We start from the raw sequence: 57298 nt of genomic DNA, 5'->3' as shown, positions 1-57298 counted from the left end.
CCGGCGCCGGCGAGACCGGTCGCGCGATCGTGTCGCACCCCGACGTCGACAAGGTGGCCTTCACCGGCTCGACCGACGTCGGCAAGGCGATCGCCCGCGCGGTCGCCGGCACCGACAAGAAGGTCACCCTCGAGCTCGGCGGCAAGGCCGCCAACATCGTCTTCGACGACGCACCGCTCGACCAGGCCATCGAGGGCATCGTCAACGGCATCTTCTTCAACCAGGGCCACGTGTGCTGCGCCGGCTCGCGCCTGCTCGTGCAGGAGTCCGTGGCCGACGAGGTCATGGAGCGGCTCAAGCGCCGGATGGCGACGCTGCGCGTGGGCGACCCGCTCGACAAGAACACCGACGTCGGCGCGATCAACTCCGCGGAGCAGCTCGCCAAGATCCGCGAGCTCTCCGACATCGGCGAGGCCGAGGGCGCCGAGCGCTGGTCCGCCCCGTGCGAGCTCCCGTCCAACGGCTACTGGTTCGCCCCGACCGTCTTCACGGGTGTCTCGCAGGCCCACCGCATCGCCCGCGAGGAGATCTTCGGCCCGGTCCTGTCCGTGCTGACCTTCCGTACGCCCTCCGAGGCCATCGAGAAGGCCAACAACACCCCCTTCGGCCTCTCGGCCGGCGTGTGGACCGACAAGGGCTCGCGGATCCTGTCCATGGCCAACCGCCTCCGCGCGGGCGTTGTCTGGGCCAACACCTTCAACAAGTTCGACCCCACCTCGCCGTTCGGCGGCTACAAGGAGTCCGGGTACGGCCGCGAGGGCGGCCGCCACGGGCTCGAGGGCTATCTGAAGGGAGAGGACAGCTGATGTCCCGCATCGACGTGCGCAAGACCTACAAGCTCTACATCGGCGGGCAGTTCCCCCGCTCGGAGTCCGGGCGCTCCTACGTCGTCAACGACGCCAAGGGCCGCCTCCTCGCCAACGCTGCGCAGGCGTCCCGCAAGGACGCCCGTGACGCGGTCGTCGCCGCCCGCTCCGCCTTCGGTGGCTGGTCGACGAAGACGGCGTACAACCGTGCCCAGATCGTCTACCGGATCGCCGAGGTCCTCGAGGGCCGCCGCGAGCAGTTCGAGGCCGAGCTCAAGGCTGCCGAGGGCATCTCGCAGGCCAAGGCGCGCTCCTACGTCGACGCCGCGATCGACCGCCTGGTCTGGTACGCCGGCTGGGCCGACAAGATCACCCAGGTCGTCGGCAACGCCAACCCGGTCGCCGGCCCCTACTTCAACCTCTCCACCCCCGAGCCCAGCGGCGTCATCGCCGTGGTCGCCCCCCGCGGCGCCCTCCTGGGCTTGGTCAGCGTCGTCGCGCCGCTGATCATCACCGGCAACACGGTGGTGGTCATCGCGAGCGAGGAGAACCCGCTCACCGCGATCACCCTCGGCGAGGTCATGGCGACCAGCGACCTGCCCGGCGGCGTGGTCAACGTGCTCACCGGCTCGGTGGCCGAGATCGCCCCGTGGCTGGCCTCGCACATGGACGTCAACGGCATCGACCTGACCGGCGTCGAGGACGCGGCCCTGGCCACCGAGCTCGAGGTGGCCGGCGCCGACAACCTGAAGCGCGTACGCCGTCCGGCCCCCGACACCGACTGGCTCGTCGAGCCCGCGCTCGACCGGATGACCCGGTTCCTCGAGACCAAGACGGTCTGGCACCCGATCGGCGTCTGAGCGACACCACCAGCACAACGACGACGAAGGCCCCCGGAGATGCTCCGGGGGCCTTCGTCGTGCGGTCTGTCAGCGGTTGAGCAGCGCCTGCGCCAGCACCCCGAGGATCTCGTTGGGGTCGTTGACGACGTACTTCTGGCCGCCGGTGGCCTCGGCGATCTCGTCGAGCTCACCGGTGTCGGACTCCTGCGAGAGGCCGATGACGATCACCTTGACCGGCTTGGCCGGATCGCGCAGCGCCTTGAGCTGGTTGACCAGCGAGTCCAGCGACAGCGAGCTGGTGTCGTCGGACGCACCGTCGGTGAAGATCACCACGGAGTTGAACCACGCGGGGTCCCACTTCTCCTGGGCGTACTTGTAGGCCGCCAGCGTCGTGTCCATGACGCCGGTGCCACCGCGGACCCGCCCGACCAGCTTGGTGGCCTCGCTGCGCACCACGTCGCCGTGCGTGCCGCCGTCGCCGGTGGGCGCGTCGAGCCGGTCGAGGGTGGCGTACTCCTCCCAGGAGACACCGCCCTCCCCACGGTTCTTGGAGAAGCCCCAGATGCCGATGCGGGCCTGCGCCGGGAACGCGTCGAGCGCGAGCTGGGAGGCGTTGACGGCGATCTGGATGCGCGTCGTGTCGCCGATGGCCGTCTTCATCGAGCCGGACAGGTCGACGACCGCGAGGATGCTGGACGGCACCGACAGGACGCGCCACTGGCGCAGGGTGCTGTCGGTGGTCTCCTGGGCGACCGTGGCGAGCACCTTGGCGTCGCCGAGGCCGATCTCGCTGGGCAACGGCGCACCGTCGGGGCCGCGCAGCTCGGCGGCCGCGATCGCCGCGACGCCGGCGCTGGAGGTGAACCAGCGGGTGAGCGCCCGGCCCACACGGGCGGAGAGGTCGCCGCCGGTGGCGAGGATGTCGCCGCTGCCCCGGTTCACGTCGATGAGCGGGTACTGCAGCATCGGCACGCCGGTCTTCGGCGCCACGAGGCTGAGCTGGTCGTTGCTGCGTCGGGCGGTGAGGTAGGCCTTCTCGGTCGAGGGCACCAGCTGGGTGCTCGACGCGGTGATCGTCGTCAGGTCGGTCTCGTTGCTGCTGCCCGCCACGGCACGCTCACCGTACGTCTGGGCGACCGGGACGGTCTTCTGCTCGATGCTCTGGGCCGACTCGCCGGTCTGCTTCATCTCGGCGTACGGCGCCAGCAGGGCCAGCGCGGAGGCGCCTTCAGCGCTCGGGTCGGCCATGGCGAGGGTGCCGCCGTCCAGGGCGGACGCCCACGACGCGGGCGCCTTCGACGCGGGGCCGCCCACGAGGCCGACGGGCGTCTGCGCGAGGACCTCGGAGATCGCGGTGCCGGTCCAGCCGGCCGCGGTCAGCTGGCCCTTCCACGTCGGGCTGTCCGGGATCCAGATCTCGGGCATCTTGGCGTTGGGGTCGGCCAGCAGGGCGACGACGTCCTTGACCGTGCCGGCGGTGACCTGGATGTCGATGCACGGCTCGTCGGCGTTCACGTCCTTGACGGCCTGCTTGACCAGGTCCTCCATCACGGGAGCGGTGGTCAGGGTCACCTTGTCGGACACGCAGTCCGAGCTCGTGGGGCCGTCGTCGCCGCCGCCGAGCGTGAAGATCGCGGCCAGGCCTCCGACGATGACGAGCACCAGGCCGACCAGCAGCGGAACGTTGCCGAAGGGGCCGGATCGGCGGCCAGAGGCCGGCGCGGATTGCCCAGTTTCGGGCGCGTTGGAGTCGTCCAGACTCATGAAGTCCTCCCACAAGGAACGTTCAATCGGGGGTCTGGGCGAGACTAGTCTCCGCCCTGAGCGTCCGTCGCCGAACGTCGAAATGAGTCCGCAACAATGCAGAGTGCCCAGGTGGTGGTCCTGGCTGGTCCCAGCGGTGCGGGGAAGTCCCGTCTCGCGGAGCGGCTCGGGCTCCCGATCCTCCGGCTCGACGACTTCTACAAGGACGGCGACGACCCGTCGCTCCCCCGCATCACCCACGGCGCCAACGCAGGTCTGGTGGACTGGGACGACCCGGCCTCCTGGCACCAGCAGGACGCCCTCGTCGCGCTCCGTGAGCTCTGCCTCACGGGTCGCTCCGAGGTGCCGGTCTACGAGATCGCCCAGAACGGCCGGTCCGGCTCGAGGGTCGTCGACCTCGGTGGCAGCACGCGATTCGTGGCCGAAGGGATCTTCGCCCCGGAGGTCGTCGCCGCCTGCCGCGAGGAGGGTCTGCTCGCCGCGGCCTACTGCATCACGCAGCACCCGGCCGTCACGTTCTGGCGACGGCTCACCCGGGACCTGCGCGAGCGCCGCAAGCCGCCGCTGGTGCTGCTGCGGCGCGGCGCCGCACTCATGCGCGACCAGCAGCGAGTCGTCGCCCACGCACTGCGCCAGGGCTGTCGCCGCGCCACGGGCGACCAGGCGTACGCCGAGCTGACGGCGTCGCCGTGAGGTTGCGACAGCCCGACCGCCGCTCGTGCGGTGCGGCCTCGCTGGTGATGGCGCGACGGCTGGCGCGCCCGCACTACGCCGGGCTGGTGCGCGACCAGGACACCTTCGCGCACGAGGCAGCGACCCTCCACCGCCGGCTGACCTCGCTCGCCGACACCGCCGGCGGCTGGCAGGTGCCCTGGACGCGCGCCCTCGGCACCCCGCCCTGGGCAGTGGCACGCGAGCTGCGGCTGCTCACCGGCGTGCCGTACGCCGTCCGCGTGGTGCGGTGGCGCCGCCGGGCCTGGTCGTCCCTCGAGCACGTGGCGCCCGCGCGACCTGCGGCCGTCTTCGTCGGCGACCGCCTCCTGCCGCGCCACGTCGTGCTCGTGACCGACGTCGAGCACGAGCACGCCCGGACGTACGAGCCTGCGTCGGGGCTGGACCTCCGGGTGGCGCGCGAGCGCTGGGAGGGCGGCGACCTCCGGCTGGCCGGCTGGGACCGCCCGTGGCTGGTGGTCAGCCCTCGTCGATGAGCCTGGCGTAGCCGGGCTTCACGACCTCGTCGATGATCGCGAGCCGCTCGTCGAAGGGCAGGAACGCCGACTTCATCGCGTTGATCGTGAACCAACGCAGGTCGGCCAGCGTGTAGTCGAAGGCCTCAACCAGCCCGAACATCTCCCGGGTCATCGAGGTCCCGCTCATCAGCCGGTTGTCGGTGTTGACCGTGACCCGGAAACGCAGCTTGGTCAGCAGCCCGATCGGGTGCTCGGCGAAGGACTCCGCCGCACCGGTCTGGATGTTGGAGCTCGGGCACATCTCGAGCGGGATCCGCATGTCACGGACGTACGCGGCGAGCCGACCGAGCTCCACCGACCCGTCCTCGTGGACCGTGACGTCGTCGATGATCCGGACGCCGTGGCCGAGCCGGTCGGCGCCGCACCACTGGATCGCCTCCCAGATCGACGGCAGCCCGAAGGCCTCGCCGGCGTGGATGGTGAAGTGCGAGTTCTCGCGCTGGAGGTACTCGAACGCGTCGAGGTGCCGGGTGGGCGGGAAGCCCGCCTCGGCGCCTGCGATGTCGAAGCCGGCGACCCCGCGGTCGCGCCAGGCGATCGCGAGCTCGGCGATCTCCATCGACCGGGCCTGGTGCCGCATCGCGGTCAGCAGCTGGCGTACGACGATCCTGCCGCCGCTCGCGGCCACGCCGGCGTCGAAGCCCTCCTGCACCGCCCCGACGACCTCGTCGAGGGTCAGGCCGTTGGTGACGTGCTGCTCGGGGGCGTAGCGCACCTCGGCGTACACGACCCCGTCGGCGGCCAGGTCCTCCACGCACTCCCGCGCGATCCGCGTGATCGCGGGGCCGTTCTGCATGACCGCGACGGTGTGGTCGAAGGTCTCGAGGTAGCGGACCAGCGAGCCCGAGTCGGCCGACTCGCGGAACCACCGTCCGAGCGACTCGGCATCGGCGGCCGGGAGCTCGTGGCCGATCTCCGCGGCGAGCTCCACGATCGTCTGCGGCCGCAGTCCTCCGTCGAGGTGGTCGTGCAGCAGCACCTTGGGCGCGCGGTGCACCTGGTAGCGGGAGGGAGTGGTCACGGACCCATCCAACCAGTCCCTAGGGTGGGGTCCCATGCGCACCTTCACCACGCTCGAGGACGTCGCCGCCGCAGCCGGTCAGGAGATCGGCACGAGCGAGTGGCTCAAGATCGACCAGGCCCGCATCGATGCCTTCGCGGACGCCACCCTGGACCACCAGTGGATCCACGTCGACGTCGAGGCGGCGGCAGCGGGGCCGTTCGGCACGACGATCGCGCACGGCTTCCTGACCCTCAGCCTGCTCCCCCGGTTCGCCTCGCAGGTCTTCGCGCTCGAGACTCCCGGAGCCCGGCTCAACTACGGCCTGGAGAAGGTCCGCTTCCCCCACCCGGTGCCCGTCGGCAGCCGGCTGCGATCGCACGTGCGCTTCGGCGAGGTCCGCGACCTGCCCGCGGGCAAGCAGCTGATCGTCGAGCACACGGTCGAGATCGAGGGTCAGGAAAAGCCGGCCTGCGTGGCCCAGCACGTCGTCCTGCTGCTTGCCTGATCAGCCGATCCGGTCGAGCACGATCTCCCCGGGCGTGTACGCCGACCCGTCGCCGATGTCGTAGCCGCCCTCGAGCGAGGCGAGAGCCCGGTCGAAGCGCTCCGGCTCGTCGGTGAGCAGGGTGAAGAGCGGCTCGCCCTCGGTGACCTCGTCGCCCGGGCGGGCGTGCCAGACCACTCCGGCTCCCGCCTGCACGGGGTCCTCCTTGCGGGCGCGACCGGCACCGAGGCGCCATGCTGCGAGCCCGACGGCCATCGCGTCGAGGCGGGTGAGCGTGCCCGTGGCTGGCGCCGCGACGACGTGCGACTCCTTCGCCTCGGGCATCGCCGCGTCGGGGTCGCCGCCCTGGGCGCGGATCATCGCCTTCCAGGCGTCCATGGCCGAGCCGTCGGCGAGCTTGTCGGCCGGGTCGATGTCGGTGACCCCGGCGCCGGCGAGCATCTCGCGGGCCAGGGCCAGGGTCAGCTCGACCACGTCGGCCGGGCCCCCACCGGCGAGAACCTCGACGGACTCGGCGACCTCGATCGCGTTGCCGGCGGTGAGGCCGAGCGGCGTGGCCATGTCGGTGAGGAGCGCGACCGTGTGCACGCCCGCGTCGGTGCCGAGCGCGACCATCGTCTCGGCGAGCTCGCGGGCCGTGGTCAGGTCCTTCATGAAGGCGCCGCTGCCGACCTTCACGTCGAGCACGAGCGCGCCGGTGCCCTCGGCGATCTTCTTGCTCATGATCGAGCTCGCGATGAGCGGGATCGCCTCGACCGTGCCGGTGACGTCGCGCAGCGCGTAGAGCTTCTTGTCGGCCGGGGCGAGGCCGTCGCCGGCCGCGCAGATGACCGCGCCGACGTCCTCGAGGATCGCGAACATCTCCTCGTTGCTGAGCGCCGCGCGCCAGCCCGGGATGGACTCGAGCTTGTCGAGCGTGCCGCCCGTGTGGCCGAGGCCGCGGCCCGACAACTGGGGCACGGCCACGCCGCAGGCCGCGACGAGCGGGGCCAGCGGGAGGGTGATCTTGTCTCCGACGCCGCCGGTCGAGTGCTTGTCGGCGGTGGGGCGCGAAAGCGTGGAGAAGTCCATCCGCTCGCCGGAGGCGATCATGGCACCGGTCCAGCGGGCGATCTCGGAGCGGTTCATCCCATTGAGCAGGATCGCCATCGCGAGGGCCGACATCTGCTCGTCGGCGACCTCGCCGCGGGTGTAGGCGTCGATCACCCAGTCGATCTGGCTGTCGCTGAGCTCGTGCTTGTCACGCTTGGCGAGAATCACCTCGACGGCGTCGTGTGCGGGCATCAGCGGGTTCCATTCTGTTCTGTGGCCACGAGGGCCAGGTCGTCGGGGCCGAAGGCGTCGGGGAGCACCTCGGCCATCGTCTTGATGCCGGAGACGGTCCACAGCTCGAGGTCGCGCCCGCCGTGCTCGAAGAGCAGCTGGCGGCACCGGCCGCAGGGCATGATCACGTCGCCGTCGCCGTTCACGCACACGAAGTGCGTCAGCCGGCCTCCCCCGGTGGCGTGCAGCTGGGAGACCACTCCGCACTCGGCGCACAGCACCACGCCGTACGCCGCGTTCTCGACGTTGCAGCCGACGACGGTGCGCCCGTCGTCGGTCAGCGCGGCCGCCCCGACGGGATAGTGCGAGTAGGGCGCGTACGCCCCCCCCATCACGTCGACGGCGTGCTCCTTGAGCCGGTCCCACTCCCTCTGTTCCACCGGGCAACTATGGCGCATACCGCGAAGCGGGGGTCTTTGGCAGGTTTCGCCGAAAGATCGCCGGCAGGTTTTATGTCTCAAACGCATTTCGTTAGTCCCGATCCGCGTGACGCGTGGCGCGGGGGACGGCATCATGACGCCCGAACGCTGACCCCACCCCGGGGTTCATGAACTTGGAGGCATTTGTGTTGAAGACGAGGAAGGTCGTCACGAGCGGCCTCGTGGCGCTCCTGGCGGCCGCGACCCTGGCTGCGTGTGGCGACGCGCCCGAGGAGGACACGACCACTGGCGGCGAGAGCAGCAGCTCCGCCGAGCCGGCCGTCGAGGACTTCCTGCCCTGCATCGTCTCCGACGCGGGCGGGTTCGACGACAAGTCGTTCAACCAGCTCGGCTACGAGGGTGCCAAGCAGGCCGCCGACGAGCTCGGCGTGGAGCTCAAGGACGTCGAGTCCAACAGCGAGAACGAGTTCGCCCCCAACATCGAGAGCCTGGTCAGCGAGGGCTGCGACGTCATCGTGACCGTCGGCTTCGCCCTCGCCTCGGCGACCAAGGAGTCGGCTGCCGCCAACCCCGACATCGAGTACGTCCTCATCGACGACTCGGCTGACGGTGGCGACGACGGTGCGACCTTCGACGGCAAGGCTGACGTCGAGAACATCAAGCCGCTGCTCTACAACACGGCCCAGGCCGCGTTCCTCGCCGGCTACGCCGCCGCCGACTACACGAAGACCGGCAAGGTCGGCACCTACGGCGGTCTGCCGTTCCCGACCGTGACGATCTTCATGGACGGCTTCAAGCAGGGCGCGGAGTACTACGCCAAGGAGAACAAGAAGGACGTCGAGGTCGTCGGCTGGGACGGCAAGAACGGTTCCTTCACCGGTGGCTTCGAGGCCAACGAGGCCGCGACCAGCACCGCCAAGCAGATCCTGGACCAGGACGTCGACGTCATCCTCCCCGTCGGTGGCCCGATCTACCAGGGCGCGATCACCGCGATCGAGGACTCGGGCAAGGACATCGCGATGCTCGGCGTCGACGCCGACCTCTACGAGACCGACCCGGCCACGCAGGACTACGTCATGACCTCGATCCTCAAGGGCATGAAGGTCTCGACCTACGAGGCCGTCCTGGCCGCGGGCAACGACGAGTTCGACTTCGCGCCGTACGTCGGCACGCTGGAGAACGACGGAGTCGGCATCGCGCCGTTCCACAACTTCGAGAGCAAGGTCAGCCCCGAGCTGCAGGCCAAGCTCGACGAGGTCAAGGCCGGCATCATCGACGGCTCGATCGAGGTCACGTCCTACCTGGGCTGATCTGAACCACGCTCCACAGCGGAGGGAGGCCGACGTCATCGTCGGCCTCCCTCTTCTTTTGCCAGAGAACCGGCCCGCTTGAGTTCTAGGTAGTCACGCAACACCTCGATGTCGAGGAGTTGCGTGATGGGTGCTCGTCCGAAGAGTCCGCGGGAGTTCGATCGTCGGTTCTGGACTGGGATCCGTGAGGGTCTGGTGCCGGAGGCAGCCGGCCTGGCTGCCGGCATGTCTGGGGACTGGGGCAGACGTACGTTCCGCAAGGCTGGCGGGGTGAATCCCATGCGCGTGGTCGGCCCGGTTGGTCGGTATCTGTCGTGGTCGGAGCGTGAGGAGATCGCGGCGCTGGACCATGCCGGTCATGGCGTGCGGGAGATCGCCCGGCGGCTGGGTCGGGATCCGGCCACGATCAGCCGCGAGCTCAGCCGTGGTGCGACCCAACGTGGGTATCGGGGATCGGTCGCGCAGGCGCGTGTCGATCGTGGTCGTACGGCTCCGCGTGCGGCGAAGCTGGCCACCAACCTGCGACTGCGTCGAGAGGTCCAGGCCCGGCTCAAGCGCCGCGACAGCCCGGAGCAGATCGCTGGCAGACTCAAGAGCGACTTCCCCGACGAACCGGAGATGTGGGTGTCGCCCGAGACGATCTACCAGTCGCTGTACGTCCAAGCTCGCGGCGGTCTGAAGCGGGAGCTGACGGCCTACCTGCGCACGGGCCGCTCGATGCGCAAGCCACGGCGTCGTGAGGGCCAGCGCCGTGGCCGGATCCCGGGGATGGTGCTGATCAGTGAACGGCCCCCCGAGGTCGAGGACCGTGCGGTGCCCGGGCACTGGGAAGGCGACCTGATCCTCGGGTCCACCGAGTCGAAGTCCGCGGTCGGCACCCTGGTCGAACGCACCACTGGGTTCGTGATGCTGCTCCACCTGCCCGACAACCACGGCGCCCTCGCCGTCCAGGAGGCGCTCGTGGCCAAGATGGCCGCCCTGCCCGAGCAGCTGAAGCTGTCGCTGACCTGGGACCAGGGCATCGAGATGGCCAACCACGCCACCATCGCTGAGGCGACCGGGCTGGACATCTACTTCTGCGACCCGCACTCGCCCTGGCAGCGCGGCTCGAACGAGAACACCAACGGCCGGCTGCGCCAATACCTGCCCAAGAGCACCGACCTGGGCTTCTACGGCCCCGGACTCCTCGACAACATCGCCGCCGAGCTCAACGCCAGACCCCGTAAACGCCACGGCTTCCAGACCCCCGCCGAAGTACTCGGCCGACTATTGTCCGAAGCCGCCACAAACCACGGTGTTGCGTGACTACCTAGAACCCGCCCCGAGGTTTGGCAGATCTTTGGCCAGACCCGCGCCCCCGCGACGGTTAGCCTTCCCGCGGCCCCGCCGCTGACCGCCCACCTCACCCGACCCCTAGGATGCGATGCCATGAGACTCGTCCTGCGAGGCATCACCAAGCGCTTCGGAAGCGTGGTGGCCAACGATGACATCTCCCTCACCGTCGAGCCCGGCGAGATCCACTGCCTGCTGGGTGAGAACGGTGCGGGCAAGTCGACCCTCATGAACGTGCTCTACGGCCTCTACCGGGCCGACGAGGGCGAGATCGAGCTCGATGGCGTGGTGCAGCACTTCACCGGCCCCGGTGACGCGATGGCCGCCGGCATCGGCATGGTCCACCAGCACTTCATGCTCATCCCCGTCTTCACCGTCGCCGAGAACGTCATGCTGGGCAACGAGTCCACCGGCTTCGCCGGGACGCTCGACCTCGACGCCGCCCGCGACCGCGTCACCGAGATCTCCGACCGCTTCGGCTTCCACGTGAAGCCCGAGGCCGTCGTCGAGGACCTCCCGGTCGGCGTGCAGCAGCGCGTGGAGATCATCAAGGCGCTCTCCCGCGACGCCGAGCTGCTCGTCTTCGACGAGCCGACCGCGGTGCTCACGCCTCAGGAGACCGACGAGCTGATGGACATCATGCGCCAGCTCAAGGAGGCCGGGAAGGCCATCGTCTTCATCACCCACAAGCTCCGCGAGGTCCGCGCCGTCGCCGACCGCATCACCGTCATCCGCCTCGGCAAGGTCGTCGGCGAGGCCGACCCCAAGGCCAGCAATGCCGAGCTCGCCTCGATGATGGTCGGGCGCCCGGTCGAGCTGACCGTCCACAAGGACGCGCCGACGCTCGGCGCCGACGCCCTGGTGGTCAAGGACCTCCGCGTCGTCGACCTGGCCGGCCACAAGCAGGTCGACGGCCTCAGCTTCACGATCCGCGCCGGCGAGGTCCTCGCCGTCGCCGGTGTGCAGGGCAACGGCCAGACCGAGCTCACCGAGGCCCTCCTGGGCCTGCAGGACGACGTCAGCGGCTCGATCGTCCTCGACGGCATCGAGCTGGTCGGCAAGTCGACGCGCAAGATCCTCGACTCCGGCGTCGGGTTCATCCCCGAGGACCGCCAGGTCGACGGGCTGGTGCCCAACTTCACCATCGCCGAGAACCTCATGCTCAACCGCAGCTTCAAGTCGCCCTTCGTCAAGAACGGCGGCCTGCGCATCGGTGCGCTCCGCGCCTTCGCCCAGCAGAAGCTGAAGGAGTACGACGTCCGCGCCCGCGACATCGACTCGCTGGCCGCCAACCTCTCGGGCGGCAACCAGCAGAAGGTCGTCGTGGCGCGCGAGCTGTCGCGCGACCTGCGCCTGCTCGTGGCTGCCCAGCCCACCCGCGGCGTCGACGTCGGCTCCATCGAGTTCATCCACAAGCAGATCGTCGCGACCCGCGACAGCGGCATCCCGGTGCTCGTGGTCTCCACCGAGCTCGACGAGGTGGTCGCCCTCGCCGACCGCATCATGGTGCTCTACCGCGGCCAGGTCGTCGGCATCGTGCCCGCCGACACCCCCCGCGAGACCCTCGGTCTCATGATGACCGGCGAACGCCCGGCGGACCTGAAGGACGTGGTCGCGTGACCGACACCGACAAGCCCCAGCCGGACGAGAAGGCCGACGAGATCGACCCGCACGACGCCCCGACCGAGCGCGAGACCCGGTCCCGCTCGCTGCTGAAGGAGATCGCCTCGGGTGACGCGCTGTCCGGCGCGCTCGCGGTGCTGCTCGCCGTCTTCGTCGGCTCGGTGATGATCGCCGCCACCGACGAGGGCGTACGCGACACGCTCAGCTACATCACCGCCCGCCCGTCCGACTTCCTCTCGGCCGTCTGGGACGCGATCACCGGTGCCTACAGCGCGATGTTCCGCGGCGCGGTCTTCAACTACAACCTCACCGAGCCGGCCCAGCAGTGGCGCCCGCTGACGGAGACCCTGAAGTTCGCCGGTCCCCTCATCCTCGGTGGCCTCGGCGTCGGCATCGCGTTCCGCGCGGCGCTCTTCAACATCGGTGGACGCGGCCAGATGCTGATCGCCGGCGGCGCGGCGGGCCTCATCGGCTCGCAGGTCGACCTCCCGTTCGCGGTGCACCTGCCGCTGGCCATCCTCGTCGGCATGGCCGCGGGCGCGATCTGGGGCGGCATCGCAGGCCTGCTGAAGGCCCGCACCGGCGCGCACGAGGTGATCGTGACGATCATGCTCAACTACGTCGGCTACTACCTGCTCTTCTACGCCCTCGCGGAGGACTTCCTCTTCAAGACGCCGGCGTCGAACAACCCGAAGTCCCTCCCGATGAAGGAGACGGCGATCCTGCCCAAGGTGCTGGGCGACAAGTTCAACCTGCACCTCGGCTTCGTGCTCGCCCTCATCGCCGTGGGCGTCGTGTGGTGGCTCCTCAACCGCTCCACGCTCGGCTACCGCATCCGCGCGGTCGGCGAGAACCCGCACGCCGCGCGCGCCTCCGGCATCAACGTCGGGCGCACGTACACGGTCGTGATGATGATCGCCGGGTCGCTGCTCGGCCTCGCCGGCGTCAACCAGGTGCTCGGCACCGTCAGCAGCGGCGTCTCGCTCGACCTCGACGCCTCGATCGGCTTCGACGCCATCACCGTCGCGCTGCTCGGCCGCTCCAAGCCGCTCGGCATCCTGGCCGCCGGTCTCCTCTTCGGCTTCCTCAAGGCCGGTGGCTTCACCATGCAGACGTCCGAGGACATCTCGGTCGACCTGGTGCTGGTGGTCCAGTCGCTGATCGTCCTCTTCCTCGCCGCACCTCCTCTGGTGCGCGCGATCTTCCGGCTCCCCGCCCAGGAGGCCAAGTGAGCACCGTGACCACCCCCGTCCCCGACCAGGGCGGACTGGCGCCCGACACGGCGATCACGCCCACGAAGTCGGGCGGCGCGAAGAAGCTGCCGATCATCTTCGGCGTGATGCTCGCGCTGCTGGCGATCGTCCTGCTGCGCTCCTCCCATGCCGGTGACACCACCTTCCAGCTGTCCGCCGAGACGGACTTCGTCACGCTGCCCGACATCACCGTCCCGTCGATGGTCACCGCCTGGCTGATGGTGCTGGTGTGCGCGGTGGTCACCGCCGAGGCCGTACGCCGCCTGCTCGGGCACGTGCGCCAGCCGACGTGGCTGCCGATCGTCTTCGCGCTCGCGTGGATGACAGGCTTCCTGAGCTGGGCCGCGGCCGACGGCCGGATCCGCGTGGTCAGCCTCTTCGCCGGCGCGGTCGCGCTCGCGATCCCGCTGGTCTTCGGCGCGCTGGGCGGCGTGCTCGGCGAGCGGGCCGGCGTCGTCAACATCGCGATCGAGGGCCAGCTCCTCTTCGGCGCCTTCGCCGCCGCGATCACCGCGTCGCTCACCGGCTCGCCGTGGGCGGGACTCCTCGCCGCCATGGTGGCTGGCGCGCTCATCGCACTGATCCTGGGCCTGTTCGCGATCACCTACTTCGTCGACCAGGTGATCGTCGGTGTCGTGCTCAACGTGCTGGTCGTCGGCCTGACGAACTTCCTGTTCCGCCAGGTCCTCACGCCCAACGCCGAGACGCTCAACTCCCCCGACCGTCTGCGCGCGGTGCCGATCCCGATCCTGGGCGACATCCCGCTGATCGGCCCGATCCTGTTCCGCCAGACCGCGCTCGTCTACGTGCTCTACGCCGTCGTCGCGCTCGTGGCGTACTCCCTCTACCGCACCCGCTGGGGCCTCCGGGTCCGCGCGGTCGGCGAGCACCCGAAGGCGGCCGACACGGTCGGCATCAAGGTCAACCGCACCCGCTACCGCACGATCCTGCTCGCGGGCGCGATCGCCGGTCTCGGCGGCGCGTACTTCAGCCTGGTCTCGGTCGCCGGCTTCAACCGCGAGATGACCGGCGGCGCCGGCTACATCGCGCTCGCGGCCGTCATCTTCGGCAAGTGGGACCCGATCCGGGCGACGCTTGCGGCGCTGCTCTTCGGCTTCGCGTCGAACCTGCAGGGCGTGCTCTCAGCCATCGGCTCCCCCGTCCCCACCCAGTTCATGCTGATGCTCCCCTACCTCGTCACCATCTTCGCGGTGGCGGGCCTGGTGGGCCGGTCCCGGCCGCCCGCCGCCGACGGGGTGCCGTACAAGAAACAGTGACGACGCGGGCTCAGCCCGCGTCGAAGAACCGCCAGGTCCCCTCGGAGACGACCTCGACCGCGCCGTCGACCACGACGAGCGCGGTCTGGTCGTCCAGGGCGTACGACGGGCCGCCGATGCCGGCAGCCCACTGCTCGGCCGCCGCCATCGTGTTCTCGGGCATCATCTCGTGGCCGACGTGCGGGAAGATCGAGAAGTCGACGACGCCCAGGGTCCGGTCGTCCGGCGCCCCGGACCACGAGACGAAGTCGTCGCCGATCCGCGGCGTCATGACCATGCTGCCCGCGCTCAGGCCGGCCCAGACCATGTCCAGCGCCGGCAGCAGGTCGGCCAGGCCGGACTCGCGCATCCAGTGGCAGAGGTACGTCGCGTCGCCGCCGTCGACGAGCAGCACGTCGGCCTCGCGGACCCACGGCTCCCACCGCTCGCGCCCGGTCGTGGGCAGGGCGCTGAGCTCGAGGACGCCGACCGACGCCCAGCCCATGGTGGTCATGCCGCGGTCGGGGCCGCCGGTGATGAAGCTCCGCACGGACTCCGGGCCCAGCATCGGGTGGCCCCACTGGGCCGTCGGGATGCACAGCGCGCGACTCTCCGCGACGGGCTTGCCCAGCAGCTCGACCAGCGCGGCCTCGATGCTCGGGTTGGTGATGCCTCCGGAGGTGAGCAGCAGCTTCATTAGTCACTCAGCGCGGTGACCGCCGCCTCGGCGAGCACGCGCGCGGCGATGCCGGTGGCGGCCTCGTCGATGCGGAGGTTGCCCTGGTGGAGGTCGTACGTCGGTCCACCGGGCGTGCGCGTGCCGAGGCGGGCCATCGCGCCGGGGACCGAGTCGAGGTACCACCCGAAGTCCTCGCCTCCGAGGCTCTGCGCGGTCGAGACGTGCCCGTGGGGCCCGAGGACCCGCTCGAGGGCCGTGCCGAGGAGCGCGGTCGACACCACGTGGTTGACCACCGGCGGCACGCCGCGCTGGTAGGTCACCTCGGCGGTGACGCTGTAGGGCGCGACGATCGCGGCGATCAGCTGGCGGATCAGGTGCTCGGCGTCGGCCCAGGCGACGGCGTCGAGCATCCGCACGGTGCCGGCGACGACGCCGCCGTGCGGGATGACGTTGGGGGCCGAGCCCGCGCGCACCATCCCCCACACCACGCTGACCCCGGCCCGCGGGTCGAGGCGCCGGCTGAGGATCGCGGGCAGCTCGGTGATGACCTTGCCGAGGGCGAAGGTCAGGTCCTCGGTCAGGTGCGGCCGAGACGTGTGGCCGCCCTTGCCGGTGAGCCGCACGGTGAGCGCGTCGGCTGCGCCGGTCAGCGGACCCTCGCGCAACCCGATCCGGCCGACGTCGAGGCTCGGGTCGCAGTGCAGGCCGAAGACGTGCGAGACGCCCTCGAGCGCGCCGCTCGAGATCAGGTGGAGCGCTCCACCGGGCATGACCTCCTCGGCGGGCTGGAACAGCAGGCGTACGCGCCCGGGCAGCAGGCCGCGGGTCGCGACCTCGGCGAGCGCGAGGCCGGCACCGACCAGGCCGCTGGTGTGCACGTCGTGCCCGCAGGCGTGCGCGACGCCCGGGACGGTGCTCTTCCACGGGTCGGAGATCAGGTCGTCGATGGGCAGCGCGTCGAGGTCAGCGCGCAGCGCGACCAGTCGGCCGCCGTGCCCGATCTCGGCCAGCACGCCCCCGCCCTCCGGGCGGATGATCGACCAGCCGGCGCCCTCGAGCGCGGTGACGACGGCCTCGGAGGTGCGGGTCTCCTCCCAGCTCAGCTCGGGGTGCGCGTGCAGGTCGCGGCGCAACGCAACGAGGTCGTCGGCGTACTTGTCGACGACCTCGGTGATGACGGATGTGGCGGAGGTTGCTTCAGGCATGACCGGCCCAGTCTAGGTGGTTTCCCCGTCGTAGGCGGCGAGTAGCCGGTCCGCGGCGAGGGGCGCGGGCAGCTCCCCCGCCAGCACCGCGCGGCGTACGTCGTCGCGCACCGCCGCCACCCCTGCTGACGACCGCAGCCGCTGGGCGAGCTCGTCGCGTACGAGCGCCCAGGTGAACTCGAGCTGCTGCTCCGCGCGCTTGTGGGCGAGGCCGTCGACCCCGAGGTGCGCGCGGTGTGCGCCGACGTGCTCCCACACGTCGTCCACGCCCGCTCCGGTGAGCCCGGAGCAGGTGACCACCGGAGGCGCCCACTCGGAGTGTCCCCGCACCAGCCGCAGCGCCCCGGCCAGCTCGCGTGCCGCAACCCGGGCGCCGGCCTCGAAGTCACCGTCGGCCTTGTTGACCGCGACCACGTCGGCGATCTCGAGGATGCCCTTCTTGATGCCCTGGAGCTGGTCGCCGGTGCGGGCGAGGGTGAGGAAGAGGAACGTGTCGACCATCCCGGCCACCGTGACCTCGGACTGCCCGACGCCGACGGTCTCGACGAGGACGACGTCGTGGCCGGCCGCCTCGAGCACGAGCATCGCCTGCGTGGTCGCGCGGGCGACGCCGCCGAGGGTGCCCGCCGCGGGCGAGGGCCGGATGAACGCGCGCGGGTCGACCGCGAGCCCGGCCATCCGGGTCTTGTCGCCCAGCACCGAGCCGCCGGTGCGGATCGACGACGGGTCGACGGCCAACACCCCGACGCGGTGCCCGGCGGCGGTCAGCCGGGTGCCGAGGGCCTCGATGAAGGTGGACTTGCCGACCCCGGGCACGCCGGAGATGCCGACGCGAGTGGCCTGCGGGAGGTCGAAGCCCGACAGCTGCGTCAGCAGCTCGCGCGCGTCGGCGCGGTGCTCGGCCCGTGAGGACTCGACGAGGGTGATGGCGCGCGAGACGTCCGCGCGCCGTCCGTCGCGAATCCCCTCGACCAGCGCCGCGACGTCGACCGGACGGGCCATCAGGAGCTGCGCAGCCGGGCCAGCAGGTCGAGCGCGGACTCCGCGATCACCGTGCCCGGCAGGAACACCGCGGCGGCGCCCATCTCCTTGAGCGTCGCCACGTCGTCGGGCGGGATGACCCCGCCGATCACGATCATGATGTCCGGCCGCCCCTGGTCGGCCAGCGCCTGCTTGAGCGCGGGCAGCAGGGTGAGGTGCCCCGCCGCGAGCGATGAGACCCCGACGATGTGCACGTCGGCGTCGATCGCCTGCTGGGCGACCTCCTCGGGCGTCGAGAACAGCGGGCCCACGTCGACGTCGAAGCCGAGGTCGGCGAAGGCGGTGACGACGACCTTCTGGCCGCGGTCGTGGCCGTCCTGGCCCATCTTGGCGACGAGGATGCGCGGGCGGCGCCCCTCCTCCGCCTCGAACTCCTCGGTGGCGGCGAGGACGGCCGCGACGGCCGAGCCCTCGGCGGCGCCTGCCTCGTCGCGGTACACGCCGCTGATCGTACGGATCACGGCCTGGTGGCGGCCGTAGACCTTCTCCAGCGCGTCGGAGATCTCGCCCACGGTGGCCTTCGCCCGCGCCGCGGCGACCGCGAGCGCGAGGAGGTTGCCCTCGAGGGAGCCGCCGCCGACCGGTCCGCGCTCGGCCGACGCGGTCAGCGCGTCCAGCGCCCGGCGTACGTCGTCGTCGTCGCGCTCGGCCCGCAGCCGCTCGAGCTTGGCGACCTGCTGGCGGTAGACGTCGTCGTTGTCGACGCGCAGCACGTCGAGCTTGTCCTCCACGGCGAGGCGGTAGGTGTTGACGCCGATGACCTTCTGCGTGCCGGAGTCGATCCGCGCCTGCGTGCGCGCGGCCGCCTCCTCGATGCGCATCTTGGGGATGCCCTGCTCGATCGCGGCCGCCATGCCGCCGGCGCGCTCGGCCTCCTGGATGTGCGCCCAGGCGCGCTCGGCGAGGTCGTGGGTGAGCTTCTCGACGTAGTAGGAACCGGCCCAGGGGTCGATGATCTCGGTGGTGCCGCTCTCCTGCTGCAGCAGCAGCTGGGTGTTGCGGGCGATGCGCGCCGAGAAGTCGGTCGGCAGCGCGATCGCCTCGTCGAGGGCATTGGTGTGCAGCGACTGCGTGTGGCCCTGGGTGGAGGCCATCGCCTCGATGCAGGTGCGCCCGACGTTGTTGAAGACGTCCTGCGCGGTCAGCGACCAGCCCGAGGTCTGGCTGTGGGTGCGCAGCGAGCGCGACTTGGGGTTCTGCGGGTCGAAGTCGTCGACGAGCCGCGCCCACAGCGCCCGGGCCGCGCGCATCTTGGCGACCTCCATGAAGAAATTCATCCCGATCGCCCAGAAGAAGCTCAGCCGCGGCGCGAACTGGTCGATCGTCATGCCGGTCTCGAGTCCGGCGCGGATGTACTCCACGCCGTCGGCCAGCGTGTACGCCAGCTCGAGGTCGGCCGTCGCCCCGGCCTCCTGGATGTGGTAGCCGGAGATCGAGATCGAGTTGAAGCGCGGCATCTTCTGCGAGGTGAAGGCGAAGATGTCGCTGATGATCCGCATGCTCGGCGCCGGCGGGTAGATGTAGGTGTTGCGGACCATGAACTCCTTGAGGATGTCGTTCTGGATGGTCCCCGCGAGCTGCTCGGGCTGCACCCCCTGCTCCTCGGCCGCCGCGATGTAGAGCGCGAGCACCGGCAGGACGGCGCCGTTCATCGTCATCGACACCGACATCTCGTCGAGCGGGATGCCATCGAAGAGGGTGCGGGTGTCGTAGATCGAGTCGATCGCCACGCCCGCCATGCCGACGTCGCCGCGCACCCGCGGATGGTCGGAGTCGTACCCGCGGTGGGTGGCGAGGTCGAACGCGACGCTCAGACCCTTCTGCCCCGCCGCGAGGTTGCGGCGGTAGAACGCGTTGGACTCCTCCGCGGTCGAGAAGCCGGCGTACTGCCGGATCGTCCACGGCTGGGTCGTGTACATCGTCGGATAGGGCCCGCGCAGGAACGGCGCGATGCCCGGCCACGTGTCGAGGCCGTCGAGGCCTTCGAGGTGCTCGGGGCCGTAGACCGGGAGGATGTCGATGCCCTCGGGGCTCCCCCACGGCTGCTCTTTCGCTGGTCGAGTAGCCCGCGAGGAACGAGCGGGCGTATCGAGACCCACCTTCGAGAAGTCCTGGGGAATGCTCATCGTCCGAGCTCCTCTCGCACCCGGCCGAGGAAGCCGAGCGCATCGACTCCCATGGCGCAGCAGTCGTCGACGTCGCTGGCTTCATTGCCTTGACGGATGGCGGTCCGCTCGCCCGGCTTGCCCGCCAGCACGACGTACGACGCACCGGCTGCTCGGAGCGCGGCGACGAGGTCGGCGCCCCACTCGGCGTACGCTGCGTCGGTGCCGGCGAGGCAGACGACCGGCTGTCCGGCGTAGGCCGACGTCACCGCGGCGACGTCGGACGTGGCGCCGGCCGCCTCGACGGCGACGCCACCGGCGGCGAACAGGTTGGTGGCGAAGGTGGCCCGGGCGGTGTGGGCGGAGACCGGCCCCATCGTGGCCAGGAAGACCGGGCGGGACGCTGGCTCGGCCCGCAGGTCCTCGAAGGCCCAGCCGTAGTGGTGCACTCCCCCGCGGCCCCACGGGGCTCGCTCGGGCAGCGTCTCCCCGAGGTTCGGGAACTCGGAGATGCCGGTCAGCGGCCGGGACCGGTCGGCGACGCCCGCGTCGCGCGCGGCCCGGACCGCGCGGACCCGCTCCTTGACGCCTGTCGCGGCTCCTTCGCCGAAGCCGCCATCGGCCTCGATCCGGCCGAGCTCGGCCCAGCCGGCGACGGCGAGATCGTCGGTGAGCTTCTCCACGGCGTACGACCCGCCGGCGGGGTCGGCCACCGTGGCGACGTGGGCCTCCTCGATGAGCAGCGAGGAGGTGTTGCGGGCGATCCGGCGGCCGAGGGCGTCGGGCAGGCCGAGCGGCTCGTCGAACGGGATCACCGTGACCGCGTCGGCGCCGCCGGCGCCGGCTGCGAAGGCGGCGATCGTGCCGCGGAGCATGTTGACCCAGGGGTCGACCCGGCCCATCATCGCGCGGCTGGTGACGACGTGCTGGCGCTGCGGCACGTCGGTGGCGCCTGAGGCCTCGAGCACCCGGGACCAGAGTCGGCGCGCGGCCCGGAGCTTGGCGATCGTGGGGAACTGCTCGTCGGTCGCGGAGTAGCGGAACTCGATGAGGCCGGCGGCCTCGTCGACCGCCAGGCCGGCCTCGGTGAGCAGGCGGAGGTAGTGCACGCCGACCGCCATCGTCCAGCCGAGCTCCTGGGCGTCGCTCGCACCGAGGTCGTGGAGGGTGGTGCCGTCGACGACCGCACCCAGGACGCCGAGGGCCTGGGCACGCCGGACGGTGTCGACGAAGGACTCGGCCAGCAGCGGCTCACCCTCGCCGACGCCCTCACCGATCAGCAGCGAAGTGGCCGGGTCGGCGGAGAGATTGTGGTGGGGGTGCGGGTCGGCGGGCGCGTCCTCGAGGAGCCGGGCCAGCGCCTCGGACCGGTGGGTGGTGGGGCGCTCGAGGGTGACCGGTGCCAGGTCGAGCAGGACGCCGCGCAGGGCGACGGCGAGGTCCCGACCGCCCATGAGGTCGAGGTGGAGCGACGTGGCACCGTTGTCGAGGTCGATCAGGGCCGCCTCGTTGACGGCAGCCGCGTCGTCGCCGACGAGCGACGACCGTACGTCCCAGGCGCCCGCGCGCTCGGGGCGACCGGCAGTGGTGAGGCCGTCGAGGTCGGCCTGCTGGCCGATCGGCGCCACCTCGATGCCGTCGAGCGTGGTGCGGGTCAGCGCCGCCCACACGTCGGTGTCGGGGGCGTCCTCACCGAGCCGCCGCGCCTTGCGCAGCACCGCGGCGGTCGCCGCCTCCCACGCCGCCACGTCGTACGTGTCGTCGTCGCCCACCAGCCGCAGTGAGCCCTCGGCGGGCTGCAGCTCCTCGGGCTCGTCGAGTCCACCGTCGAGGCTCGCGTCGGGTTGCGTCATGTGCCGCAGGATATGGCGCCGTCCGCGCGGAGGGCAGGGGCGGACCTATGGCATTCGTCTCACACCTCGGTGCGGCCGTCGTTGTCCTTGTTCCGAATGCCGATCTTGTTGCCGAGCCACACGAGCGGGTCGAACTTCTTGTCGACCACGCGCTCCTTCATCGGGATGATCGCGTTGTCGGTGATGTGGATGCCCTCCGGGCAGACCTCGGTGCAGCACTTGGTGATGTTGCACATCCCCAGGCCCGCGGCCCCCTGGGCCAGCTCGCGCCGGTCATGGGTGTCGAGCGGGTGCATGTCGAGCTCGGCGTAGCGCAGGAAGAACCGCGGTCCGGCGAACGCCTTCTTGTTGTCCTCGTGGTCACGGACCACGTGGCAGACGTTCTGGCACAGGAAGCACTCGATGCACTTGCGGAACTCCTGGCCGCGCTCGACGTCGACCTGCGCCATCCGACGCTTGCCGTCGGCGTCGCGCGGCGGCGGCGAGAACGACGGCAGCTCCTTGGCCTTCTCGTAGTTGAACGAGACGTCGGTGACCAGGTCGCGGATGACGGGGAAGCTGCGCATCGGCGTGACCGTGATGACCTCGTCCTCCTCGAAGTCCGAGAGCCGGCACATGCACATCAGGCGCGGCCGGCCGTTGACCTCGGCGCTGCACGACCCGCACTTGCCGGCTTTGCAGTTCCACCGCACCGCGAGGTCGCCTGCCTGGGTGGCCTGCACGCGGTGGATCGCGTCGAGCACGACCTCGCCCTCGGAGACCTCGACAGGGAAGTCCTCGACCGCTCCGCCGTCCTTGTCCCCGCGCCAGATCCGCAGCTTGAGTGTGTAGCTCATGCGAAGTACCCCTTCAGCTCGTCGGGCATCTCGGGCAACGGCTTCTCGTGGAGGTCCACGCCCGTGCCCTCGGCGTTGAGGTTGACCACCAGGTTCTTCGTGCCCCACTCGGCGTCGGGTCCGGGGAAGTCGTCGCGGGTGTGGCCGCCGCGCGACTCCTCGCGGGCCATCGCCGCCTTGGCGATGCACTCCGAGACGATCAGCATGTTGCGCAGGTCGAGCGCGAGGTGCCAGCCGGGGTTGTACTGGCGGTGCCCCTCGACGACCATCGTGCTCGCGCGCACCTTGAACGCCTCGATCTCGGCGAGCGACTCCTCCAGCTCGGTGCGGGTGCGGATGATGCCGACGAGGTCGTTCATCGACTGCTGCAGGTCGGACTGGATCGTGTACGGGTTCTCCCCGCCCTCGACCTCGAACGGCGCCAGGGCGCTCGCCTGCGCCGCCTTGACGTCGGCCTCGTCCACCTGCGGGCGGGTGCCGCCCAGCGAGTCGGCGTACGCAGTAGCGGCCTCGCCGGCGCGCTTGCCGAAGACGAGCAGGTCGCCGAGCGAGTTGCCGCCCAGCCGGTTGGAGCCGTGCATGCCGCCCGAGCACTCGCCGACGGCGTACAGCCCGGTGACCGCGCTCTGCTGGGTGTCCGCGTCGACCTCGACGCCGCCCATCACGTAGTGGCAGGTCGGCCCGATCTCCATCGGCTCCGCGGTGATGTCGACGTCGGCCAGCTCCTTGAACTGGTGGTACATCGAGGGCAGCCGCTTGCGGATGAACTCGGGCGTACGCCGCGAGGCGATGTCGAGGTAGATCCCGCCGTGCGGGGTGCCGCGACCGGCCTTGATCTCCGAGTTGATCGCGCGGGCGACCTCGTCGCGGGGCAGCAGCTCGGGGGGACGACGGTTGTTCTTCTTGTCGTCGTACCAGGCGTCGGCCTCCTCGACCGTGTCCGCCGTCTCGGCCTTGAAGAACTCGGGGATGTAGTCGAACATGAACCTCTTGCCCTCGGAGTTCTTGAGGATGCCGCCGTCGCCGCGCACCGACTCCGTCACGAGCAGCCCCTTCACCGAGGGCGGCCACACCATGCCCGTCGGGTGGAACTGGACGAACTCCATGTTGATCAAGCTCGCGCCGGCCCGCATCGCGAGGGCGTGGCCGTCGCCGGTGTACTCCCACGAGTTCGAGGTGACCTTGAACGACTTGCCGATCCCGCCGGTCGCGAGGATCACGGACGGTGCGTCGAAGACGATGAAGCGGCCCGACTCGCGCCAGTAGGCGAACGCGCCGGCGACCTTGCTCTGCCCGTCGCTGGCGTCCTTGAAGATGTCGGTGACCGTGCACTCCATGAACACCTCGATGCCGAGCGCCACGGCCCGCTGCTGCAGGGTGCGGATCATCTCGAGGCCGGTCCGGTCGCCGACGTGCGCGAGCCGGGCGTACTTGTGACCGCCGAAGTCGCGCTGGCTGATCAGCCCGTCGTCGGTGCGGTCGAAGAGTGCGCCCCAGTCCTCGAGCTCCTGCACCCGCTCGGGCGCCTCCTGGGCGTGCAGCTGGGCCATCCGCCAGTTGTTCAGCATCTTGCCGCCGCGCATGGTGTCGCGGAAGTGGACCTCCCAGTTGTCCTCCGGCCACCGGTTGCCCATGGCGGCAGCGATGCCGCCCTCGGCCATCACGGTGTGCGCCTTGCCGAGCAGCGACTTGCACACGATGGCCGTACGCGCGCCCGACTCGTGGGCAGCGATCGCTGCGCGCAGCCCGGCGCCGCCGGCACCGATCACGACCACGTCGTAGGTGTGGCGCTCCATCCCGCCCTGCGCGTCGCCGGACAGGGCGTTGCCGGTCATCGGGTGCCGGCCCTCGGCCGGCCCGTTGGTCTCGCTCATCAGAAGAACCTCAGGTCCTGGATCGTGCCGGTGGCCAGCAGGAAGACGTACAGGTCGACGAGGGCGACCGAGAACAGCGAGTACCACGCCCACCTGCCGTGGCTGCCGTTGAGCTTCGAGACCCAGGTCCACAGCTTGTAGCGGACGGGGTGCTTGGAGAAGTGCCGCAGTCGGCCGCCGACGACGTGGCGGCACGAGTGGCACGAGAGGGTGTAGAGCCAGATGAAGACGACGTTGGCGATCATCAGCAGCGTGCCGAGACCCATGTGGACGCCGCTCGTCTCCCCGTCGCCGACGGCGTACTCCGCCGGCATCGGCCGGAAGGCCAGGAACACGTCGTACGTCAGGATCAGGCCCACCACGACGGCGGCGTACCAGAAGTAGCGGTGCACGTTCTGCAGGATCAGCGGGAACTTCGTCTCGCCGGAGTAGGCGCTGTGCGGCTCGGCGACACCGCAGGCAGGCGGGCTCAGCCAGAACGCGCGGTAGTAGGACTTGCGGTAGTAGTAGCAGGTCATCCGGAAGCCCAGCGGGAAGATCAGGATGATCAGCGCCGCGGACAGTGGCCACCAGCTGAACGGCTGGCCGAAGTCGGAGGCGCCCTCGACGCAGTCGCCCAGGCACGGGGAGTAGAACGGCGAGAGGTAGGGCGAGGCGTAGTAGTCGCGTCCCATGAACGCCCGCACCGTCGCGTACACGACGAAGGCCGAGAAGACCACGAACGTCGTCAGCGGCGCGAGCCACCAGCGGTCCTCGCGCAGGGTGCGCGCCTCGATGTGGGCGCGGCCGGGGCTGGTCACGCCGTGGTCAGTCGTTGCCATTCGTCCTCCGTGCATCGTCCTGCATCGTGCGGCAAGCCCGGGGCCAGGCCCGAGCGACACAGGCGACTATGGCCTGTGTCACACCTGAGCGGAAGACAACGCGCCCACGAAAACCTCACACTGCCTCGGCGCGTCGTGCGCGAGAGCGCCGCGATACCGTGGCGGGGTGTCGACCCAACTCAAAACCCCCACCCTGGTGAAGGGCGCGCGGGCCTCCCGCACGACCATCGCGCTCAAGCTGGGCATGGCGCTGAGCGGATTCGTCTTCCTCGGATTCGTGCTCGCCCACATGTACGGCAACCTCAAGGCCTTCGCCGGCCACGACGCCTTCAACGAGTACGCCGAGCACCTGCGTGAGATCGGCGAGCCGATGCTCCCGCACGAGGGGCTGCTCTGGATCCTGCGCGTCGGCCTGATCGGGTCGCTCGTGGTCCACGTCTACTGCGCCGTCGTGCTGTGGCGCCGGGCCGCCCGCGCCCGCACCACGAAGTACGTCATGAAGAAGCAGACCGGGGCCACCCGCGCGAGCCTCATGATGCGCTGGGGCGGCGTGACGATCCTGCTGTTCCTCGTGTGGCACCTGCTCAACTTCACGATCGGCAAGGTCAACGTGCAGGGCGGGGCGACCAACGACCCGTACAACCTGCTCGTCGACACCTTCGACGTGTGGTGGTCGACCGCCATCTACATCGTGGCGATGCTCGCCCTCGGTGCCCACCTGCACCACGGCATCTGGAGCGCCGCCCAGACGCTCGGCTGGACCGGCACCGCGGCGAAGCGCCAGCGGGCCAAGACGGTCGGCTTCGTCATCGCGCTGATCGTCTCGGTCGGCTTCTCCCTCGTCCCGCTCGCCGTCCTCGCCGGCATCATCACCAAGTAAGGGGTCACGCACGTGAGCCACGACATGGACATGCCCGACACCACCACCGCGGCCGACCCGTCCCACTCCGGGATCCTCGACGGCGACTACGACGACGCGGCGGACTACTACAACCCCGGTGAGCCGCTGGTGGACACCAAGGCACCGGACGGCCCCGTCGCCGACCGCTGGCAGAACCGCAAGTTCGAGGCCCGGCTGGTCAACCCGGCCAACCGCCGCAAGCTCTCGATCATCATCGTCGGCACCGGCCTGGCCGGCGCGTCCGCGGCGGCGACGCTCGGCGAGGCCGGCTACAACGTCAAGTCCTTCTGCTACCAGGACTCCCCGCGCCGCGCCCACTCGATCGCCGCGCAGGGCGGCATCAACGCCGCGAAGAACTACAAGGAGGACGGCGACTCCGTCCACCGTCTCTTCTACGACACGGTCAAGGGCGGCGACTACCGCTCGCGCGAGTCCAACGTCTACCGGCTGGCCGAGGTCAGCACGAACATCATCGACCAGTGCGTCGCCCAGGGCGTCCCATTCGCCCGCGAGTACGGCGGCCTGCTCGACAACCGGTCGTTCGGTGGCGTCCAGGTGTCGCGCACGTTCTACGCCCGCGGCCAGACCGGCCAGCAGCTCCTGATCGGTGCCTACCAGGCCCTCGAGCGCCAGATCGCCGCCGGCACGGTCTCGATGTTCACCCGCCACGAGATGCTCGAGCTGATCACCATCGAGGGCAAGGCCCGCGGCATCATCGCCCGCGACATGGTGACGGGCGAGATCCAGACCCACCTCGCCGACGTCGTCGTCCTCGCCTCCGGCGGCTACGGCAACGTGTTCTACCTGTCGACCAACGCGATGGGCTGCAACGTCACGGCCGCCTGGCGCGCGCACCGCAAGGGCGCGTACATGGCCAACCCCTGCTACACGCAGATCCACCCGACCTGCATCCCGGTCTCGGGCTCGCACCAGTCGAAGCTGACGCTGATGTCGGAGTCGCTGCGCAACGACGGCCGCATCTGGGTGCCGAAGAACCAGGCCGACTGCGAGAAGGACCCCCGCGAGATCGCCGAGGAGGACCGCGACTACTACCTGGAGCGGATCTACCCCTCCTTCGGCAACCTGGTCCCGCGCGACATCGCCTCGCGGGCCGCGAAGAACGTCTGCGACGAGGGTCGCGGCGTCGGGCCGGAGGTCGAGGGCGTACGCCGTGGCGTCTACCTCGACTTCGGCGACGCGATCGAGCGCCTCGGTCGCGACGCCGTCGCCAACAAGTACGGCAACCTTTTCGACATGTACGCCCGGATCACCGGCGAGGACCCGTACGCGGTGCCGATGCGGATCTACCCGGCCGTGCACTACGTCATGGGCGGCCTGTGGGTCGACTACGACCTGCAGTCGACCATCCCCGGGCTGTTCGTGACCGGCGAGGCCAACTTCTCCGACCACGGCGCCAACCGCCTCGGCGCCTCGGCGCTGATGCAGGGCCTGGCCGACGGCTACTTCGTCCTGCCGCACACGATCCGCGACTACCTCGCCGACGGCCCGTTCGAGACGATCGCCGAGGACCACCCGGCGGTCGTCGAGGCGCGTACGTCCGTCGAGGAGCGCATCCAGCACTTCCTCACCGTCAGCGGCACCCGCAGCGTCGACTCGTACCACCGCGAGCTCGGCAACATCATGTGGGAGTACTGCGGCATGGAGCGCAGCGAGGACGGCCTGAAGAAGGCGATCGACCTCATCCGCACCCTGCGCGACGACTTCTACCGCAACGTCAAGGTGCTCGGATCCGCCGAGTCGCTCAACCAGTCGCTCGAGAAGGCCGGCCGCGTCGCCGACTTCATCGAGCTCGGCGAGCTGATGTGCATCGACGCGCTCAACCGGCGCGAGTCCTGCGGCGGCCACTTCCGGGCCGAGTCGCAGACCGAGGACGGCGAGGCGCTGCGTCACGACGACGAGTTCGCCTACGTCTCCGCGTGGGAGTGGACCGGGCTCGACGAGCGGCCGGTCCTGCACAAGGAAGACCTCACCTACACCGCCATCGAGATGAAGCAGCGGAGCTACAAGTAATGAACCTGACCCTCAAGATCTGGCGCCAGTCCGGGCCGACCAGCGATGGCGCGATGCACACCTACCAGCTCGCGGACGTCTCCCCCGACATGTCCTTCCTCGAGATGCTCGACGTGCTCAACGAGCAGCTCAACGAGAAGGGCGAGGAGCCGATCGCGTTCGACTCCGACTGTCGCGAGGGCATCTGCGGCCAGTGCGGGCTGATGATCAACGGCGACGCGCACGGGCCGGAGGTCACCACGACCTGCCAGCTCCACATGCGCTCGTTCACCGACGGCGAGACCATCACGATCGAGCCGTGGCGCTCCGACGCCTTCCCGGTCCTCCGGGACCTGGTCGTCGACCGCGGCGCCTTCGACCGCATCATCCAGGCCGGCGGCTTCGTCTCGGTGAACACCGGCTCGGCGCCCGAGGCCCACTCGGTGCCCGTCCCCAAGGACGACGCCGACCGCGCCTTCAACGTCGCGACCTGCATCGGCTGCGGCGCCTGCGTGGCGGCCTGCCCCAACGGCTCGGCCTCGCTCTTCATGGGCGCCAAGGTGACCCACCTCGGCCTCCTCCCCCAGGGCCAGCCCGAGCGCGACGAGCGCGTCGTCAACATGGTCGCCCAGCACGACCACGAGGGCTTCGGCGGCTGCACCAACATCGGTGCCTGCACCGCCGCCTGCCCCAAGGAGATCCCGCTCGACGTGATCTCCCAGCTCAACAAGGACCTCCGTACGGCCATCAAGCACGGCCACTGAGGCTCTCTCTGGTTCGGTCTTCTCGAGCGGTGGTCCACCCACATTTCCGTACGTCGAAGTGTGGGTGGGCCACCGCTCGTGTGCGAGTCCCATGACATCCCTCTCGAGGCGGTGGTCCAGCCACATTCCGCGGTCGTCAGACGTGGCTCCGCCACCGCCCGGCTGCCGAGGCTCAGGCCGCACCCTTCAGACGTACGACGTCGGCGAGCGGCCGGAACAGGGTGTCCCACTGCTCCCCGAAGTCCGGCGGTGGACCGTCGTATCCCCTGACCACCAGGGCCGCGTGCACCAGCCGCACGGTGGCGCTGGGTGAGCGCATCCGCTCCTTGGTGACCAGCTCGTAGGGCACGTCGTGCCTGCGGTAGAGGGCGTAGCGGTCGATGTCGGCGACGTATTGCGCACGGTCGTCCTGGTGCTGGCCGCCTTCGTACTCGACGACCTGGCCGTAGCCCGCGAAACGGAGGTCAGGCGTCAGCTCGACGCCCGGTGCCACCTCGATCGCCACATTCACGTCGGGCATCGGCAGGCCCGCGAAGACGACGTAGGCGAGCAGCTCTGCTTCAGCCATCGACCTGCAGCGACCGTCGAGGAAGGGCAGGACGTACGCCGTCTCCGGCACGCCTCTGCGCCACTTCTCCTCAGTCATGAGCTGGTCGAGGAGCCGGAGGTCGAGCTGCTCCCGGTAGAGCAGGACGCACCCCGCCTTGATGGCATCGATCGTCCTTGCTTCTGCGCAGTAGGCGACGAAGGCGGCCTCGTTGCTCACTCCCTCACTGCAGTGAGGTGGCATCTTCACCGTCCGGTGCAGGAACACCCCGTCCAGGTCGAGGTGGAGGTCGCCCTGGACCACGAATCGTGCAGGTCCCCTGTCACCGACGTCCAGCCCCAGTTGGCGGATGCGGGTCGCGCCCGTCGTACGCGCTTCTGGTGGGAGCGCGAGTTGCGCGGCATCAACGAGGTCGCGCCACGTCATCCCGTGGTCGCGGTGGCAGTAGACGCCCTTGTGGAGGCGCCTGAAACGCCTGCCTTCCAGCACCCGTGCGGGTATGCCGGCATCAAGTGCGGCCTGCCGCTCGAACGGCCCGTGCAGGAAGGCGTCGGGAATCGGGAACATCGGTCCATCGCGCCATGGCTGGAACCTTCTGCACCACGGACGACCGCCGGCTCTGTGGAGAGGCAGCATCGACGCTTCCCTGTGGACGCTTCCTGGTCCTCGGCGAGCGGTGGTCCATCCACACTCTGCGGCTCGCACATGTGGCTCCACCACCGCTCAGACCGTGTTCCGCACGACATGCCCGGCGAGCGGTGGTCCACCCACAATCCGCCGGCTCGCAAATGTGGCTCCACCACCGCTCGAGTAGCGGGAGTGCGGCAGCGGCGGGGAGGCGCGGCGGCGGAGCAGGGATCAGCGGCGGCGGCGTACGACTGCGACCACGCCGAGCATCGCGGCGGCACCGGCGGCGAAGGCGGCCTTCGGCGAGGAGGGCGACGTCGGCGAGGGTCGTACGACGTCCGTTGCCGCGGCGAGGTCGATGCGGGGGCCCTCGACGGTCTGCTCGGCCACGGTGCGTGCCTCGCGGGCGGCGCGCGCCTCGGGTGACGTGTGAGCCCAGGCGGCGGCGTAGACCACGACGCGGGAGAAGTAGTTGATCCAGACCACCAGGATCAGGGCGATGCCGAAGGCCTGGACGGCGGGCGCCTCGCGCGTGGCCTGGAGCAGGACGGTCGACAGCTGCTTCAGCAGCTCGAAGGCGACGGCCCCGAGCAGCGCGCCGGACCACAGCGAGCGGGTCGGGATGTCGGGCGAGGCCAAGAGCTTGAAGAACGCGAAGAACAGGAGCGCGCTGGCGGCCAGGCCGAGCACCAGGGCGAACACCCACAGCAACGGCGTCGCCCCTGCGCCGAGCCCGACGTAGTCCAGGATCGGCGTGGCGATCTTCGTGGCGACGCCGGATACCGCGACGCTGACGATCAGCACGGAGCCCAGGGTCAGCAGGGCGAGGACGTCGCGCACCTTGCCCACCACGAAGTTGGGCTGCTCGCGCTCGGGCTCCTCGAACACCTCGACCAGCGCGGTGCGCATGCCGGAGAGCCAGCCGAGGCCGGAGTAGAGCGCGAGCAGGATCCCGATGCTCAGGACGCCGGGAGCGTTCTTCTGGAAGGTTTCGAGGTCGAGGCCGTCCTCGCCGCCGATGATTCCCGGCAGCACATCGTTGAGGGCAGCGAGCAGGTCATCGTCTGCGTTGGGGTAGCCGCGGGAGACGAGGCCGACGACAGCGAACGCCAGCGCCAGGATCGGGAAGAACGAGAGGAACGCGAAGTACGTCACCGCGGCGGCGAGGGCGCTGCCCTTGACGTGGCCGTAGTGCTCCACCATCCGGATGACGTGGTCGATGAGGGGGCGTCGCTCCCGCACCTCGTGGAGACGAGCCTTGGCGCCCGAGAGGATCGACATCAGCCGAGGCCGAACTCGTGCGTGGGGACCCACCCGGCACTGTCGTCGTGGACGTAGAGGCTGAAGGACGCCGCGTCGAAGGAGCACTCGAAGTCCTGGAGCTCACCGTAGGCGCGGTCCAGGGTGGCGTCGTCGAGGTGGTGGGCGATCGTCACGTGCGGGTGGTACGGGAAAGTCAGGTCGACCCCGAGCGGCCCGCTGCGTACGGCGTCGGCGAGCAGCTCGCAGCCCGAGACGCCGGCCGCGACCGTCACGAAGACCACCGGCGAGATCGGGCGGAACGTCCCCGTGCCGCGCAGGTGGATGTCGAAGGGCTCGACGGCGGCCGCGGCCGCGGCGAGGTGCTCGGACACGGGCTCGATCGCGGCGGTCTCGAGCTCGATCGGCGGCAGGAGCGTGATGTGGGTCGGGATGTGGGCGGCGGTGGCGTCCCCGATGGACGTGCGGTAGTCCTGGAGCTCGGTGGCCCAGGGGTCGGGGATCGCGATGGCTACTCCGATGGTGGGCACGCCTTCGACCCTAGCCGCCGGCCCGGGGCAGGAAACCCACCCGGTCGTACACATCTCGCAGCGTCGCCTGGGCGACCTCCGTGGCCCGCTCGGCGCCGGCCGACAGGATCGCCTCGAGCTCGGAGCGGTCGTCGAGCAGCTCGTGCACGCGGTTGCGGAACGGCGTCACGAAGTCGACGACGACCTGGGCCACGTCGGCCTTGAGGTCGCCGTAGCCGCGCCCGGCGTACGCCGCGACGAGCTCGTCGATGTCCGTGCCGCTCAGCGCCGAGTGGATGTTCAGCAGGTTGGAGACACCGGGCTTCTCGACGGGGTCGAAGCGGACCTCGGTCTCCGAGTCGGTCACCGCCGAGCGGACCTTCTTCGCCGACACGGCCGGGTCGTCGAGCAGCCAGATGCACCCGCTGCCGCCGATGCTCTTGGACATCTGCTTCTCGACGAGCTGGAGGTCGTAGATCTTCGCCGTGCTGGCCATGATGTACGGCTCCGGGAGGCGGAAGGTCTTCTTGAAGCGGCTGTTGAAGCGCTGGGCGAGGTCGCGGGTGAGCTCGAGGTGCTGGCGCTGGTCCTCGCCGACCGGGACGTACTGCGGCCGGTAGAGCAGGATGTCCGCGGCCTGGAGGATCGGGTAGGTGAACAGGCCGACGCTCGCGGCGCCCTCGCCGCCCTTGGCCGACTTGTCCTTGAACTGCGTCATCCGGCGGGCCTCGCCGAAGCCGGTGAGGCACTCCAGCACCCAGGCCGCCTGCGTGTGCGCCGGCACCTGGCTCTGCACGAAGATCGTCGCCCGCTCGGGGTCGACCCCGGCGGCCAGCAGCTGCGCGACGGACACGAGCGTGCGCTCGCGGAGCAGCTTCGGGTCGTGCGGCATCGTGATCGAGTGCAGGTCCGCCACGAAGAAGAACGTCTCGAACTCGTCCTGCAGCGTCACCCACTGCCGCAGCGCGCCCAGGAAGTTGCCGAGGTGGAACGAGTCGGCGGTGGGCTGGATGCCGGAGAGCACCCGTGGCCGGGAGGTCCCGGCCGCGTCTGGCGTGGAGGCGGACATGCGCGTGATTGTGCCAAAGCGACGGCGGTGGCCCGCAGGCGCGGTCGCAGGACCCGACCCGGAGGCCCGTGCCTGTGACCGACGTCACAGGTCGGAGACAAGTGACTCGCGAGTAGGTTCGCAGGCATGTCTCGGACGATCGCGTCACTCCTCACCCTGCTCACCGCCACGCTCGCGGTCGGCGCCCTCGGTACGACGTCGGCGGGCGCCGTCGTCCCCGAGCCGCCCCGACCGGCGTTCTACGAAGCCCCCGCCGTCCTGCCGGGCGTCAACGGCGCGGTGATCCGCAGCGAGAAGGTCGCGTTCCTGCTCGACCCCCTCGACGCCACCAGCCTGGTCCGCAACGCCCAGCGGGTGCTCTACCGCACCACCAACCGGACCGGGAAGCCCATCGCGGTCTCCGGGACGGTGCTGGTCCCGACGACGTCATGGATCGGCCCGGGCACCCGTCCGGTCATCGGCTACGCGCCCGGCACGCAGGGCATGGCGGACCGCTGCGCGCCGTCGCGGCAGTTCTCCGAGGGCATCGAGTACGAAGGGCTCGGGATCGAGGCGCTCCTCCAGCGCGGCTACGCCGTCGCGATGCCCGACTACGAGGGCCTCGGCACCGTCGGCGTCCACACCTACATGGACCGGGTCTCCCAGGGCCGCGCCACGCTCGACGTCGTACGTGCCGCGCAGCGTTTGTCGGGCACGGGGCTCAGCTCGAGCAGCCCGGTCGGCCTGATGGGCTACTCGCAGGGTGGCGGCGCCGCGGCGTCCGCGGTCGAGCTCGCGTCCACCTACGCCCCCGACCTGCGGGTCAAGGGCGCGGTGGTCGGCGCGGTTCCCGCCGACCTGGCGAAGGTCGCCACCGCCCTCGACGGCGGGCTCTACTCCGCGTTCGCCTACTTCGCGCTCCGCGGTCTCTCGGCCAGCTACGATGTCGACCTCTCCCCCTACCTCAACGACCGCGGTCGCGCGGTGAGCGACCAGGTCGAGACCGAGTGCGTCTTCGACCTGCTCAACCACTCGTTCGTGAAGTCGTCGACGCTCAGCGCCAACGGCCAGCCGATGTCGGCACTGATGGCCGTCGAGCCGTTCCGGTCGATCGTCGAGGCCCAGCGGATCGGCACCATCAGGCCGACCGTCCCGGTGCTGGTCACCCACTCCGCGATCGACGACGTCATCCCGTACGCCGTCGGCAAGCAGATGGCGCGGTCGTGGTGCGACCGGGGCGCCAACGTGCGGCTCTCCACCAACCTCGCGCCGGGCCACGTCGGCGGCATCGTCCCGCAGACGACCGAGGCCCTGCCGTTCTTCGAGGCGAGGTTCGCCGGGCTCCCGCAGCTCAGCGGCTGCTGGCTGATCTAGCGAACTCCTCGGGGCATGCAACCGCCCCGCCGTCCCACGAGTCGTCATGCTGAGAGCAGACGACCAGTGGGAGGGTGGGCCATGCCCCCGAGGAGTGCGGTGGACCGCGTGCACGAGGTGTACGCCACGTCCTACCGCCGGCTCGTGGGCCAGCTCACCGGCGTCACCGGGGACCCGGTCGAGGCCGAGGACGCCGTGATGGAGGCCTTCGCCCGGGCCGTGAACTCCGGGCGCTCCTTCCTGGCGGCCGACAACCCCGAGGCCTGGCTGCGCACCGTCGCGGTCAACGTCACCCGCACCCGGTGGCGGCGCGGCCGCTTCTTCCGCGACGTCAGCCACCGCCTCGTCGCCGAGGAGTCGTACGCCGACCTGCCGGAGGACCGGCTCGTGCTGCTGGCTGCACTGCGCCGGCTGCCCGCCGCCCAGCGCGAGGCGATCGCCCTCCACCACCTCGCCGACCTCCCGGTGCATGAGGTGGCCGAGGCGGTCGGCGCCCCCGTCGGCACGGTCAAGGCGCGGCTGTCCCGCGGTCGGGCCGCGCTCGCGGAGCTGCTCACCGAACCCGAGCCGGAGATAGAGCCCACCGAGCGGAGCCCCCGATGATTCTTCCCACCGACCTCCAGCACGACGTCGCCGACCGAGTCGCCCAGCCCGGCTTCGACGCCGTCCTCGACCGGGCCGCCGCCAGCCGCCGTCGCCGCCGTACGACGATCGCGTCGGGGCTGGCCACCGCGGTCGTGGTCGGCGGGCTGGGCGCTGCCGCGGGCGGTCTGGTCGGGGCGGACGACGCCTCCCCCGACCCGACGCGACCGGCGACCTCGACGCCCTGGGACGGGACCAGCGCACCTGACGAGCGGCTGCCCTCGAGCGTCCGGGCGGTGCTCGACGACGACCAGGTCCAGCTGTGGTCGATCGCCGGTGGCGAGGGCGGCGCGCAGGTGGCGCTGTGGCGCGGATGCGACTTCGACCCGTGCCAGTTCGCACTGGTCACGCGCGACGGCGACGGCGTCTTCGGCGAAGTCCTGGGGGCGTCCTTCCCCACGGTCACCCCGGTGCCCGGCGGCTGGCTCGTCCAGGACGCCCGCGGAACCTTCCGGCTCTCCCCCGCGGGCGACCGGTCGGAGATCTTCGACACCGGGCCGGGAAGTGGCGACGTGATGGCCGGCGACACGGCGGTGCCAACTGTCGACGGGTGGCGCTTGCTGCGCGGCGACAAGCTGGTGCCGCTGCCGGCGCAGGCGGATCGGCGGACCTATGCCGCTCATGTCACGGCGGACGGGAGGCTTGTCGCCGTCACCGGCACCGGCACCGGACCCGTGACATGGATCTCCACCACCGACGACGGCCGGAACTGGGAAAACAAGATCGCGACGCGGGCCACGGAGAAGGTCAGCAGCGCCGTGGTCGCCGGCTCCGGCGACCACGTGGCCGTGGCCCTCTCTGGTGACGACCCGAGCGGCGGAATTCCCCTTCTCGACGTCCAGGTCTCGCACGATGGCGGCACCACGTGGGCGTCAGCAGCGGGCGTCGTGGCCCGAAGCCTGGACACCATGAGTACCGACCGGGTGCGGAACATGTCGGCGCTCGCGGTCGGGGCCGACGGCACGGCCTACCTGACCACCGAGTCGCACCACCTGCTGCGCATCGACGACGAGGGGTTCGTCACCCCGATCCAGCTGTCCGCGTTCGAGAGCGGCGTCTTCGCGTCGGGCGACGACGTGTGCGTGGTGGTCGAGCGCGGGCGCTACGACGCGCTGGTGTGCTCGTCCGACGGCCTCACCGAGTGGGCCGACCAGCCGTTGCCGGGACTCGGCTGATCGGCACCCACGACTCGGCTCAGACGATCCAGCCCACGTTGTCGGCGACCAGGTCGGCCATCGGGTAGATGCCCCGCAGCTCGCGGCGCCGCTCGAGCAGCTCGACCACCTGGCCGATGTTGCGGTCGGCCAGGCTCCGCCGGCGCTCCATCTCGATCGCGATCTTGTTCTCGTCCATGCTGACTCCCCAGTGCCAGTCGGGCGGACTCTCCGCCCTCGTGTCATTGGATCGTTCCAAACCCCGGCTACGCAACGGTTCCGGCCGTGTTAACGGCAGGAAAACTCAGGAACCTGTGACGGTTCGGCCGCGCACGTGGAGTCGCGCCGAGATCAGGAGGATGACGACACCCGCCAGCGACAGGACGAGGCCGACGAGGGCCGGGGCGCGCAGGCCGTAGCCCGAGGCGATCACCACGCCGCCCAGCCAGGCGCCGAGGGCGTTGGCGACATTGAGCGAGGCGTGGTTCATCGCGGCGCCGAGGGTCTGGGCGTCGCCCGCCACGTCCATCAGGCGCAGCTGCAGGTTGACCACCAGCACCGAGCCGAGCACGGTGATGAGGAAGACGACCGGCAGCGCGGCCCACCCGTACGGCGCCGTGGCCCAGAAGAGCAGCATCGTCGCGGCCATGCCCACGCCGCCGATGATGAGCGAGCGGAAGATCGACCAGTCGGCCATGATCCCGGCGACCCACGTGCCGACCACCATGCCGAGGCCGAAGAAGAGCAGGTAGACCGGGACCGAGCGCTCCCCCAGCCCGGACACGTCCGTGACGACAGGAGCGATGTAGGTGTAGACGGCGAACATGCCGCCGAAGCCCACGGCACCGGCCAGCAGCGTCAGCCAGACCTGCGGGACCTTGAAGGCGCTGAGCTCGCGACGTCCGCTCGCCTCGGCGTCACCGGGGCACGACGGGACGAACCACGCGACGAGGCCGAGGGTCACCACGGCCAGGCCGGCCGCGGCCCAGAAGGCGGCCCGCCACCCGAGCTCCTGGCCGAGCAGCGTCGCTGCCGGGACACCCACCACGTTGGCGACGGAGAGGCCGAGCATGACCTGGGAGACGGCACGACCCTTGCGCGAGGGGCGGGCCATGCTCGCCGCGACGAGGGACGCGACGCCGAAGTAGGCGCCGTGCGGCAGGCCGGCGGCGAACCGGGCGAGCATCAGCTGCTCGTACGACGTGGCGAGGGCGCTCACGCCGTTGCCCACCGCGAACGCGGCCATCAGGGCCACGAGCAGCGCCCGGCGGGGCAGCCGCGCGCCGAGGAAGGCGAGCAGCGGGGCGCCGACCACCACCCCGACGGCGTACGCGGAGATGACGTGGCCGCCCGTGGGGATCGACACGTCCACGCCGCGGGAGATCTGTGGCAGCAGCCCCATCGTCACGAACTCGGTGGTGCCGATGGCGAAGCCGCCCATCGCCAGGGCGACGACAGCGAGGCCGAAGTGGCGCGCGGTGACCGAGGGGACGTCGAGGTCGTCCGACGTCGGATCGGTGGTGCGGTTGCTGGCGGCAGTCGTCATGGTCATCACAGGATGCAAGACAGGACCCCCGAGGAGGTATTCCCCGGGGGTCCTGGTCGTGACGTGGGTCTCGGCGCCAGCCGAACGTGTCAGCCCAACGTGGCGAGGGCCTCGTTGAACGTCGCGGACGGCCGCATCACCGCGGCGGCCTTCTCCGGGTCGGGGCGGAAGTAGCCGCCGATGTCGGCCGGCTTGCCCTGCACCGCAAGGAGCTCGTCGACGATCGTCTGCTCGCTGTCGCGCAGCGTCGTGGCCAGCGCGGCGAACGCGCCGGCCAGCTGGGCGTCCTCGGTCTGCTTCGCCAGCTCCTCGGCCCAGTAGAGCGCGAGGTAGAAGTGCGAACCGCGGTTGTCGGTCGTGCCGAGCTTGCGACCCGGCGAGCGGTCCTCGTTGAGGAACGTCTCGGTGGCACGGTCGAGGGCGTCGCCGAGCAGCTTCGCGCGCTGGTTGTCGTCATAGCCGGCCAGGTGCTCGAGCGACGCGGCCAGAGCGAAGAACTCGCCGAGGCTGTCCCAGCGCAGGTAGTCCTCCTTGACCAGCTGCTGCACGTGCTTGGGCGCGGAGCCGCCGGCACCGGTCTCGAAGAGGCCGCCGCCATTCATGAGCGGGACGATCGAGAGCATCTTGGCGCTGGTGCCGAGCTCGAGGATCGGGAACAGGTCGGTGTTGTAGTCGCGCAGCACGTTGCCGGTCACTGAGATGGTGTCCTCGCCGCGACGGATCCGCTCGAGCGAGAACGTCGTCGCCTCGGCCGGAGCCATCACCTCGAGGGAGAGGCCGTCGGTGTCGTGCTCCTTGAGGTACTCCGTCACCAGCGCGATGAGGTTGGCGTCGTGGGCGCGGGTCTCGTCGAGCCAGAAGACCGCCGGGGTCTCGCTGGCGCGGGCGCGGGTGACGGCCAGCTTCACCCAGTCGCGGATCGAGGCGTCCTTGGTCTGGCAGGCGCGCCAGATGTCGCCGGGCTGCACGTCGTGCGACATCAGCACGTCGCCGGCGGCGTTGCGGACCTCGACCTTGCCCGCGGAGGGGATCTCGAAGGTCTTGTCGTGCGAGCCGTACTCCTCAGCAGCCTTGGCCATCAGGCCGACGTTGGGCACCGAGCCCATCGTGGCCGGGTCGAGAGCGCCGTGGGCGCGGCAGTCGTCGATCGTGGCTTGGTAGATGCCGGCGTACGACGAGTCGGGGATCACCGCGAGGGTGTCCTGCTGCTCGCCCGCGGCGTTCCACATCTGGCCGGACGTGCGGATCATCGCCGGCATCGAGGCGTCGATGATGACGTCGGAGGGCACGTGCAGGTTGGTGATGCCCTTGTCGGAGTCGACCATCGCGAGGGCGGGGCCGGAGGTGAGACCCGCCTCGAAGGCGGCCTTGATCTCCGCGCCGTTGTCGACGGAGTCGAGGCCGGCGAGGATGCCGCCCAGTCCGTCGTTGGCCGAGAGGCCCGCGGCGGCCAGCTGCTCGCCGTACTGGGCGAAGACGTCGGCGAAGTAGGCGCGCACGACGTGGCCGAAGATGATCGGGTCGGAGACCTTCATCATCGTGGCCTTGAGGTGCGCGGAGAAGAGCACTCCCTCCGCCTGGGCCCGGGCGACCTGGGCCTCCAAGAACTCGTCGAGCGCGGCCGCGCTCATGAGGGTCGCGTCGACGACCTCGCCCTCGAGGACCTTCAGGCCCTCCTTGAGGAGGGTCTCCTCGCCGCCCCCATCCGAACCGGCACTGGCCACGTGCACGATCGCGAGGGTGTCGTCGGCGTCGAGCACCACGGACTGCTCGTTGCTGAAGAAGTCGTCCTGGTCCATCGTCGCGACGTTGGTCTTCGAGTCGCTGCTCCAGGCGCCCATCGAGTGCGGGTGCGACTTGGCGTAGTTCTTCACCGACGCGGGCGCGCGGCGGTCGGAGTTGCCCTCGCGCAGGACGGGGTTGACCGCGGAGCCCTTGACCTTGTCGTAGCGGGCGCGGGTCTCGCGCTCCTCGTCGGTCTGCGGGTTCTCGGGATAGGCCGGCAGGTCGTAGCCCTGCGACTGGAGCTCGGCGATCGTCGCCTTGAGCTGCGAGATCGAGGCGGAGATGTTGGGGAGCTTGATGATGTTGGCCTCGGGCTGCGTGGCCAGCTCGCCGAGCTCGGCGAGGGCGTCGTCGACGCGCTGCTCGCCCGTGAGGCGGTCGGGGAACTGCGCGAGCACGCGGGCGGCCAGGGAGATGTCACGGGTCTCGACCTCGACACCGGCGGTCTTCGCGTACGCCGCGATGATCGGGAGGAACGAGTACGTCGCCAGCAGGGGCGCCTCATCGGTGTGGGTGTAGATGATCTTGGCCATGGGTAGGCAGCTCCTGAGGATCGACAGTAACTCTTGACGTCAAGATACCTGACGTGGGCACGCGGTGCGACTCGCCTACCCTCGCACCCCCGTGCGAGCGCGGCTAGGCTTCGCGTGGCCTACGCGGGGTACGGCCGTCACGACTGGGAGGACAGCTCGCGATGAGCGACACCATCGACACACCCACCACCGGCCAGAAGTTCACGGCCGAGACCCTGGGCACCTTCGTGCTCGTCTTCTTCGGCTGCGGGGCGGCCATGCGCAGCGGCGGCGACTACGTGGCCACCGGGCTCACCTTCGGTCTCACCGTGGTCGTGATGGCGTACGCCGTCGGCCGCATCTCGGGCGGCCACTTCAACCCGGCCGTCACGCTCGGCGCCGTCCTCGGCGGCCGGCTGCCGTGGAACCAGGTCGGCATCTACTCCGCCGCCCAGCTGCTCGGCGGGCTCCTCGCCGGCGCGGCGCTCTTCGGCCTCAACCACGGCTTCGAGGGCTTCAGCGCCGAGGGCAACATGGCGCAGAACTTCTTCGGCGACCAGGGCACCGGCTTCGCCTGGTGGGCGGCGCTGCTGCTCGAGGTCCTGATGACCGCCGTCTTCCTCTGGGTGATCCTCGCGGTCACCGACGAGCGTAACGAGGTCAACGTGGCGATGGGCCCGCTGGCCATCGGCCTGGCGCTCGCGATGATCCACTTCGCCTCGATGAGCGCGACCGGCACCTCGGTCAACCCGGCCCGGTCGATCGGCGTGGGCGTCTTCGCCGGCACCGACGCGATCGTCCAACTCTGGCTCTTCGTCGTCGCTCCCCTGCTCGGCGCCGCGATCGCCGGCCTGACCTACCCCGTCCTCTTCGGCCACGGCGCCGACGCGGTCGCGGGCTCGGGCCTCAACTTCGGCGGTGGCCGCAAGGGCCAGCAGTTCGTCCCGGGCAGCTACGAGGCCCAGTGGAACCAGGGCCAGAACCCCGCGCAGGGCGGCTGGGGCCAGCCCGGCGCCGCGTGGGGCGCGCCGCCCCAGCAGCAGTGGGGCCAGCCCGCGCAGCAGCAGCCCGACCCCTACTCCACGCCGCAGGCGCAGCCGGCTCCCGGGCAGTGGGGCCAGCCGGCCACGGCCGAGCAGCCGCAGCAGCAGCCGAGCCAGCCTGGCCAGTGGGGCGCGCCGCAGCCGCCGGCCCAGCCGCAGCCCGGACCGGGTGCACCCGGCCACTGGGGCAACCCCGAGGGCGACGACGACGGCCGTACGCAGGTCCGTCGGCCCGATCAGCCCTGACCGGACCGACTACTCGGCGAGCACGGCCTGCCACCCGGCGTCGACGTCCTTGATGCTGACCAGGCCGGCTCCCGACTCGTACACCCGCGTCGTGGTGTCGGCCTCGCCGCCGGCCGTCTCCCGCACCTGCACCATCTCGCGCGAGACGTCCTCGACCATCGTGCTCGGCTCGAGCAGGTTCGCGACGCGGTAGGTCAGCCAGCCGTCGCCGAGCCGGAGGTCGGCCGGCATGGCGAGGCCGGCCTCGGCGCCGTCCTCGCCGGCACGCCACGAGAGCCCGGTGTCGGAGTCGATGCCCACCAGCCACACGTTGCCGTCGTCGTCCTGGGCGTAGAACCGGGTCTCGTCCGAGGTCGCGCCGTCGATGTCCGTCACCGTGCGTAGGGCTGTCGCGGTCAGCCCGGCGACCTTGGTGGTCCCGGCGAGGACCTCGGTCTCGATGGCACCCTCGGCGCCCGTGACGTCGTACGTCCGGCTCGTCCCGGGCTCCAGCGCCAGCCACGGGTTGTCGACGACGGCCACGAAGTCGCTCGCGTCGGGCGACGGCGTCGGGATCACCAGCCCGTTGATCCCCGGGGAGTCGTACGGCACGGGCTGGCCGAGGCCGGCGCACCCGGTCAGCGAGACGAGCAGCGACGCAGCCAGCAGACCGGCCGCGCGACGTCGTACGGCTCGGGACATGGGCGCCAGCATGCCAGCCGCACACCAGAGAAACCGCGCTGCTAGCGTCAGCGGGACAAGCCAGACCACCACAGACCACCCCGTACGAGGAGAAGAATCGTGACCTCCGAACCCCTCAAGGTGGCCGTCACCGGCGCCGCCGGCCAGATCGGCTACAGCCTGCTCTTCCGCCTCGCCAGCGGTGCGCTGGCCGCGGACCGCCCGATCGAGCTGCGCCTGCTCGAGATCGAGCCGGCCCTCAAGACGCTCGAGGGCGTCGTCATGGAGCTGGACGACTGCGCGTTCCCGCTCCTCTCCGGTGTGGAGATCGGCTCGGACGCCGAGACGATCTTCGACGGCGTCAACCTCGCCCTGCTCGTCGGCGCGCGCCCGCGCGGCCCCGGCATGGAGCGCGGCGACCTGCTCTCGGCCAACGGCGCGATCTTCACCGCGCAGGGCAAGGCCCTCAACGCCGTCGCCGCGGACGACGTCCGCATCGGTGTCACCGGCAACCCGGCCAACACCAACGCGCTCATCGCGATGACCAACGCGCCCGACATCCCGCGCGAGCGGTTCTCCGCGCTGACCCGCCTCGACCACAACCGCGCGATCTCGCAGCTCGCGGCCAAGACGGGCGCCAGCGTCACCGACATCAAGAAGATGACGATCTGGGGCAACCACTCGGCGACCCAGTACCCCGACCTCTTCCACGCCGAGGTCACGGGCCAGAACGCCGCTGAGCTCGTCGGCGACCAGTCCTGGCTGGAGAACGACTTCATCCCGACCGTCGCCAAGCGCGGCGCCGCGATCATCGAAGCCCGCGGCTCCTCCTCGGCCGCGTCCGCCGCGTCGGCGACGATCGACGCCGCGCACGACTGGCTCTTCGGCTCGGCGCAGGACGACTGGGTCTCGATGGCCGTCGTGTCCAGCGGCGAGTACGGCGTGCCCGAGGGCCTCATCTCCTCGTTCCCGGTGACCACCTCCGGTGGCGACTGGTCGATCGTCGAGGGCCTCGAGATCGACGAGTTCTCCCGCGCCCGGATCGACGCCTCGACCGCCGAACTGGCCGACGAGCGCCAGGCCGTCACGGAGCTCGGCCTCATCTGAGCCATCTGCTTCACGCACTCTCGAGCGGTGTGTGAGACATGTTCTGCAGCCGCGGAACCTGTCTCACACGCCGCTCGTGCGTTGAACGGTCCTAGAAGCCGCCGGGCTGGTCCGGGATCGAGCCCGCGAGGAAGATCAGCAGCCCGCCCAGCACGAGCAGGATGAGGGCGTCCAGGACCTTGTGGCGTACGGCGAGCATGCCGGCGTCGCGGGCGCGGAGGACCAGACGGACCAGGGCAGCGAAGACGAGCGCGCCGCCCATCACCCGGATCCCGGTGCGCCACTCGTCGAGCGTGGCGACCGTGATCGCGACGGCCACGGTGGCCAGCACGAGCAGGTAGAACATCCCGCCGATCGTCGAGGGGTAGCGCCGCTCCTGCTCGCCCGGAGCGCCGTCGGGGGTCCCCTGCTCGGGTTCGACCATCACGCCCGGACGGACTTCTCGGCGATCTCGACGATGTTGCTGAGCAGCATCGCGCGGGTCATCGGGCCGACGCCCTTGGGGTTGGGCGAGACCCAGCCTGCGACGTCCCAGACGCTCGCGTGCACGTCGCCGGTCACCTTGCCGTCGACGCGCGAGACGCCCACGTCGAGGACGGCGGCGCCCGGCTTGACGATGTCGCCGGTGATGATGCCGGGCACGCCCGCGGCGGCGACCACGATGTCGGCGTTGCGTACGTGGGCCGCGAGGTCGCGCGTGCCGGTGTGGCACAGCGTGACGGTGGCGTTCTCCGAGCGGCGCGTCAGCAGCAGCCCGAGGGGCCGGCCGACGGTGAGCCCGCGACCGACCACGACGACCTCCGCTCCGGCGATCTCTACGTCGTGGCGACGCAGCAGCTCGATCGCACCGACTGGCGTGCAGGGCAGCGGGCCGGACTCCCCGAGCACCAGCTTGCCGAGGTTGGTCGGGTGCAGCCCGTCGACGTCCTTGTCGGGGTCGACCCGCGAGAGCAGCGCGAACTCGTCGAGCCCGGTCGGCTGCTGCACGAGGAAGCCGGTGCACGCGTCGTCGGCGTTGAGCTCGTCGATGACGGCCTCCACCTCGGCCTGGCTCGCCGTCGCGGGAAGGTCGCGGCGGATCGAGGTGATGCCGATCTCGGCGCAGTCCTTGTGCTTCGCGCCGACGTACCAGTGGGAGCCGGGGTCGTCGCCGACCAGCACCGTGCCGAGACCCGGCACGACTCCCTGCTCCTTGAGGACGGCCACGCGCTGGGCGAGCTCGGCCTTGATGGTCCGCAGCGTGGCTGCGCCGTCCAGGGTCTGTGCCGTCACGTCGGTCATCCTAGGGATCAGTGGAAGAAGTGGCGGGTGCCGGTCAGGTACATCGTCACGCCCGCGGCCTCGCACGCGGCGACGACCTCCGGGTCGCGCACCGACCCGCCGGGCTGGACGATCGCACGCACGCCGGCGTCGATGAGGATCTGCGGACCGTCGGCGAACGGGAAGAACGCGTCGGACGCGGCGACGGCGGAGGTGACCCGCTCCCCCGCGCGCTCGACCGCGAGCCGGCAGGAGTCGACGCGGTTGACCTGACCCATGCCGACGCCCACGGAGGCACCGTCGGCGGCGAGCAGGATCGCGTTGGACTTGACCGCCCGGCACGCGCGCCACGCGAAGGCGAGGTCGGCGAGCACCTCGGGCGAGGCGGCCTCGCCCGTCGCGAGCGTCCAGGCCGAGGGGTCGTCGCCCTCGGCGGAGATCACGTCGCGCGCCTGCAGCAGCAGGCCGCCGGAGATGGCGCGCATCTCGCCACCGCCGCGGTGGAGCGGCGGGCACTCGAGGATACGGATGTTCTTCTTCGCCTGCAGCGCCTCGATCGCGCCGTCCTCGTAGCCCGGCGCCACGATCACCTCGGTGAAGATCTCCGCGACCTGCCGCGCCATCTCGACGGACACCGGCACGTTGGTGGCGATGACGCCTCCGAAGGCGCTGACCGGGTCGCACTCGTGGGCCTTGCGGTGCGCGGCAGCCACGTCGTCGCCGACCGCGATGCCGCACGGGTTCGCATGCTTGATGATCGCCACGGCGGGCCCGTCGAAGTCGTACGCCGCCCGGCGGGCCGCGTCGGCGTCGACGTAGTTGTTGTGGGACATCTCCTTGCCGTGGTGCTGCGTCGCCTGGGCGAGGCCGGGGCCCTCGGGGAGGAAGCCGTTGGAGTAGAGCGCCGCGCCCTGGTGGGGGTTCTCGCCGTAGCGCAGCACCGCCTCCTTGTTCCACGTCGCGCCCATCCAGGCCGGGAAGCCCGAGCCCTCGCTGGTGTCGGTGAGCACGTTGCCCATCCACGACGCCACGTGCACGTCGTACGTCGCGGTGTGCACGAACGCCTCGGCGGCGAGGCGCTGGCGCTCGGCCAGCGTGAAGCCGCCGGCGGCCACCGCGGCGAGCACGGCATCGTACGTCGCGGGCGAGGTGACGATCGCGACGCTGGGGTGGTTCTTGGCGGCGGCGCGCACCATCGACGGACCGCCGATGTCGATCTGCTCCACGCACTCGTCGGGGCTGGCGCCCGAGGTGACGGTCTGGGTGAAGGGGTAGAGGTTGCTGACGACGAGGTCGAACGGCTCGACGCCGAGCTCCTCGAGCTGAGCCACGTGGGACTCGAGGCGGCGGTCGGCGAGGATCCCGGCGTGCACGCGCGGGTGCAGCGTCTTGACCCGACCGTCGAGGCACTCGGGGAAGCCGGTGAGGTCCTCGACCTTGGTCACCGGCAGGCCGAGCGACTCGATGAGCGCGGCCGAGCCGCCGGTGGAGACCAGCGCGACGCCGGCCTCGTGCAGGCCGCGGACCAGGTCGTCGAGACCGGCCTTGTCGTAGACGGAGACAAGGGCTCGGCGGATCGGGATGCGCATCGGGGTGGGCAGGTCGGACACGGGACTCCTCGGATGGTGATTGAGTCGGGGCACCCAGGCGTTCGATGCTCCCGCGCGTCACTCCCTGGTGGTTGCCCACCTGCGCCAGTCGTGTGGCAGCAGACTAGCGATCCCGACCGCCGATGCGAACCCGGCGACCCTCGACGGTGATGCCCTCGCGCGCGATCCGCCCGACCGCGTCGACGAGCATCGCGCGCTCGGCCGTCTTGATCCGCTCGTGGAGCGAGGCGACGTCGTCGTCCTCGGCGACCTCCACCGGCACCTGGGCGACGATCGGGCCGGTGTCGACTCCGGCGTCGACCACGAAGAGGGTCGCCCCGGTGACCTTGACGCCGTGCTCGAGCGCGTCGCGCGGGCCGTGCATCCCGGGGAAGGCCGGGCACAGCGCCGGGTGGGTGTTGAGGGTGAGGAAGCGGCCGAGGAAGTCGGTCGACAGCAGCTTCATGAAGCCGGCCGACACGACGAGGTCGGGCTCGAACCGCTCGACCAACGTCGCCATTGCGGAGTCCCAGCCCTCACGGGTCTCGAAGTCCGACACCGACCGCGAGAAGGTGGGGACGCACGCCCGTTCGGCGCGCGCCAGGCCCTCGATCCCCTCGCGGTCGGCGCCGACAGCGACCACGCGGGCGCCGTACGTCGGGTCGGCGCAGGCGTCGAGCAGGGCCTGGAGGTTGGTGCCGGAGCCCGACACCAGGACGACGAGGCGAGCGGTGCGGTCCACGCCCCGGAGTCTAGGGGCGGCGAGCGAGCCGGCTCGCGACGAGCGCCGCGATGGCCGTCGTGACCGGCACCGCGGCCAGGATGCCCAGGCCGCCGACCAGCCCGCGCACGACCTCCTGGGCGACGATCTCCTGGCTGACCGCGATGCCGAAGGGCAGCTCGAGGGCCGAGAAGACGAGCATCAGCGGCAGCGTCGCCCCGACGTACGCCAGGACGAGCGTGTTGACGGTCGAGGCAGCGTGCGAGCGGCCGATGCGCATCGCCCGGACGAAGAGCGAGCGCGTGGTCGCCCCCGGGTCCAGGTCGGCGAGCTCCCAGACCGCCCACGTCTGGGTGACGGTGACGTCGTCGAGCACGCCGAGCGCGCCGATGACGAGCCCGGCGAGCAGCAGCCCGCGGAGGTCGACCTGGCCAGCGATCCCGGAGATGTACTGGCTGCCCTCGTCGACGAGGCCGGTGAAGTGCCCGACCCGCGTGAAGACCAGGCCGAGGACCCCGATGAGCACGAGCGAGACGAGCGTGCCCAGCATCGCCACGGTCGTACGCACGTCAAAGCCGTGCGAGAGGTAGAGCGTGACCAGCATGATCGCGGCGGCGGTCACCACCGCCACGGCGAGGGGCGACGACCCCTCGATGATCGCGGGGAGCGTGAACACCGCGATCAGCACCAGCGAGTACGCCAGGCTGGCGAGCGCCCCGATCCCCCGCCAGCGCGACAGCGCCAGGACGCCGACGGCGAAGAAGAGGGTCAGGACGAGGAGCGGCGGTCCGCGGTCGAAGTCTTGGAAGGCGTACTGCTCACCCGGCGGCGCCTGCGCGGCGAAGGACACGATGATCCGGTCGCCGACCTCCACCTCCGGGGCGCCCGGACCGAAGGGCAGCAGCGCGACGGCCTGGCCCGGCGCCCCGGCGCCGGAGAGCAGGTCGACCTCCGCCACCTGGCAGCCGTCGATGGCCCGCGCCTGCTGGCAGGGACCGATGTCCCGCACCTTCGCCGTCCCGCGTTCGACGTCGGTCCCCAGCCCGGAGACCTGCAGGTCCCCGTCGGGCCAGAGCACCGCGAGGCCCACGACGGTCGCGAGCACCAGGGGTCCGACGAGCAGCGCGATGAGCACCCGCATCCCGCGCGGGGCAGGACCGAGCGACGGCCGCTCGGCGTGGCTGTGACCACCGCCCACGGTCAGACCTCGGTGGACTCGGCGGGCTCGTCGTCCGCCCAGGCGCGGGTCGCGCGCCACACGAGCAGGGCGACCACCGCGGCACCGAGGAGGGCGCCGATGCCGCACGCGGTGACCGCGTGGACGAGCACGTCGCGGCTGAAGGGACCGACGAAGCGCATCCGGCCCGGTCCGGCGGCGCCGCCGGACAGCGAGGCGAGGACGGCGAAGCCGAAGCCGGCCACGAGCCCACCGCCGCACCCGGCGAGGGCGACCTGGTCCCAGGCGAGCGTCCGGGTCCGGAGCGTCCGGTAGGCCGCGATCGCGGCGACGAGCGGCGGCAGCAGCATCAGGCCGCCCACCCAGGCGGCAGGCGTGCCGACCGCGGGCAGCGCGGCGATGATCGGGACGACGGGGAGCGGACCGAGCACGACCGCGCCGGGCGTGACGAGCGTGGCGCCGCCGACGGCGAACCCGGGGCCGAGGAGGAAGGAACCGGTGAAGAGCGCCGCGTTGGGGACGAAGGCGGCGTTGACGAGGGCGTAGAGGCCGGCCTCGGACGGGCTCGGGTGGAGGCTCGAGGTCATCGTCGCCGCGTCGTCCAGCGACAGCGCCAGCGTCAGCAGGAACGCAACGGTCGACACGACCAGCAGGGCGCCGAGCACCGCTCCCGCGACGGCAGCACCGGCACGGACGGTCACCGGCACGAACGTCGCCCAGATGGCGGCCCGACCCGACCCGACCGCGATCGCGGGTGCCGCCACGAGGGCCGTCATCACGACGGTCCAGGCCAGGACGCGCGGCACCGACGGGTCCACCGAGGTGCCGGCGGCGAGTGTGGCGACCACGACGGCCACCACCGCGTACCCGGCGAAGAACGTCATGATCGCGATCGGCACCGTGAGGTCGCGCTCGCCGTCGGAGATCCGGTCGGCGTCGGGACCGTGCCCGGAGACGGCGTCGCCGACCCGGTGCCCGATCCGCCACATCGACCACACGGTCATCGCGGTCACGCCCAGCGGCACGATCGTGACGCGTGCGCCCATCACGGTGAAGCCGGACCCGTGGCCCGCCAGCCACGCGAGGGCGCCCATCCGCATGCCGTCGCGGGGCGCGCCGTGCACGCCGGCGTCGGTGACGAACCAGCCGATCACCCCCACGGCGAGCAGCACGACGAGCGGGGCGAGGGCGGCCGCGACACCCCCGAGGGTCGCGATCAGCACGAGCGGCCGCGAGCGGGCAGCGTCGGTCCGGGCAGTGTCGGGACGGGTGAGGAGCGACGTCATGGCCGATCCATCATCACCCGGTGCCCGCCGCCGACGGCGCTGCCACGCCGCCCACGGGCGATGTGCGCACCGTGTGCCGCTCCCGTACCGTGGACTGGTCATGAGGAGCCCCGAGACCTTCGACGCCTACTACGTCGAGACGCGCACGCGCCTGCTGCACGAGGCGTACGCCCTCACCGGCGACGCCCCGGCCGCCCGGGCCGCGGTGCGGGACGCCTTCGTGGTCACGTGGCACCACTGGCGCAAGGTCGGACACCTCGACGACCGCGACTCCTACATCCGCCCGATCGCCTTCCGTCGAGCCCGACGCCGGCACACCGCCCGGATCTGGCACCGCGACAAGTCCCTGGCCCCCGAGGCGCGCACCACGCTCGACGCGCTGTCCAAGCTCACCCCGCGCCAGCGCGAGCTCCTCGTGCTCAACGGCCTGTCCACCCTCTCGCTCACCGACATCGGGCGCATGGTCGGCCTGCCGCGCTCCGACGCCGAGCGCGAGCTGCAGACGGCCACGTCACAGTTCTCGCTCGCCCGCGACGTCCCCACGACGGAGGTACGCCGCCTCCTGCACGACCTCGCCGCGCCCCTGGAGGAGATCCGCTGGCCGCGCGCGACCGTGATCCGTCGCTCCGGGGCCGCGCGCCGTCGTACGCACACCGTCATCGGCGCGGGCGTGGCGGCCGCTGCACTCGTCGTCTCCGGCTCGCTCGTCGCCACCGGGGCCGACGCCGAGCCGACCAGCCTCAGCGAGGAGAAGGTGTCCACCGGCGTCACCGTGCACGACCCGGCGCCGGACGAGGCCACCGGCGAGCAGCTCATCGACGAGACGACGCTGCTGTCCTCGACCCAGATGGCCCGCTTCGGCTCGGGCCTGGACTGGGCGGAGACCGCCACCACCGACAACCTCGCCGGCAGCGGACTCCTCGCCCCCTGCCAGCGCGAGCGCTTCTCCGACCCCGCCGGCGTCACCGCCCTCGCCCGCACCTGGGAGGGGTCCGCGACCCGCACGGTCCGGGCCAAGGTCGGCAAGGGTGAGGGCCAGCGCACCGACAAGCGCACCGAGACGAGCGTGGAGTCGACCGTCGTCCAGCTCGTGGAGATGTCGAGCGACGCCGACCAGGCCGCACAGAGCTTCGAGACGGCCTCGGCCTGGTACGCCGGCTGCACCGACCCGCGCACCCAGCTGATGGACACCCGCACGGTCAAGCGCGTCGGCGAGGAGGCCCGGGCGTTCCGGCTGCGCACGTGGGGGAAGGTGCCGTCCACGATCACGGTGGCCCTGGCCCGCACCGGCAGCCTCGTGGTGACCACCGTGGTCCGCAGCACGGGCCGCCCGGCGAGCGACAAGGCCACCCTCACGGGGCTGGCCGCCTCCGTCAACGCGCTCTGCGGGACCGACGGGGCCGGCGCCTGCGCCGGCCGTGCGCGGGCCAACCGCACGGCACCGCTCGACATCGGTACGCCGGCGGGGCTGCTCGCGGTCGTCGACCTGCCGCCCGTCGCCGCCGTCCGCGGCCCGTGGGTCGGCATCCCCCCGGAGCGGGCGAAGACCAACTTCGCCTCCACGCGCTGCGACCGCACCACGTTCACGGGCAAGGGCATCTCGCGCGCGCTGACCCGGACCTTCGTCTTCCCCGAGACGACCAACGCCCTGCAGCTCGGCCTGACCCAGACCATCGGCACGATGAACCAGGCCAAGGCGTCGACGTTCGTCGACCAGGTCCGCACCCGGATCCGGCAGTGCGGGCAGGCCAACCTCGGCACCAGCGTCACCCAGCTGGCCACGTCGTCCTCGACGTCGGGCGACCTCAGCGTGTGGGCCCTGTCGACCGAGCTCAACGACAAGCAGTCGTTCCCGTTCCTGATGGCGATCGGGCGCGACGGCACCACCGTCTCGCAGCTCGGCTTCGCCCCTGACCGCTCGATGACGATGTCCCGCGACGACTTCGTCGCGCTCGCGCGCCGGATGCTCGAGCGCATGGCCGCAGCTCCCGCACGGGACTGACGCAACCTTTTCGGCCTCCGCGGTGTCTTAGGTGTCGTGAGGCATCGAGCACGGCTGTTCGCCGCGACCCTGACCTGCGCTGTCGCGCTCGTCGGGTGCGGCGGCCAGCCCTCGGACCTGGCGACGTCGGGAGACGGCGCGGCGGACGACACCGTGTCCGACGCGACGACCGAGCAGTCGGACGGTCCCGCCGAGGTCGAGCCCACCGGCGCGACCACGATCCCGGACGACTTCCCCCTGTCGAGCGGCATGGGCGGACCGGACGACGCCATCGCGACCTCACGCACCGGCACCGGCCTCCGCGACCTCACCCTGTGCGGCACCTCGCCCCTGCGAGGCCTCGGCACCCGCGACCGGATGGTCGCCGACAACAGCGGCGGCGAGGCGCTCGACAGCCGGGAGCTGCTGATCCTCGGCAGCCCGGACGAGGCGGCCAAGGTGGCGCAGTCGTTCGCCGACCTGACGTCTCGGTGCGACCTCACCATCGTCAAGGACGGCGTCCAGACGACCACCGAGGTGCGCGAGTCGCCGTTCGGGTCGCACCCGGCCACCCTGCTGGTGCAGACCTACGCCGTCGACGGCGAGTCCGTCCCGGGCGCGATCGTCATCCACGTCGTGCCGGTCGGCGCGGCGCTGCTGGCGACACGGACGTACGGCGAGTGGGAAGACGTCGAGCAGGGCATCGCCGACACCGTCGCTCTGACTCGCGACACCGTCTCGGCCATGGCGCTGTTCGATCGTGCGGCCAGCCCCGGAGCGACGCCCACCGCGGGTCCGGCCGGCGTGGTGACGCCCGTACCCGACGACTTCCCGCTGGCCGTCGGGCTGCCGGAGGACGACGGCGAGACGGAGGTGTCCCCGCCCTCGCCGGACGGCGACGGGATCGGTGTCGTCGAGATGTGCGGCCGGGAGGTGTGGCCGTTGGGCGGCACCGCCGGAGGCAGCCGACGCCTGGTCACGGGCGCGCTCGGCCCGGAGTACTTCGACGGCCGTGAGCTGATCGTGCACGCCGACGCCGAGGTGGCCTCGAACGTGATGGCCGTCCTCCGCGGGGCGGCCGGCGACTGCCGGTCGGTCGACCACCAGGTGTGGACGGTCCTCGACCGCGACACCGGCTACGACACGGTCACGGTCGGGCTGACGTACGACAACAGCCTGGGGAGCTCGGTCTTCCAGGTGACGAGGGTCGGTGCGGCACGACTGATGGTCCAGACATACGGTGAAGGCTCGCTCGCATCGCTGGACGAGCAGGCTGACGGGGTCACGGAGACCACGGGGAAGATCGTTCCGGCGATGTGTGTGTTCACGAAAACGGGGTGTTAACCAGTCATGTCCATTCCTTCGACGCTGGCCAGCTCGGCCTGCCCGACCCTGCCCTCGCCACGCCGCGTCTCCGCGGTGGCGCCCGTACGCCTGCTCGGCGCGCACGTAGTGTGGCGGATCCTCTGGGAGGCGCAGCGGCCCGCCCGTCACGAGCGCCCTCCGAAATCGACGACGGCCCCGCAGGTGGACCTGCGGAGCCGCCTCGAAGGCCGTCTGGACGACCCGGTCGATCAGAGGTTCTGAAGGCTAGAGCTCGTTCAGGATGGCCCGCATCAGGGCTGCGGTCTCGGACGGCGTCTTGCCGACCTTGACCCCGGCGGCCTCGAGGGCCTCCTTCTTGGCCTGCGCGGTGCCCGAGGAGCCGGACACGATGGCGCCGGCGTGGCCCATGGTCTTGCCCTCGGGAGCGGTGAAGCCCGCGACGTAGCCGACGACCGGCTTGGTCACGTGGTCCTTGATGTAGGCCGCTGCCCGCTCCTCGGCGTCGCCGCCGATCTCGCCGATCATCACGATCGCCTTGGTGTCGGGGTCGTTCTCGAACGCCTCGAGCGCGTCGATGTGCGTGGTGCCGACGATCGGGTCTCCACCGATGCCGATGGCGGTCGTGAAGCCGAAGTCCTTCAGCTCGAACATCATCTGGTAGGTCAGCGTGCCCGACTTCGACACCAGGCCGACCGGGCCAGTGCCCGCGATGGTGTGCGGCGTGATGCCGGCCAGCGACTCGCCCGGCGTGATGATGCCGGGGCAGTTGGGGCCGATCATCCGGGTGGACTTGCCGTCGAGGTACTGCACGACCTCGGCCGTGTCGAGGACCGGGACGCCCTCGGTGATCACCACGAGGAGCGGGATCTCGGCGTCGATGGCCTCGATGCAGGCGTCCTTGGTGAAGGCCGGCGGGACGAACGCGACCGACACGTTGGCGCCGGTCTCCTTCATCGCCTCCTCGACCGTGCCGAACACCGGCAGCTCCTTGCCGCCGAGCTCGACCGTCGTGCCGGCCTTGCGGGCGTTGACGCCGCCCACGATGTCCGCGCCCGACTCGACCATGAGGGTGGTGTGCTTCGCGCCCATCCCGCCCGTCATGCCCTGGACGATGATCTTGGAGTCCTTGTTGAGGTAGATGCTCATGTGATTGTGTCCAGTTCTCTCTCAGGCCTGGTGGGCGAGCTCGGCGGCCTTGTCGGCCGCGCCGTCCATCGTGTCGACCTGGGTGATCAGCGGGTGGTTGAGCTCGTCGAGGATCGCGCGACCCTTCTCGACGTTGTTGCCGTCGAGGCGTACGACGAGCGGCTTGGTGGCGCTGTCGCCGAGGATCTCCAGGGCACCCTTGATGCCGTTGGCGACCTCGTCGCAGGCCGTGATGCCGCCGAAGACGTTGACGAAGACGCTCTTGACCTGCTCGTCGTTGAGGATCACGTCGAGGCCGTCGGCCATCACCTGGGCGTTGGCGCCGCCGCCGATGTCGAGGAAGTTGGCGGGCTTCACGCCGCCGTGCGCCTCACCGGCGTACGCGACGACGTCGAGGGTGCTCATCACGAGACCCGCGCCGTTGCCGATGATGCCGACCTGGCCGTCGAGCTTGACGTAGTTGAGGCCCTTGTCCTTGGCCTTCGACTCGAGGGCGTCGGCCTCCTCGCGGATCTCGAACTGCGCGTGCTCGGGGTGGCGCACCTCGGAGGCGTTGTCGTCGAGCGAGATCTTGCCGTCGAGCGCCTCGAGCTTGTCGCCCTCGAGGCGGGCCAGCGGGTTGACCTCGACGAGGGTGGCGTCCTCCTGGACGTAGACCTGCCACAGCTTCTGGACCATCTCGATGGCCTGGTCACGCAGCTCGGCCGGGAACTTCGCCTCGTCGACGATCGCGGCGGCCTTCTCCGGCGTCACGCCCTCGATCGCGTCGATGCGGATCTGACGGACGGCCTCGGGGTTGGTCTTGGCGACCTCCTCGATCTCCACGCCGCCCTCGACCGATGCGATGCACAGGTGCGAGCGGTTGGACCGGTCGAGCAGGAAGGAGAAGTAGTACTCCTCGACCGGCGGCGTCGCCGGCGTGACCAGGACGCGGTTGACGCGCAGGCCCTTGATCTCCATGCCGATGATGTCGCGGGCGTAGGACTCGGCCTCGTCGGCCGTCTTGGCGATCTTCACGCCGCCGGCCTTGCCGCGGCCACCGGCCTTGACCTGCGCCTTGATGACGGTGACTCCGCCCATCTCCTCGGCGGCTGCGCGCGCGGCCTCGGGGGTCTCGGCGACCACACCCAACGTCGTTGCGACTCCGTGCTTCGCGAAGAGCTCCTTCGCCTGGAATTCCATCAGGTCCACGAGGTGACCGATCCTTTTCGTCTGCGAACAGTGGCGGGTTTTCCCTCTCGGCACCCTAGACCTCCGCGGGGCGGTCGCACGAGGTCGGGTGCACGTGGTGGTGGTCACCTCCCGGCTACGTTGAGGGGCATGTCCTCGGTGATGTGGTTCAGGCGCGATCTCCGCGTGCGGGACAACCCGGCGCTGCTCGCAGCGCTCGAGGACGGCACCGCGACGGCCCTGTTCGTGGTCGATCCGGCCATCTGGTCCGGCGCCGGCGCGGCGCGGCAGGCCTGGCTCGCGGCCAACGTGCTGGCGCTGGCCGAGCGCATCCCGCTGACGATCCGCCACGGCGACCCCCGCGACGTCGTGCCGCGCGTGGCCGACGGTCGCCGGGTGCACGTGTCGGCCGAGACCACGCCGTACGGCCGCCGTCGTGACGAGGCCGTGGGCGAGCGGGTCGAGCTGGTCGCCACCGGTTCGCCGTACGCCGTCGGGCCGGGGCGGGTGCGCAACGGCAGCGGCAACCCCTACCAGGTCTTCACGGCCTTCGCCCGCGGCTGGCGCGAGCACGGCTGGCCGGAGCCCGCCCACACGCCCCGCTCCCCCGACCTGGCGCCCGCCGACTCGCACGCGAAGGCCGTCGACCTCCTGGAGAAGTCGGTCGCGGACGCGCCGTTCGATCTGCCGGGTGCCGGCGAGGACGCCGCCTGGCGGCGCTGGCGCGAGTTCCGCGAGGACGGCGTGCGTGCCTACTCCAACGAGCGCAACCGCCCCGACCACGACGGCACCTCGCGGCTCTCGCCCTACCTCCACCTCGGGGTGCTCCACCCTCGCTCGCTGCTCGCCGACATCGACACCCGCTCGACGTACGCCAACGAGATCGCCTGGCGCGAGTTCTACGCCGACGTGCTGTGGCACGAGCCGGCGTCGGCGTGGGCCGACCTCAAGCCCGCGCTGCAGGGGATGGCGTACGACGAGCCGGAGGACGCCGTCGAGGCCTGGCGCACCGGCACCACCGGGTTCCCGATCGTCGACGCCGGGATGCGGCAGCTGCTGCACACCGGCTGGATGCACAACCGGGTGCGGATGATCACCGCGTCCTTCCTCACCAAGGACCTGCACGTGTGGTGGCCGGTCGGCGCGCGGCACTTCCTCGACCTGCTGATCGACGGCGACGTGGCCTCCAACAACCACGGCTGGCAGTGGGTCGCCGGGACCGGCACGGACGCCTCGCCCTACTTCCGCGTCTTCAACCCGATCACCCAGGGGCTGAAGTTCGATCCGCAGGGCGACTACGTACGTCGCTGGGTCCCGCAGCTCGACCACCTGCCCGGCAAGGCCGCCCACGAGCCGTGGAAGTCCGACGTGGGCTACGAGCAGGACTACCCGGTGCGGATCGTCGACCACGCGGATGAGAGGGTCGAGGCGCTGGACCGCTATCGAGCTGCACGCGGCTGACCTGCAGGTATGCGCCTTTTCTGGCCTTCAATGCAACTTTCCGTGATCTTTCCGTTACAGTCGTGCGCGGTCTTGCCGACCACCCCCCTGACCCGGCAGATTGGTAAATACCCCTATGGGCAACCACCGAGCGGAGCGCGCTCCCCAGCGTCGCACCTCGGCAGCGGCACCCCTGAATGGCAAGCGACGTGCGACCACGCCGCCCCGCCGTTCGGTGTGGCGCAGCGTGCCGTCCCTCCCGCTGGTGGCCGGTGTCGCCGTTCTGGCGATCTCCGCAGGTGGGGCAGTCACCGCGTCCGGCGCGGGCGTCACGGCACTGACCTCGTCGGGCTCCTCGCTCGACGCCGCCGGCTCGATCGGCACCGCTGCAGGCCAGGCGCTCTCGCGCCGCGGTGTCGTTGTCAGCCGCGACGGCACCCGCAGCTCCGGTGAGGAGACCGACCCCGAGCTGGTCGCCCTCGCCGAGAAGCAGATGGCCGAGCGTGAGGCCAAGCTCGCCGAGATCCGCAAGTCCGCGGAGAAGCAGGCGGCGAAGATCAAGGAGAACAAGTGGCTTCTCCCCCTCGACGTCTACCAGATCACCGCGACCTTCGGTCAGTACGGCCTCTGGGCCAGCTACCACACCGGCCTCGACTTCAACGGCAACACCGGTGATCCGATCCACGCCATCGCCAACGGCACGGTCACCTCGACCGGCTACGACGGCGCCTACGGCAACAAGACGGTCGTCACCCTCGATGACGGCACCGAGATCTGGTACTGCCACCAGACGTCGATCTACGTCTCCGTCGGCGAGCGCGTCTACGGCAGCGACGTCATCGGCACCGTCGGCGCGACCGGCAACGTGACCGGCTCGCACCTCCACCTCGAGGTCCGCCCCGGTGGCGGCGGCCCGGTCGACCCGTTCAACGCCTTCGTCGAGCACGGCATCGTCCCCTGACCGACACTGCGCCAGCAGTGTCGTAGTCACGGAAGATCGAGTAGCACGCGGCGACCGAGGAACGAGGTCGCAAGCGCGTATCGAGATCTCTCGGCCGGCGTGCCTACGCGCCTGAGCCACGCGACCCGCAGCAGCGCGCGCCCGAGCGGTGGCCTAGCCACATTCGCGAGCCACCACGTGTGGGTGGACCACCGCTGACGGACGTGTCGGCGTACGACTCGCGCTCCAGCGGTGGCCGAGCCACATCCCCGAGCCAACGAGTGTGGGTGGACCACCGCTGACGGACGTGTCGGCGTACGACTCGCGCTCCAGCGGTGGCCTAGCCACGTTCCCGAGCCAACGAGTGTGGGTGGACCACCGCTGACGGACGTGTCGGCGTACGACTCGCGCTCCAGCGGTGGCCGAGCCACATTCCCGAGCCAACGAGTGTGGGTGGACCACCGCT

50 protein-coding genes and 1 riboswitch (1 of these 51 cut by a window edge) are annotated in these 57298 nt (G+C 70.9%); of the genes, 22 read left to right on the top strand and 28 right to left on the bottom strand.

Annotated features, from left to right (window positions below; genetic code table 11):
- Together EUA94_RS09565 and EUA94_RS09560 are read left to right on the top strand one after the other, a co-directional pair.
- Positions 1-806, top strand: the 3' portion of a protein-coding gene (locus tag EUA94_RS09565) for an aldehyde dehydrogenase family protein (RefSeq protein ID WP_207210485.1). The gene continues 634 nt to the left of window position 1, outside the view; only the last 806 of its 1440 coding nucleotides appear in the window; the start codon falls outside the window, past its left edge; its stop codon occupies positions 804-806.
- On the top strand, positions 806-1666 hold the full coding sequence (locus EUA94_RS09560; protein WP_129426651.1) for an aldehyde dehydrogenase family protein: 861 nt from the start codon (positions 806-808) through the stop codon (positions 1664-1666). The genes EUA94_RS09565 and EUA94_RS09560 overlap by 1 nt, the downstream gene beginning before the upstream one ends.
- 69 nt (positions 1667-1735) lie before the next feature.
- On the opposite strand, the gene EUA94_RS09555 is transcribed toward EUA94_RS09560, so the two are convergent.
- Entirely contained in the window at positions 1736-3412 is a 1677-nt protein-coding gene (locus tag EUA94_RS09555) for a substrate-binding domain-containing protein (protein ID WP_129426650.1), read from the bottom strand.
- Between the two features lie 111 nt (positions 3413-3523).
- Here EUA94_RS09555 and EUA94_RS09550 point away from each other — a divergent pair, with 111 nt between their 5' ends.
- Both EUA94_RS09550 and EUA94_RS09545 read left to right on the top strand, forming a co-directional pair.
- A complete protein-coding gene (locus tag EUA94_RS09550; RefSeq protein WP_242494769.1) occupies positions 3524-4105 on the top strand; it encodes a nucleoside/nucleotide kinase family protein in 582 nt (193 codons plus the stop codon).
- Positions 4102-4620 (top strand): hypothetical protein, encoded by a 519-nt coding sequence (locus EUA94_RS09545; protein ID WP_129426648.1) that lies wholly within the window; start codon positions 4102-4104, stop codon positions 4618-4620. Before EUA94_RS09550 ends, EUA94_RS09545 begins: the two co-directional genes overlap by 4 nt.
- On the opposite strand, the gene EUA94_RS09540 is transcribed toward EUA94_RS09545, so the two are convergent.
- Positions 4604-5683, bottom strand: coding sequence for an adenosine deaminase (locus tag EUA94_RS09540; RefSeq protein WP_242494768.1), 1080 nt, complete (start codon positions 5681-5683; stop codon positions 4604-4606). The genes EUA94_RS09545 and EUA94_RS09540 overlap by 17 nt on opposite strands.
- Positions 5684-5717: 34 nt before the next feature.
- On the opposite strand from EUA94_RS09540, the gene EUA94_RS09535 reads away from it, so the two are divergent.
- Positions 5718-6170 (top strand): MaoC family dehydratase, encoded by a 453-nt coding sequence (locus EUA94_RS09535; protein ID WP_129426646.1) that lies wholly within the window; start codon positions 5718-5720, stop codon positions 6168-6170.
- Here the strand turns inward: EUA94_RS09535 and EUA94_RS09530 are convergent, their stop codons facing one another.
- Positions 6171-7454 carry a thymidine phosphorylase gene (locus EUA94_RS09530; RefSeq protein WP_129426645.1) on the bottom strand — a complete coding sequence of 428 codons (1284 nt, stop codon included), beginning with the start codon at positions 7452-7454 and terminating at the stop codon, positions 6171-6173. It abuts the gene before it with no gap.
- Positions 7454-7891 (bottom strand): cytidine deaminase, encoded by a 438-nt coding sequence (locus EUA94_RS09525; RefSeq protein WP_129426644.1) that lies wholly within the window; start codon positions 7889-7891, stop codon positions 7454-7456. Before EUA94_RS09525 ends, EUA94_RS09530 begins: the two co-directional genes overlap by 1 nt.
- A 167-nt stretch (positions 7892-8058) precedes the next feature.
- On the opposite strand from EUA94_RS09525, the gene EUA94_RS09520 reads away from it, so the two are divergent.
- The 5 genes from EUA94_RS09520 (at position 8059) to EUA94_RS09500 (ending at position 14668) form a co-directional block, all read left to right on the top strand.
- Complete coding sequence (locus EUA94_RS09520) at positions 8059-9183, top strand: BMP family lipoprotein (RefSeq protein WP_242494767.1); 1125 nt, start codon at positions 8059-8061, stop codon at positions 9181-9183.
- A gap of 126 nt (positions 9184-9309) precedes the next feature.
- Positions 9310-10488 carry an IS30 family transposase gene (locus tag EUA94_RS09515; protein WP_422879892.1) on the top strand — a complete coding sequence of 393 codons (1179 nt, stop codon included), beginning with the start codon at positions 9310-9312 and terminating at the stop codon, positions 10486-10488.
- A 123-nt stretch (positions 10489-10611) separates the two neighbouring features.
- Positions 10612-12135, top strand: coding sequence for an ABC transporter ATP-binding protein (locus tag EUA94_RS09510; RefSeq protein ID WP_129426642.1), 1524 nt, complete (start codon positions 10612-10614; stop codon positions 12133-12135).
- On the top strand, positions 12132-13370 hold the full coding sequence (locus EUA94_RS09505; RefSeq protein WP_242494766.1) for an ABC transporter permease: 1239 nt from the start codon (positions 12132-12134) through the stop codon (positions 13368-13370). Before EUA94_RS09510 ends, EUA94_RS09505 begins: the two co-directional genes overlap by 4 nt.
- Complete coding sequence (locus EUA94_RS09500) at positions 13367-14668, top strand: ABC transporter permease (RefSeq protein WP_242494765.1); 1302 nt, start codon at positions 13367-13369, stop codon at positions 14666-14668. The genes EUA94_RS09505 and EUA94_RS09500 overlap by 4 nt, the downstream gene beginning before the upstream one ends.
- 10 nt (positions 14669-14678) lie before the next feature.
- Here the strand turns inward: EUA94_RS09500 and EUA94_RS09495 are convergent, their stop codons facing one another.
- The 8 genes from EUA94_RS09495 to EUA94_RS09460 are packed head-to-tail and all read right to left on the bottom strand — an operon-like array spanning position 14679 to position 25061.
- Positions 14679-15344 carry a Type 1 glutamine amidotransferase-like domain-containing protein gene (locus EUA94_RS09495; RefSeq protein WP_129426641.1) on the bottom strand — a complete coding sequence of 222 codons (666 nt, stop codon included), beginning with the start codon at positions 15342-15344 and terminating at the stop codon, positions 14679-14681.
- Complete coding sequence (locus tag EUA94_RS09490) at positions 15344-16531, bottom strand: amidohydrolase (protein ID WP_129426640.1); 1188 nt, start codon at positions 16529-16531, stop codon at positions 15344-15346. The genes EUA94_RS09495 and EUA94_RS09490 overlap by 1 nt, the downstream gene beginning before the upstream one ends.
- A 12-nt stretch (positions 16532-16543) precedes the next feature.
- Positions 16544-17533 (bottom strand): methylmalonyl Co-A mutase-associated GTPase MeaB, encoded by a 990-nt coding sequence (meaB, locus tag EUA94_RS09485; protein WP_129426639.1) that lies wholly within the window; start codon positions 17531-17533, stop codon positions 16544-16546.
- On the bottom strand, positions 17533-19698 hold the full coding sequence (gene scpA, locus EUA94_RS09480) for a methylmalonyl-CoA mutase (protein ID WP_129426638.1): 2166 nt from the start codon (positions 19696-19698) through the stop codon (positions 17533-17535). The genes meaB and scpA overlap by 1 nt, the downstream gene beginning before the upstream one ends.
- The gene (locus EUA94_RS09475; protein WP_129426637.1) at positions 19695-21530 is read right to left on the bottom strand and encodes a methylmalonyl-CoA mutase family protein; all 1836 of its coding nucleotides are present in this window, start codon (positions 21528-21530) and stop codon (positions 19695-19697) included. Before EUA94_RS09475 ends, scpA begins: the two co-directional genes overlap by 4 nt.
- Before the next feature lie 59 nt (positions 21531-21589).
- Positions 21590-22366: a succinate dehydrogenase/fumarate reductase iron-sulfur subunit gene (locus EUA94_RS09470; protein WP_129426636.1), complete on the bottom strand. Its 777-nt coding sequence runs from the start codon at positions 22364-22366 to the stop codon at positions 21590-21592.
- Entirely contained in the window at positions 22363-24240 is a 1878-nt protein-coding gene (locus tag EUA94_RS09465; RefSeq protein ID WP_207210483.1) for a fumarate reductase/succinate dehydrogenase flavoprotein subunit, read from the bottom strand. Before EUA94_RS09465 ends, EUA94_RS09470 begins: the two co-directional genes overlap by 4 nt.
- Positions 24240-25061, bottom strand: coding sequence for a hypothetical protein (locus EUA94_RS09460; protein ID WP_129426635.1), 822 nt, complete (start codon positions 25059-25061; stop codon positions 24240-24242). Before EUA94_RS09460 ends, EUA94_RS09465 begins: the two co-directional genes overlap by 1 nt.
- Positions 25062-25227: 166 nt before the next feature.
- Between EUA94_RS09460 and EUA94_RS09455 the strand changes: the two genes are divergently transcribed.
- From EUA94_RS09455 to EUA94_RS09445, 3 genes are read left to right on the top strand one after another with little or no spacing between them, the layout of a single operon-like run.
- Entirely contained in the window at positions 25228-25941 is a 714-nt protein-coding gene (locus EUA94_RS09455; RefSeq protein ID WP_242494764.1) for a succinate dehydrogenase cytochrome b subunit, read from the top strand.
- A gap of 30 nt (positions 25942-25971) precedes the next feature.
- Positions 25972-27993, top strand: coding sequence for a fumarate reductase/succinate dehydrogenase flavoprotein subunit (locus EUA94_RS09450; protein ID WP_129426769.1), 2022 nt, complete (start codon positions 25972-25974; stop codon positions 27991-27993).
- Positions 27993-28736 carry a succinate dehydrogenase/fumarate reductase iron-sulfur subunit gene (locus EUA94_RS09445; protein WP_129426634.1) on the top strand — a complete coding sequence of 248 codons (744 nt, stop codon included), beginning with the start codon at positions 27993-27995 and terminating at the stop codon, positions 28734-28736. Before EUA94_RS09450 ends, EUA94_RS09445 begins: the two co-directional genes overlap by 1 nt.
- Positions 28737-28908: 172 nt before the next feature.
- Here the strand turns inward: EUA94_RS09445 and EUA94_RS09440 are convergent, their stop codons facing one another.
- From EUA94_RS09440 to trpS, 4 genes are all read right to left on the bottom strand, one after another.
- Positions 28909-29850, bottom strand: coding sequence for a hypothetical protein (locus tag EUA94_RS09440; protein WP_129426633.1), 942 nt, complete (start codon positions 29848-29850; stop codon positions 28909-28911).
- Between the two features lie 291 nt (positions 29851-30141).
- A complete protein-coding gene (locus tag EUA94_RS09435) occupies positions 30142-31191 on the bottom strand; it encodes a YihY/virulence factor BrkB family protein (RefSeq protein ID WP_129426632.1) in 1050 nt (349 codons plus the stop codon).
- Positions 31191-31700, bottom strand: a complete 510-nt coding sequence (locus tag EUA94_RS09430) for a 2'-5' RNA ligase family protein (RefSeq protein ID WP_129426631.1) — start codon at positions 31698-31700, stop codon at positions 31191-31193. Before EUA94_RS09430 ends, EUA94_RS09435 begins: the two co-directional genes overlap by 1 nt.
- Positions 31701-31710: 10 nt before the next feature.
- Entirely contained in the window at positions 31711-32748 is a 1038-nt protein-coding gene (gene trpS, locus EUA94_RS09425; protein ID WP_129426630.1) for a tryptophan--tRNA ligase, read from the bottom strand.
- Positions 32749-32874: 126 nt separating this feature from the next.
- Here trpS and EUA94_RS09420 point away from each other — a divergent pair, with 126 nt between their 5' ends.
- The 3 genes from EUA94_RS09420 (at position 32875) to EUA94_RS09410 (ending at position 35918) form a co-directional block, all read left to right on the top strand.
- Entirely contained in the window at positions 32875-34101 is a 1227-nt protein-coding gene (locus EUA94_RS09420; RefSeq protein WP_129426629.1) for a lipase family protein, read from the top strand.
- Between the two features lie 81 nt (positions 34102-34182).
- A complete protein-coding gene (locus EUA94_RS09415; protein WP_129426628.1) occupies positions 34183-34704 on the top strand; it encodes a sigma-70 family RNA polymerase sigma factor in 522 nt (173 codons plus the stop codon).
- A complete protein-coding gene (locus EUA94_RS09410; RefSeq protein ID WP_129426627.1) occupies positions 34701-35918 on the top strand; it encodes a beta propeller repeat protein in 1218 nt (405 codons plus the stop codon). The genes EUA94_RS09415 and EUA94_RS09410 overlap by 4 nt, the downstream gene beginning before the upstream one ends.
- Positions 35919-35937: 19 nt before the next feature.
- On the opposite strand, the gene EUA94_RS22120 is transcribed toward EUA94_RS09410, so the two are convergent.
- From EUA94_RS22120 to EUA94_RS09400, 3 genes are all read right to left on the bottom strand, one after another.
- Positions 35938-36096: a hypothetical protein gene (locus EUA94_RS22120; RefSeq protein ID WP_165356848.1), complete on the bottom strand. Its 159-nt coding sequence runs from the start codon at positions 36094-36096 to the stop codon at positions 35938-35940.
- A 105-nt stretch (positions 36097-36201) separates the two neighbouring features.
- Entirely contained in the window at positions 36202-37449 is a 1248-nt protein-coding gene (locus EUA94_RS09405; RefSeq protein ID WP_242494763.1) for an MFS transporter, read from the bottom strand.
- Between the two features lie 83 nt (positions 37450-37532).
- Entirely contained in the window at positions 37533-39761 is a 2229-nt protein-coding gene (locus EUA94_RS09400) for an NADP-dependent isocitrate dehydrogenase (RefSeq protein ID WP_129426626.1), read from the bottom strand.
- 161 nt (positions 39762-39922) lie between these two features.
- On the opposite strand from EUA94_RS09400, the gene EUA94_RS09395 reads away from it, so the two are divergent.
- On the top strand, positions 39923-41029 hold the full coding sequence (locus EUA94_RS09395) for an aquaporin (protein WP_129426625.1): 1107 nt from the start codon (positions 39923-39925) through the stop codon (positions 41027-41029).
- A 9-nt stretch (positions 41030-41038) separates the two neighbouring features.
- On the opposite strand, the gene EUA94_RS09390 is transcribed toward EUA94_RS09395, so the two are convergent.
- Entirely contained in the window at positions 41039-41710 is a 672-nt protein-coding gene (locus EUA94_RS09390; protein WP_129426624.1) for a hypothetical protein, read from the bottom strand.
- 99 nt (positions 41711-41809) lie between these two features.
- Here EUA94_RS09390 and EUA94_RS09385 point away from each other — a divergent pair, with 99 nt between their 5' ends.
- Positions 41810-42796, top strand: a complete 987-nt coding sequence (locus EUA94_RS09385) for a malate dehydrogenase (RefSeq protein WP_129426623.1) — start codon at positions 41810-41812, stop codon at positions 42794-42796.
- A gap of 91 nt (positions 42797-42887) precedes the next feature.
- Here the strand turns inward: EUA94_RS09385 and EUA94_RS09380 are convergent, their stop codons facing one another.
- From EUA94_RS09380 to EUA94_RS09355, 6 genes are all read right to left on the bottom strand, one after another.
- Positions 42888-43220, bottom strand: coding sequence for a DUF3017 domain-containing protein (locus tag EUA94_RS09380; RefSeq protein WP_242494784.1), 333 nt, complete (start codon positions 43218-43220; stop codon positions 42888-42890).
- The gene (locus EUA94_RS09375) at positions 43220-44068 is read right to left on the bottom strand and encodes a bifunctional methylenetetrahydrofolate dehydrogenase/methenyltetrahydrofolate cyclohydrolase (protein WP_129426621.1); all 849 of its coding nucleotides are present in this window, start codon (positions 44066-44068) and stop codon (positions 43220-43222) included. The genes EUA94_RS09380 and EUA94_RS09375 overlap by 1 nt, the downstream gene beginning before the upstream one ends.
- 17 nt (positions 44069-44085) lie before the next feature.
- Entirely contained in the window at positions 44086-45645 is a 1560-nt protein-coding gene (gene purH / locus EUA94_RS09370; protein ID WP_207210492.1) for a bifunctional phosphoribosylaminoimidazolecarboxamide formyltransferase/IMP cyclohydrolase, read from the bottom strand.
- Positions 45646-45690: 45 nt separating this feature from the next.
- Positions 45691-45768: riboswitch (ZMP/ZTP riboswitch) on the bottom strand.
- A gap of 1 nt (position 45769) precedes the next feature.
- Entirely contained in the window at positions 45770-46387 is a 618-nt protein-coding gene (gene purN / locus EUA94_RS09365) for a phosphoribosylglycinamide formyltransferase (RefSeq protein WP_129426620.1), read from the bottom strand.
- A gap of 10 nt (positions 46388-46397) precedes the next feature.
- A complete protein-coding gene (locus EUA94_RS09360) occupies positions 46398-47564 on the bottom strand; it encodes a YibE/F family protein (RefSeq protein ID WP_129426619.1) in 1167 nt (388 codons plus the stop codon).
- A 2-nt stretch (positions 47565-47566) separates the two neighbouring features.
- Complete coding sequence (locus EUA94_RS09355; protein ID WP_129426618.1) at positions 47567-48829, bottom strand: cell division protein PerM; 1263 nt, start codon at positions 48827-48829, stop codon at positions 47567-47569.
- Between the two features lie 100 nt (positions 48830-48929).
- Here EUA94_RS09355 and EUA94_RS09350 point away from each other — a divergent pair, with 100 nt between their 5' ends.
- Both EUA94_RS09350 and EUA94_RS09345 read left to right on the top strand, forming a co-directional pair.
- Entirely contained in the window at positions 48930-50831 is a 1902-nt protein-coding gene (locus tag EUA94_RS09350; protein WP_129426617.1) for a SigE family RNA polymerase sigma factor, read from the top strand.
- A gap of 36 nt (positions 50832-50867) precedes the next feature.
- Positions 50868-52154, top strand: a complete 1287-nt coding sequence (locus tag EUA94_RS09345) for a hypothetical protein (protein WP_129426616.1) — start codon at positions 50868-50870, stop codon at positions 52152-52154.
- Positions 52155-52400: 246 nt separating this feature from the next.
- Here EUA94_RS09345 and sucD read toward each other — a convergent pair whose 3' ends face one another.
- Together sucD and sucC are read right to left on the bottom strand one after the other, a co-directional pair.
- Positions 52401-53282 (bottom strand): succinate--CoA ligase subunit alpha, encoded by an 882-nt coding sequence (gene sucD, locus EUA94_RS09340; protein WP_129426615.1) that lies wholly within the window; start codon positions 53280-53282, stop codon positions 52401-52403.
- Positions 53283-53303: 21 nt separating this feature from the next.
- On the bottom strand, positions 53304-54473 hold the full coding sequence (sucC, locus tag EUA94_RS09335; protein WP_129426614.1) for an ADP-forming succinate--CoA ligase subunit beta: 1170 nt from the start codon (positions 54471-54473) through the stop codon (positions 53304-53306).
- Between the two features lie 129 nt (positions 54474-54602).
- On the opposite strand from sucC, the gene EUA94_RS09330 reads away from it, so the two are divergent.
- Positions 54603-55913, top strand: coding sequence for a cryptochrome/photolyase family protein (locus EUA94_RS09330; RefSeq protein ID WP_129426613.1), 1311 nt, complete (start codon positions 54603-54605; stop codon positions 55911-55913).
- A 226-nt stretch (positions 55914-56139) separates the two neighbouring features.
- On the top strand, positions 56140-56853 hold the full coding sequence (locus EUA94_RS09325; protein ID WP_207210482.1) for a M23 family metallopeptidase: 714 nt from the start codon (positions 56140-56142) through the stop codon (positions 56851-56853).
- Positions 56854-57298 lie beyond the last annotated feature (445 nt).

Origin of the sequence: Nocardioides zhouii (genome assembly GCF_004137345.1) — a bacterium.
Lineage (GTDB): Bacteria > Actinomycetota > Actinomycetes > Propionibacteriales > Nocardioidaceae > Nocardioides > Nocardioides zhouii.
This window is presented reverse-complemented; position numbering and strand designations above follow the sequence as displayed.

Excerpts from the sequence above, each read along its gene's own strand:
- EUA94_RS09560 (WP_129426651.1), top strand. The coding sequence starts at position 806 with ATGTCCCGCATCGACGTGCGCAAGACCTACAAGCTCTACATCGGCGGG.
- EUA94_RS09555 (WP_129426650.1), bottom strand. The coding sequence starts at position 3,412 with ATGAGTCTGGACGACTCCAACGCGCCCGAAACTGGGCAATCCGCGCCG.
- EUA94_RS09535 (WP_129426646.1), top strand. The coding sequence starts at position 5,718 with ATGCGCACCTTCACCACGCTCGAGGACGTCGCCGCCGCAGCCGGTCAG.
- EUA94_RS09530 (WP_129426645.1), bottom strand. The coding sequence starts at position 7,454 with ATGCCCGCACACGACGCCGTCGAGGTGATTCTCGCCAAGCGTGACAAG.
- EUA94_RS09525 (WP_129426644.1), bottom strand. The coding sequence starts at position 7,891 with ATGCGCCATAGTTGCCCGGTGGAACAGAGGGAGTGGGACCGGCTCAAG.
- EUA94_RS09515 (WP_422879892.1), top strand. The coding sequence starts at position 9,310 with ATGGGTGCTCGTCCGAAGAGTCCGCGGGAGTTCGATCGTCGGTTCTGG.
- EUA94_RS09510 (WP_129426642.1), top strand. The coding sequence starts at position 10,612 with ATGAGACTCGTCCTGCGAGGCATCACCAAGCGCTTCGGAAGCGTGGTG.
- EUA94_RS09495 (WP_129426641.1), bottom strand. The coding sequence starts at position 15,344 with ATGAAGCTGCTGCTCACCTCCGGAGGCATCACCAACCCGAGCATCGAG.
- EUA94_RS09490 (WP_129426640.1), bottom strand. The coding sequence starts at position 16,531 with ATGCCTGAAGCAACCTCCGCCACATCCGTCATCACCGAGGTCGTCGAC.
- meaB (WP_129426639.1), bottom strand. The coding sequence starts at position 17,533 with ATGGCCCGTCCGGTCGACGTCGCGGCGCTGGTCGAGGGGATTCGCGAC.
- scpA (WP_129426638.1), bottom strand. The coding sequence starts at position 19,698 with ATGAGCATTCCCCAGGACTTCTCGAAGGTGGGTCTCGATACGCCCGCT.
- EUA94_RS09475 (WP_129426637.1), bottom strand. The coding sequence starts at position 21,530 with ATGACGCAACCCGACGCGAGCCTCGACGGTGGACTCGACGAGCCCGAG.
- EUA94_RS09470 (WP_129426636.1), bottom strand. The coding sequence starts at position 22,366 with ATGAGCTACACACTCAAGCTGCGGATCTGGCGCGGGGACAAGGACGGC.
- EUA94_RS09465 (WP_207210483.1), bottom strand. The coding sequence starts at position 24,240 with ATGAGCGAGACCAACGGGCCGGCCGAGGGCCGGCACCCGATGACCGGC.
- EUA94_RS09460 (WP_129426635.1), bottom strand. The coding sequence starts at position 25,061 with ATGGCAACGACTGACCACGGCGTGACCAGCCCCGGCCGCGCCCACATC.
- EUA94_RS09450 (WP_129426769.1), top strand. The coding sequence starts at position 25,972 with ATGCCCGACACCACCACCGCGGCCGACCCGTCCCACTCCGGGATCCTC.
- EUA94_RS09445 (WP_129426634.1), top strand. The coding sequence starts at position 27,993 with ATGAACCTGACCCTCAAGATCTGGCGCCAGTCCGGGCCGACCAGCGAT.
- EUA94_RS09440 (WP_129426633.1), bottom strand. The coding sequence starts at position 29,850 with ATGTTCCCGATTCCCGACGCCTTCCTGCACGGGCCGTTCGAGCGGCAG.
- EUA94_RS09435 (WP_129426632.1), bottom strand. The coding sequence starts at position 31,191 with ATGTCGATCCTCTCGGGCGCCAAGGCTCGTCTCCACGAGGTGCGGGAG.
- trpS (WP_129426630.1), bottom strand. The coding sequence starts at position 32,748 with ATGTCCGCCTCCACGCCAGACGCGGCCGGGACCTCCCGGCCACGGGTG.
- EUA94_RS09420 (WP_129426629.1), top strand. The coding sequence starts at position 32,875 with ATGTCTCGGACGATCGCGTCACTCCTCACCCTGCTCACCGCCACGCTC.
- EUA94_RS09415 (WP_129426628.1), top strand. The coding sequence starts at position 34,183 with ATGCCCCCGAGGAGTGCGGTGGACCGCGTGCACGAGGTGTACGCCACG.
- EUA94_RS09410 (WP_129426627.1), top strand. The coding sequence starts at position 34,701 with ATGATTCTTCCCACCGACCTCCAGCACGACGTCGCCGACCGAGTCGCC.
- EUA94_RS22120 (WP_165356848.1), bottom strand. The coding sequence starts at position 36,096 with ATGGACGAGAACAAGATCGCGATCGAGATGGAGCGCCGGCGGAGCCTG.
- EUA94_RS09405 (WP_242494763.1), bottom strand. The coding sequence starts at position 37,449 with ATGACCATGACGACTGCCGCCAGCAACCGCACCACCGATCCGACGTCG.
- EUA94_RS09400 (WP_129426626.1), bottom strand. The coding sequence starts at position 39,761 with ATGGCCAAGATCATCTACACCCACACCGATGAGGCGCCCCTGCTGGCG.
- EUA94_RS09395 (WP_129426625.1), top strand. The coding sequence starts at position 39,923 with ATGAGCGACACCATCGACACACCCACCACCGGCCAGAAGTTCACGGCC.
- EUA94_RS09390 (WP_129426624.1), bottom strand. The coding sequence starts at position 41,710 with ATGTCCCGAGCCGTACGACGTCGCGCGGCCGGTCTGCTGGCTGCGTCG.
- EUA94_RS09380 (WP_242494784.1), bottom strand. The coding sequence starts at position 43,220 with ATGGTCGAACCCGAGCAGGGGACCCCCGACGGCGCTCCGGGCGAGCAG.
- purH (WP_207210492.1), bottom strand. The coding sequence starts at position 45,645 with ATGCGCATCCCGATCCGCCGAGCCCTTGTCTCCGTCTACGACAAGGCC.
- EUA94_RS09355 (WP_129426618.1), bottom strand. The coding sequence starts at position 48,829 with ATGACGTCGCTCCTCACCCGTCCCGACACTGCCCGGACCGACGCTGCC.
- EUA94_RS09350 (WP_129426617.1), top strand. The coding sequence starts at position 48,930 with ATGAGGAGCCCCGAGACCTTCGACGCCTACTACGTCGAGACGCGCACG.
- sucD (WP_129426615.1), bottom strand. The coding sequence starts at position 53,282 with ATGAGCATCTACCTCAACAAGGACTCCAAGATCATCGTCCAGGGCATG.
- EUA94_RS09330 (WP_129426613.1), top strand. The coding sequence starts at position 54,603 with ATGTCCTCGGTGATGTGGTTCAGGCGCGATCTCCGCGTGCGGGACAAC.